The organism is Eubacterium sp. 1001713B170207_170306_E7, from assembly GCF_015547515.1.
Taxonomy (GTDB): Bacteria; Bacillota; Clostridia; order Eubacteriales; family Eubacteriaceae; genus Eubacterium.
Genome location: NZ_JADMVE010000001.1, coordinates 114724 through 172114, shown reverse-complemented (window position 1 = coordinate 172114; position 57391 = coordinate 114724). Strand labels below are relative to the sequence as shown.

General features: G+C 50.6%; 57 protein-coding genes and 1 riboswitch (2 of these 58 running past the window's edge). Of the genes, 14 read left to right on the top strand and 43 right to left on the bottom strand.

The features are described 5' to 3' along the window. The 3 genes from I2B62_RS00850 to I2B62_RS00840 all read right to left on the bottom strand — a co-directional run. Positions 1–437, bottom strand: the start of a protein-coding gene (locus tag I2B62_RS00850; RefSeq protein ID WP_195267093.1) for a M20 family metallopeptidase. It extends 751 nt beyond the left edge of the window; the window shows 437 of its 1188 coding nt (coding positions 1–437); the start codon lies at positions 435–437; its stop codon lies beyond the left edge, outside the window. Positions 438–565: 128 nt separating this feature from the next. After that, positions 566–1390 (bottom strand): PRD domain-containing protein, encoded by an 825-nt coding sequence (locus tag I2B62_RS00845; RefSeq protein ID WP_195267092.1) that lies wholly within the window; start codon positions 1388–1390, stop codon positions 566–568. Positions 1391–1515: 125 nt separating this feature from the next. Beyond that, a complete protein-coding gene (locus tag I2B62_RS00840) occupies positions 1516–3747 on the bottom strand; it encodes a PTS transporter subunit IIABC (protein WP_195267091.1) in 2232 nt (743 codons plus the stop codon). A 371-nt stretch (positions 3748–4118) separates the two neighbouring features. After that, a riboswitch (Lysine riboswitch) is annotated at positions 4119–4289 on the top strand. Positions 4290–4433: 144 nt separating this feature from the next. Between I2B62_RS00840 and I2B62_RS00835 the strand changes: the two genes are divergently transcribed. The 7 genes from I2B62_RS00835 (at position 4434) to I2B62_RS00805 (ending at position 10683) form a co-directional block, all read left to right on the top strand. Beyond that, a complete protein-coding gene (locus I2B62_RS00835) occupies positions 4434–5432 on the top strand; it encodes an aspartate-semialdehyde dehydrogenase (protein ID WP_195267090.1) in 999 nt (332 codons plus the stop codon). A gap of 45 nt (positions 5433–5477) precedes the next feature. Continuing rightward, a complete protein-coding gene (gene dapA / locus I2B62_RS00830; protein WP_195267089.1) occupies positions 5478–6359 on the top strand; it encodes a 4-hydroxy-tetrahydrodipicolinate synthase in 882 nt (293 codons plus the stop codon). A 40-nt stretch (positions 6360–6399) separates the two neighbouring features. Continuing rightward, positions 6400–7155, top strand: coding sequence for a 4-hydroxy-tetrahydrodipicolinate reductase (gene dapB / locus I2B62_RS00825; RefSeq protein ID WP_074618381.1), 756 nt, complete (start codon positions 6400–6402; stop codon positions 7153–7155). Between the two features lie 20 nt (positions 7156–7175). After that, entirely contained in the window at positions 7176–7907 is a 732-nt protein-coding gene (gene dapD / locus I2B62_RS00820) for a 2,3,4,5-tetrahydropyridine-2,6-dicarboxylate N-acetyltransferase (RefSeq protein ID WP_195267088.1), read from the top strand. Positions 7908–7914: 7 nt separating this feature from the next. After that, positions 7915–9129, top strand: a complete 1215-nt coding sequence (locus I2B62_RS00815) for an aspartate kinase (RefSeq protein WP_058695209.1) — start codon at positions 7915–7917, stop codon at positions 9127–9129. Between the two features lie 9 nt (positions 9130–9138). Next, a complete protein-coding gene (locus I2B62_RS00810; protein ID WP_195267087.1) occupies positions 9139–9630 on the top strand; it encodes an ACT domain-containing protein in 492 nt (163 codons plus the stop codon). A gap of 165 nt (positions 9631–9795) precedes the next feature. Next, complete coding sequence (locus I2B62_RS00805; protein WP_195267086.1) at positions 9796–10683, top strand: hypothetical protein; 888 nt, start codon at positions 9796–9798, stop codon at positions 10681–10683. A 30-nt stretch (positions 10684–10713) separates the two neighbouring features. Here the strand turns inward: I2B62_RS00805 and I2B62_RS00800 are convergent, their stop codons facing one another. From I2B62_RS00800 to I2B62_RS00785, 4 genes are all read right to left on the bottom strand, one after another. Beyond that, on the bottom strand, positions 10714–11148 hold the full coding sequence (locus I2B62_RS00800) for a hypothetical protein (RefSeq protein ID WP_195267085.1): 435 nt from the start codon (positions 11146–11148) through the stop codon (positions 10714–10716). Positions 11149–11172: 24 nt separating this feature from the next. Beyond that, entirely contained in the window at positions 11173–11634 is a 462-nt protein-coding gene (locus I2B62_RS00795; RefSeq protein ID WP_195267084.1) for a hypothetical protein, read from the bottom strand. A gap of 17 nt (positions 11635–11651) precedes the next feature. Beyond that, complete coding sequence (locus I2B62_RS00790) at positions 11652–11852, bottom strand: helix-turn-helix transcriptional regulator (protein WP_195267083.1); 201 nt, start codon at positions 11850–11852, stop codon at positions 11652–11654. Positions 11853–11995: 143 nt separating this feature from the next. Then, positions 11996–12772 (bottom strand): protein-ADP-ribose hydrolase, encoded by a 777-nt coding sequence (locus tag I2B62_RS00785; RefSeq protein WP_195267082.1) that lies wholly within the window; start codon positions 12770–12772, stop codon positions 11996–11998. Positions 12773–12955: 183 nt separating this feature from the next. On the opposite strand from I2B62_RS00785, the gene I2B62_RS00780 reads away from it, so the two are divergent. Then, a complete protein-coding gene (locus I2B62_RS00780) occupies positions 12956–13291 on the top strand; it encodes a helix-turn-helix domain-containing protein (protein ID WP_195267081.1) in 336 nt (111 codons plus the stop codon). Between the two features lie 45 nt (positions 13292–13336). Here I2B62_RS00780 and I2B62_RS00775 read toward each other — a convergent pair whose 3' ends face one another. The 16 genes from I2B62_RS00775 to I2B62_RS00700 all read right to left on the bottom strand — a co-directional run bounded on the left by I2B62_RS00775 (position 13337) and on the right by I2B62_RS00700 (position 28689). Continuing rightward, on the bottom strand, positions 13337–13594 hold the full coding sequence (locus tag I2B62_RS00775) for a hypothetical protein (RefSeq protein WP_195267080.1): 258 nt from the start codon (positions 13592–13594) through the stop codon (positions 13337–13339). Between the two features lie 418 nt (positions 13595–14012). Beyond that, a complete protein-coding gene (locus I2B62_RS00770; protein WP_195267079.1) occupies positions 14013–15365 on the bottom strand; it encodes a butyryl-CoA:acetate CoA-transferase in 1353 nt (450 codons plus the stop codon). Between the two features lie 137 nt (positions 15366–15502). After that, positions 15503–16423, bottom strand: a complete 921-nt coding sequence (locus tag I2B62_RS00765; RefSeq protein ID WP_195267078.1) for a hypothetical protein — start codon at positions 16421–16423, stop codon at positions 15503–15505. 113 nt (positions 16424–16536) lie between these two features. Further along, positions 16537–16800, bottom strand: a complete 264-nt coding sequence (locus I2B62_RS00760; protein ID WP_195267077.1) for a hypothetical protein — start codon at positions 16798–16800, stop codon at positions 16537–16539. Between the two features lie 17 nt (positions 16801–16817). Further along, entirely contained in the window at positions 16818–17243 is a 426-nt protein-coding gene (locus I2B62_RS00755) for a hypothetical protein (RefSeq protein WP_195267076.1), read from the bottom strand. A gap of 68 nt (positions 17244–17311) precedes the next feature. Continuing rightward, positions 17312–17686: a DUF2089 domain-containing protein gene (locus I2B62_RS00750; RefSeq protein ID WP_195267075.1), complete on the bottom strand. Its 375-nt coding sequence runs from the start codon at positions 17684–17686 to the stop codon at positions 17312–17314. A 199-nt stretch (positions 17687–17885) separates the two neighbouring features. Continuing rightward, positions 17886–18431: a hypothetical protein gene (locus I2B62_RS00745; protein ID WP_195267074.1), complete on the bottom strand. Its 546-nt coding sequence runs from the start codon at positions 18429–18431 to the stop codon at positions 17886–17888. Between the two features lie 193 nt (positions 18432–18624). Beyond that, positions 18625–19494, bottom strand: a complete 870-nt coding sequence (locus I2B62_RS00740; protein WP_195267073.1) for a class II fructose-bisphosphate aldolase — start codon at positions 19492–19494, stop codon at positions 18625–18627. A 2-nt stretch (positions 19495–19496) separates the two neighbouring features. Further along, entirely contained in the window at positions 19497–19868 is a 372-nt protein-coding gene (locus I2B62_RS00735; protein WP_195267072.1) for a DUF1667 domain-containing protein, read from the bottom strand. A gap of 4 nt (positions 19869–19872) precedes the next feature. After that, the gene (locus I2B62_RS00730) at positions 19873–21129 is read right to left on the bottom strand and encodes an FAD-dependent oxidoreductase (protein ID WP_195267071.1); all 1257 of its coding nucleotides are present in this window, start codon (positions 21127–21129) and stop codon (positions 19873–19875) included. Positions 21130–21142: 13 nt separating this feature from the next. Next, positions 21143–22591 (bottom strand): NAD(P)/FAD-dependent oxidoreductase, encoded by a 1449-nt coding sequence (locus I2B62_RS00725; RefSeq protein ID WP_195267070.1) that lies wholly within the window; start codon positions 22589–22591, stop codon positions 21143–21145. 106 nt (positions 22592–22697) lie between these two features. Next, positions 22698–23456 (bottom strand): SDR family NAD(P)-dependent oxidoreductase, encoded by a 759-nt coding sequence (locus I2B62_RS00720; RefSeq protein WP_195267069.1) that lies wholly within the window; start codon positions 23454–23456, stop codon positions 22698–22700. A gap of 179 nt (positions 23457–23635) precedes the next feature. Then, positions 23636–25135: an FGGY-family carbohydrate kinase gene (locus I2B62_RS00715; RefSeq protein WP_195267068.1), complete on the bottom strand. Its 1500-nt coding sequence runs from the start codon at positions 25133–25135 to the stop codon at positions 23636–23638. A gap of 210 nt (positions 25136–25345) precedes the next feature. Then, on the bottom strand, positions 25346–25900 hold the full coding sequence (locus I2B62_RS00710) for a glycerol-3-phosphate responsive antiterminator (protein ID WP_195267067.1): 555 nt from the start codon (positions 25898–25900) through the stop codon (positions 25346–25348). 90 nt (positions 25901–25990) lie between these two features. Further along, positions 25991–27475 carry a glycerol kinase GlpK gene (gene glpK, locus I2B62_RS00705; RefSeq protein WP_195267066.1) on the bottom strand — a complete coding sequence of 495 codons (1485 nt, stop codon included), beginning with the start codon at positions 27473–27475 and terminating at the stop codon, positions 25991–25993. Positions 27476–27921: 446 nt separating this feature from the next. Next, positions 27922–28689, bottom strand: a complete 768-nt coding sequence (locus I2B62_RS00700) for a ZIP family metal transporter (RefSeq protein WP_195267065.1) — start codon at positions 28687–28689, stop codon at positions 27922–27924. Between the two features lie 139 nt (positions 28690–28828). Here I2B62_RS00700 and I2B62_RS00695 point away from each other — a divergent pair, with 139 nt between their 5' ends. Next, positions 28829–29149: a nucleoside triphosphate pyrophosphohydrolase gene (locus tag I2B62_RS00695; protein WP_195267064.1), complete on the top strand. Its 321-nt coding sequence runs from the start codon at positions 28829–28831 to the stop codon at positions 29147–29149. Positions 29150–29210: 61 nt separating this feature from the next. On the opposite strand, the gene I2B62_RS00690 is transcribed toward I2B62_RS00695, so the two are convergent. The 6 genes from I2B62_RS00690 to I2B62_RS20750 all read right to left on the bottom strand — a co-directional run bounded on the left by I2B62_RS00690 (position 29211) and on the right by I2B62_RS20750 (position 32880). Next, positions 29211–29582 (bottom strand): YraN family protein, encoded by a 372-nt coding sequence (locus I2B62_RS00690; RefSeq protein ID WP_195267063.1) that lies wholly within the window; start codon positions 29580–29582, stop codon positions 29211–29213. A gap of 15 nt (positions 29583–29597) precedes the next feature. Further along, positions 29598–30386 (bottom strand): ribonuclease HII, encoded by a 789-nt coding sequence (locus tag I2B62_RS00685; protein WP_195267062.1) that lies wholly within the window; start codon positions 30384–30386, stop codon positions 29598–29600. After that, positions 30373–31203 (bottom strand): ribosome biogenesis GTPase YlqF, encoded by an 831-nt coding sequence (ylqF, locus tag I2B62_RS00680; protein WP_195267061.1) that lies wholly within the window; start codon positions 31201–31203, stop codon positions 30373–30375. Before ylqF ends, I2B62_RS00685 begins: the two co-directional genes overlap by 14 nt. 1 nt (position 31204) lies before the next feature. Continuing rightward, a complete protein-coding gene (gene lepB, locus I2B62_RS00675) occupies positions 31205–31744 on the bottom strand; it encodes a signal peptidase I (RefSeq protein WP_195267060.1) in 540 nt (179 codons plus the stop codon). A gap of 53 nt (positions 31745–31797) precedes the next feature. Continuing rightward, positions 31798–32139, bottom strand: coding sequence for a 50S ribosomal protein L19 (gene rplS / locus I2B62_RS00670; protein WP_195267059.1), 342 nt, complete (start codon positions 32137–32139; stop codon positions 31798–31800). 177 nt (positions 32140–32316) lie between these two features. After that, a complete protein-coding gene (locus tag I2B62_RS20750) occupies positions 32317–32880 on the bottom strand; it encodes a TetR/AcrR family transcriptional regulator (RefSeq protein WP_195267058.1) in 564 nt (187 codons plus the stop codon). A 142-nt stretch (positions 32881–33022) separates the two neighbouring features. Between I2B62_RS20750 and I2B62_RS00660 the strand changes: the two genes are divergently transcribed. Continuing rightward, a complete protein-coding gene (locus I2B62_RS00660) occupies positions 33023–36637 on the top strand; it encodes an FtsX-like permease family protein (RefSeq protein ID WP_195267057.1) in 3615 nt (1204 codons plus the stop codon). Positions 36638–36820: 183 nt separating this feature from the next. Continuing rightward, positions 36821–37918, top strand: a complete 1098-nt coding sequence (locus I2B62_RS00655; RefSeq protein ID WP_195267056.1) for an LCP family protein — start codon at positions 36821–36823, stop codon at positions 37916–37918. A gap of 79 nt (positions 37919–37997) precedes the next feature. On the opposite strand, the gene I2B62_RS00650 is transcribed toward I2B62_RS00655, so the two are convergent. The 13 genes from I2B62_RS00650 to I2B62_RS00590 all read right to left on the bottom strand — a co-directional run bounded on the left by I2B62_RS00650 (position 37998) and on the right by I2B62_RS00590 (position 52575). Then, on the bottom strand, positions 37998–40235 hold the full coding sequence (locus I2B62_RS00650; RefSeq protein WP_195267055.1) for a lectin like domain-containing protein: 2238 nt from the start codon (positions 40233–40235) through the stop codon (positions 37998–38000). Between the two features lie 10 nt (positions 40236–40245). Next, positions 40246–40683 (bottom strand): DUF5684 domain-containing protein, encoded by a 438-nt coding sequence (locus I2B62_RS00645; RefSeq protein WP_195267054.1) that lies wholly within the window; start codon positions 40681–40683, stop codon positions 40246–40248. Beyond that, complete coding sequence (locus I2B62_RS00640) at positions 40680–40919, bottom strand: hypothetical protein (RefSeq protein WP_195267053.1); 240 nt, start codon at positions 40917–40919, stop codon at positions 40680–40682. The genes I2B62_RS00645 and I2B62_RS00640 overlap by 4 nt, the downstream gene beginning before the upstream one ends. Before the next feature lie 342 nt (positions 40920–41261). Continuing rightward, complete coding sequence (locus I2B62_RS00635) at positions 41262–42611, bottom strand: GHKL domain-containing protein (RefSeq protein ID WP_195267052.1); 1350 nt, start codon at positions 42609–42611, stop codon at positions 41262–41264. Then, on the bottom strand, positions 42608–43327 hold the full coding sequence (locus tag I2B62_RS00630; RefSeq protein ID WP_195267051.1) for a LytTR family DNA-binding domain-containing protein: 720 nt from the start codon (positions 43325–43327) through the stop codon (positions 42608–42610). Before I2B62_RS00630 ends, I2B62_RS00635 begins: the two co-directional genes overlap by 4 nt. Before the next feature lie 156 nt (positions 43328–43483). After that, a complete protein-coding gene (locus I2B62_RS00625) occupies positions 43484–44116 on the bottom strand; it encodes a zinc ribbon domain-containing protein (protein WP_195267050.1) in 633 nt (210 codons plus the stop codon). A gap of 36 nt (positions 44117–44152) precedes the next feature. Then, positions 44153–44647, bottom strand: a complete 495-nt coding sequence (locus I2B62_RS00620; protein WP_195267049.1) for a peptidylprolyl isomerase — start codon at positions 44645–44647, stop codon at positions 44153–44155. 74 nt (positions 44648–44721) lie between these two features. Further along, positions 44722–45453 (bottom strand): ABC transporter ATP-binding protein, encoded by a 732-nt coding sequence (locus tag I2B62_RS00615; RefSeq protein WP_195267048.1) that lies wholly within the window; start codon positions 45451–45453, stop codon positions 44722–44724. Continuing rightward, positions 45446–46363, bottom strand: coding sequence for a glycine betaine ABC transporter substrate-binding protein (locus I2B62_RS00610; protein ID WP_195267047.1), 918 nt, complete (start codon positions 46361–46363; stop codon positions 45446–45448). The genes I2B62_RS00615 and I2B62_RS00610 overlap by 8 nt, the downstream gene beginning before the upstream one ends. Continuing rightward, the gene (locus tag I2B62_RS00605; protein ID WP_195267046.1) at positions 46360–47004 is read right to left on the bottom strand and encodes an ABC transporter permease; all 645 of its coding nucleotides are present in this window, start codon (positions 47002–47004) and stop codon (positions 46360–46362) included. Before I2B62_RS00605 ends, I2B62_RS00610 begins: the two co-directional genes overlap by 4 nt. Before the next feature lie 153 nt (positions 47005–47157). Next, on the bottom strand, positions 47158–47577 hold the full coding sequence (locus tag I2B62_RS00600; protein ID WP_038352605.1) for a Fur family transcriptional regulator: 420 nt from the start codon (positions 47575–47577) through the stop codon (positions 47158–47160). A 209-nt stretch (positions 47578–47786) separates the two neighbouring features. Continuing rightward, entirely contained in the window at positions 47787–50156 is a 2370-nt protein-coding gene (locus tag I2B62_RS00595) for an endonuclease MutS2 (RefSeq protein WP_195267045.1), read from the bottom strand. Between the two features lie 7 nt (positions 50157–50163). Further along, on the bottom strand, positions 50164–52575 hold the full coding sequence (locus I2B62_RS00590) for a U32 family peptidase (protein WP_195267044.1): 2412 nt from the start codon (positions 52573–52575) through the stop codon (positions 50164–50166). Positions 52576–52759: 184 nt separating this feature from the next. On the opposite strand from I2B62_RS00590, the gene I2B62_RS00585 reads away from it, so the two are divergent. The 3 genes from I2B62_RS00585 (at position 52760) to I2B62_RS00575 (ending at position 56381) form a co-directional block, all read left to right on the top strand. After that, positions 52760–54136 (top strand): sigma 54-interacting transcriptional regulator, encoded by a 1377-nt coding sequence (locus I2B62_RS00585; protein WP_195267043.1) that lies wholly within the window; start codon positions 52760–52762, stop codon positions 54134–54136. A gap of 249 nt (positions 54137–54385) precedes the next feature. Then, positions 54386–55933, top strand: a complete 1548-nt coding sequence (locus tag I2B62_RS00580; RefSeq protein ID WP_195267042.1) for an acyl CoA:acetate/3-ketoacid CoA transferase — start codon at positions 54386–54388, stop codon at positions 55931–55933. A 22-nt stretch (positions 55934–55955) separates the two neighbouring features. Beyond that, positions 55956–56381: a MaoC family dehydratase gene (locus I2B62_RS00575; RefSeq protein ID WP_195267041.1), complete on the top strand. Its 426-nt coding sequence runs from the start codon at positions 55956–55958 to the stop codon at positions 56379–56381. Between the two features lie 57 nt (positions 56382–56438). Here I2B62_RS00575 and I2B62_RS00570 read toward each other — a convergent pair whose 3' ends face one another. Next, a protein-coding gene (locus tag I2B62_RS00570; protein WP_195267040.1) for a D-alanyl-D-alanine carboxypeptidase family protein crosses the window boundary here: on the bottom strand, positions 56439–57391 show its 3' portion. Its footprint extends 694 nt past the window's final position; the window shows 953 of its 1647 coding nt (coding positions 695–1647); its start codon lies beyond the right edge, outside the window — the gene reads right to left on this strand; the stop codon is at positions 56439–56441.

Below are 57391 nucleotides of genomic sequence, written 5' to 3'. Positions count from 1 at the left end.
CCCGGGCCCTCCTCCGCAGGCTGAAACACCAGCAGGGTATTACGCACTCTGGCTTCAGGATGTTCTTTTAAATATCTGGCCACCAGAAGCACCATGCTCATATGGCCATCGTGGCCACAGGCGTGCATCATGCCCTCATGCTCAGAGGCAAAGTCCACCCCGGTTTCTTCCGTGACACCCAGGCCGTCCATATCGGTGCGGATGGCGATGGTCTCGTCCAGCCCGTTTAAATTTGGAATAAACAAGACAACACCAGTATCACAGACCTTTTCTGGAGTATACCCCAGCTTTTCAAGATAATCTATAATAAACATCTGGGTTTCACGCTCATTAAAGCCCGTTTCCGGGATTTTATGTAAAGTCCGCCGGAGGCTGACGGCTTCCGTCTCATAGGCTTTGATGGCTTCAGGAAGCTTTTGGTAAAAGTCAACTGCCATGAAATCACTCCTTTTTCTAAAGATTAAAAATAATTATATATTAAAGAACAGGATAACACAAGCGCACGCTCCCGCTCCTTCAGCCATAAAAAAGATGACCTGCCAAAACGGCACGTCATCTCAGTTTGCTAAGCGCTTCGGATACGCTCGATATGCAGGGCCAGATAGCTGACCTCCTTTTCGGTAAACGGCTCACCCAGTTCGCGGGAGAGCTTTTCACAAATTTCTCCGGCTACCTCAAAGGAGTAGGCGCATTTTTCCTTTGTAAATTCGATCATATCGCTGTTGAGCTTCTCATTATTGTGCACCCGGGCCAGCATACATTTAATATGGTACAAAAGCCGGTTATAAGCAAAGGAGCCCATGTCGATCCCGACACCGCATTCCTTCTCGATCCGGTCAATGCTTTCCCGGATGATCACCGGAATTTTGAGAGACTGGGAAACCTGCGTGTCGCTGAGGGCCGAGTGGATGTACAGCGTAATGTAGCTGACCTCGTCGTCGGGAATGCTGTAGCCGGTACGCTCGCGGATGATCTCCCTTCCCTTTTCGGCAATGGCGTACTCTTCCTCAAAAAGCAGACGGATATCCTCCGAAAAGGGGTTGGACAGATCCATCTGGCTGTTCATACGGACAATAGAAAAGGCGATATGGTCGGCCAGGGGCAGCAGTATATTGGTATCCACAGCCTTGAATTTCTCCTCGGACAGGCGGATAATATCGTTGGCGATTTCCAGGTAAACCGGATCGACCGCGCTGATAAGCTTGTCTGAAGGGCCTTTGCTGGTTTCCTTCTGCAGATGGTATTTTTTAACGCTTTTCGGATCCTCAAAAGGCTGGTTGACTTTTTTGTTAAAGCCTACGCCCTTCCCCAGAAAGATGACCTCCTCCTTGCGTCTGAGGTCAACGGCCAGAACCGCGTTGTTATTTAAAACTTTTTTGACACAGTACACTCGGTGTGCCCCCCCTTCTGTATCTTCTCGCAGAGCTGTAAAAAGGAAGGCCTTTCCTATTATAAAGAGCCTTCCTTTTGTCGTTCGCTGATGGTCTTGTTTTAGCTTTCTACCCTATTATACACTTATCCGTCAATTTCGACAACATCCATATCGGTGGTCGCATCGCCTTTTGCCAGAATTTGCATGTCCTTGCCTGCCGGCAGGCCGGTAAAGATCATGGGCACAGCCGCGGACGGGGCGTTGGCCTCGATAAAGGGCAGATCAATGGTCAGAAGCAGATCACCGCGCTTAACGGTATCGCCCTGCTCAACGTGCGGGGTAAAGCCCTCGCCGTCGAGATTGACGGTGTCGATGCCCACATGGATGAGCAGCTCTGTACCGTCGGCGGATTTCATTCCAATGGCGTGGCCCGTTGGGAACAGCACCTCGATGGAGCCATCGCAGGGCGCATGTACCTCGGAGCCTGTCGGAAACACCACAATGCCATCGCCCAGCATTTTCTGGCTGAAAGCGTCGTCCGGGGTTTCCTCGATACTGGCAACGCGGCCGTCGATGGGGCTTGAGAAAAATTCGACCGTGCCGTTCTTTTCAGTCATATTTTGCGTTTCAGCGGCCTTTGGAGCTTCGGTTCCAGCCATATCCAATGACAGGTTATCCGCTTCCGGGGTTTCCAGGAATTCTTCAAGATTTGACTTAATATTCGGTACGGTCGGGCCGTAAATGACCTGAACGCCCTGGCCTTTGATGACCACGCCTGCTGCACCGCTCTGTTTTAAAAGGTCCTCGTTAACAAGAGCAGAATCCTTCACTGTTGTACGCAAGCGGGTAATGCAGTTGTCCAGATCCTCGATATTATCCTTACCTCCCAGGCCTACAGTGATCATAGCTGAGACAGGGTCGCTGACACCTGCTGCCGGACTGCCTTCTGTGCCGCCGCTGTTTTTTCTGGCGTCGACATCGGCCCGAGTGTAGAGCTTGGTTTCTTCATCGTCATCCTCACGGCCCGGTGTTTTCAGGTTGAACTTTTTGATCAGGGTTCTGAATAGAATCCAGTAAATAAAGAAGTAAGCCACGCCCACCAGCACAATATTGACCCAGTGGGTCTTGTCATTGCCCTGGAGAATACCGAACAGGAACATATCAATAAGGCCGCCGGAGAAGGTCATGCCGACCCCAACGTTTAAAATGTGCATGAGCATATAGGAGAGCCCGCAGAGCACACAGTGAATAATATATAAGAATGGCGCCACAAACAGGAAGGTGAACTCGATGGGCTCGGTAATCCCTGTCAGGACAGCGGTCAGAGCTGCAGATAACAGCAGGCCGCCGACAAGCTTACGCTTTTCAGGCTTGGCGCACTGGTACATCGCCAGAGCCGCCCCCGGAAGCCCAAAGATCATGAACGGGAATTTACCAGACATAAAGCGGGTAGCCTCTACGCTGAACTGGGTCACGTTGCCACTGGCCAGCTGGGCGAAGAAAATATTTTGGGCGCCCTCGATCATCTGGCCGTCCACATTCATCACACCGCCCACGCTGGTTTGCCAGAATGGGATATAAAACACATGGTGCAGGCCAAAGGGAATGAGGGCACGCTCGATAAAGCCGTAGATAAAGGTGCCGATGTAGCCGGAATTGATGACCACATTGCCGATGGCGTTGATGCCGATCTGGATATAAGGCCATACAAAGAACATTAAAACGCCCACAACTAGGTAAACTAAGGCGGTGATGATCGGGACAAAGCGGGTGCCACCGAAGAAGGAGATCACAGACGGCAGCTTAATGTTATAGAATTTGTTGGTTAAGGCTGCTGCGCCGAGCCCGACGATGATCCCACCGAATACCCCCATCTGCAGGGATTCGATACCGACAGTGCTCGAGATGGAGCCGGACGGCAGCAGACGGCTGGCCACAATTTCCGTAAAGGGCTGGTTCGCGGCTAAAGCGGCTGCCCGGGCGGTTTCGTTGGCGGCGGCCAGGGTTTCCGGCGAATAGGTGCCGGTCAGGCCGATCAGGGTACTGATGACCGTGTGCATGATGAAGAAACCGATAACCCCGGCCAGCGCCGCAACGGCCTTTTCCTTCTTCGCCATGCCAATGGCAACGCCGATGGCAAAAATAATGGGCAGGTTCGCGAAAATAACATTTCCCGCCTCGCTCATAACCGTTAAAATGGTATAGACGATGGTTCCCTCGCCCATGACGCTGGTGAGCCCGTAGGACTCCAGCATGACTTCATTCGTAAAGGAGCCCCCGATGCCCAGCAGCAGTCCCGCTACCGGAAGAAGGGCAATTGGCAGCATGAAGGCCCGGCCCACGCGCTGCAGAACACCAAAAATCTTGTCTTTCATTTGTTTTCCTCCTCATTTTATAATGGTGTCAGGATTTGTACTCGTTGGAAACAGAGACCCTGCGCTATCGGATAAAACGATAACAGACTTCTCAGGCTATATACCCAATTTTGCAGACTGGTCTCATTTCAGGCAACAAAAAAGGCATTAACTGTCAAAAAACTGTAACAAACAGCTCTTTGACAGTTAATGCCTGCATTACCAGTAACACACCATCGGTACAAATTATTTAACTATTATTATCATACGGCACTGTTAAGAATCTGTCAAGCTTTTTTTGCAAAAATAATGTCTGCAAATTTTACATTATTTTGAATTTTTCTATTTCTTTTCCTGTATACATCTGGTACAATAGGGATTACAAACTAATAAGTAAAGATAGAGGCGCGTTTTTAAAGAGTAACTGCCAGGATTACGACAGAGTAAGAGGAATGGCGGCCAAAGGGAAAAACGCCGAAGGACCCGGTGCTGTCAGCCGGCTTCCTGGGGTTATTGTGAACAACAATAATACTGTCATCGAAAGATGGAGTGCTGTCAAAACTGCAAACTTGTTATATTTTTAACCATTCCGCGCCGTAGGGCCTCAGGGGCTTACATACCGGCCGGAATCCATGACTTTTTGCAATTTTATAGCTGGTATCTTTACTGGCTTTTTTTATTATATTTAATCAAAGGAGGATTTCTCGATGAAATCATACAACGTTGCTGTGGTCGGCGCCACTGGCATGGTCGGTCAAAAAATGCTTCGGGTTCTGGAAGAAATGAAATTTCCAGTGAATAATTTATATCCAATGGCTTCTGCCCGCTCCAAGGGTAAAACCGTTAAATACGGCGATAAGGAATACGTGGTTGAGGAGCTCTGCGACGAGGCTTTTGACAAGGACATTGATATTGCCCTGTTCTCTGCCGGCGGCAGCACCAGCGAACGCTTTGCCCCTGCAGCTGCCAAGAGAGGCGTCATTGTCATCGACAACAGCTCCGCCTGGCGTATGGACCCGGAAGTGCCATTGATAGTGCCAGAGGTAAATCCTGAGGACTTAAAAGGACACAAAAATATCATCGCCAATCCAAACTGCTCCACCATCCAGGCCATGGTCGCATTAAAACCCATCTATGACAAATACGGGATTGACCGTATCGTCTACTCTACCTACCAGGCCGTTTCCGGCTCTGGCGTCAAAGGATACAAAGATCTGGAGGAAGGCGTGAAGGGCGCTGAAAACCAGTTCTACCCACACCCCATCGCCTATAACTGCCTGCCCCATATCGACGATTTTCTGGACAACGGCTACACCAAGGAAGAAATGAAAATGGTCAATGAAACCCACAAGATCATGCACGACGACAACATCCGCGTGACCGCTACCACTGTGCGTGTTCCGGTCTACTACGGCCATTCTGAAAGCATTAACGTTGAAACCAAAAAGCCCTTTGAGATCGAGGACGTCAAGGCTCTTTTCAAGGACGCCCCGGGCTGTGTCCTGAGAGATGACCCGGCCAACAACGTTTATCCCCTGGCCCGTGAGGCCGAAGGCACCAACGACGTCTATATCGGCCGTATCCGCCGCGATTTCAGCATCGACAACGGCATCAACTTCTGGTGTGTTGCCGACAACATCCGCAAGGGCGCAGCTGCCAACGCGGTACAGATCGCTTTCGCCTTAATCGAAGAAGGCTTAATTTAACACTATCCGGCCCCGCGCCGGATAAAATACTGAGGAGGAACTACTATGTCCACTATTTTTACAGGAAGCTGTGTGGCCCTGATCACACCATTCAAGGACAACAAAATCGATTTTGACCGGTTCAGAGAGCTCATCGACTGGCACATCGAAAACGGCACCGACGCCATTCTGGTGGCCGGAACCACCGGTGAGACCTCAACCCTCACTGATCAGGAGCACCTTGATCTGCTGCGGGTTGCCGGCGAACACATTGCCGGCCGCGTTCCTTATATTGCCGGTACTGGCAGTAACGATACCGCCTACTCCATTATGCTCTCAAAATACGCTGAGGAACAGGGTGCGGACGCGGTTTTAGTCATTAACCCCTACTACAACAAATCCACCCAGAAGGGGATTTACGTGCACATCAAGGCCATTGCCGACGCCATCAAGGTGCCGATCATTGTCTACAATGTGCCCAGCCGCACCGGGGCCAACATCAGCGTGTCCACCATGCAGAAGCTGGCCGAGATCCCCAATGTCCAGGCAGTCAAGGAAGCCAGCGGCGACATCAGCCAGATCACAGAAATTGCCCGCACCTGCGGCAGCAAACTGGATGTTTACAGCGGCAACGACGACCAGACCCTGCCCATCCTTTCTGTGGGCGGCAAGGGCATTATCTCCGTTTCTGCCAACATTATTCCAAAGGATATGCACGACCTGGTAGCAGCCTTTATGAGCGGCGATGTAGACAAAGCCCGGGAAATGCAGTTTAGCACTAACCTGATCAATCTGGCCATGTTCTATGAAACCAACCCGATCCCGGTTAAAACCGCCATGCGGCTGCTGGGCACCGACACTGGTGAAATGCGCCTGCCCCTGGTTGAAATGGAAGAGGCCAATGAGGCACGCCTGGCTGAAGCCCTGAAGGAATACGGACTGCTTTAATAAGGCGGTTCATAAAATTTAATAAAAGAGGTACTCCCCTATGCTAAATATACTCTTATCCGGCGTCGGCGGCGCCATGGGGCATATGCTCCAGACCATTATCGGTGAAGATCCGGACTGCCAGATCGTGGCAGGCTTTGATATTAACACCGATCAGGATACCCCCTTCCCTGTCTATTCCGATTTAAGCCAGTGTGCGGAAAAGGCGGATGTGATCATTGACTTTTCCCACTACAAGGCCTTTGACAGCATCTTTGGCTATGCCAGAGACACCAAGACGCCCATCGTCATCGCCACCACCGGCCTCTCCGAGGCGAATCTGGCCGATATTGAAGCCGGCGGGAGGGAATTTCCAGTTTTCAGAACCGCTAACCTGAGCCTGGGCATCAACCTTCTGGCAAAAGCCCTGCGGGATATGGCAGGCGCTCTGGAGGACGGCTTTGATATTGAAATTATTGAAAAGCACCACAATAAAAAAGCCGACGCCCCCAGCGGCACTGCCCTGCTTTTGGCCGACGCGGTAAATGATGGTCTCAAAAATAAAAAGGACTATACCTTTGGCCGCCATGGCAGAGACTGTAAGCGAGAACCCCAGGAGCTGGGAATCCACGCCGTCCGCGGCGGCACCATCCCCGGCGAGCACACAGTCTTATTCGCTGGCAACGATGAGCTGATCGAAATCCGCCACACGGCCCTTTCCAAAAAAGTATTTGCAAACGGCGCAGTGACTGCGGCCAAATACCTTGTAAACCAGGCCCCGGGCCTCTACAATATGGAAATGCTGATTGAAAATTAAACCACACGAAAGGATTTAACATGACAAACGAAGAACTGAAAAAACAATTTGATTTAAACGACCCCTACCAGATCGCAAAATACATTAACGCCGTCGAGAAATCCACACCGGTTAAGGCCTATGTCCGCGGCTACCTGAGAGCAAATGACCTGGCCGGTTACGAATACTACGGCGATCCTTCCGCCTGCATAATCATCGGTGAGGCCGGTGAGATCAGCGACCTTCTGGACGCCAAGGCTGGCTCAATCTCCTCTGTCCGTATCGAATGTGACCGCCGCAACTCGGCCATACCATTACTGGATTTAACCAAGGTAGACGCCCGTATCGAGCCCGGCTCTTTTATCCGCGAGGGCGCGCATATCCACAAAAACGCAGTGATTATGATGGGCGCTGTGATCAATATCGGCGCGGTTGTGGGCGAGGGCACCATGATTGATATGAACGCTGTGCTGGGCGCCCGTGCTACCATTGGCAAGAACTGCCATATCGGCGCAGGTGCGGTGGTTGCCGGTGTGCTTGAGCCGCCGTCAAAACAGCCGGTCATCATTGAGGATGAAGTCCTGATCGGGGCCAACGCGGTCATTCTTGAGGGTGTCAAAATCGGTAAGGGCGCAGTGGTCGCCGCCGGTTCTGTGGTGACTGAGGATGTCCCTGCCGGCGTTGTAGTCGCAGGTTCCCCTGCCAAAGTTGTTAAAGACAAAGACGAAAAAACCGAGGATAAAACCGAATTACTCGACGATTTGAGAGGTTAAATTTCCGATGAGCATCATTGTCCAGAAATACGGCGGTACCTCTATGGGGACCATTGACCGTATTAAAAATGTCGCAAGACGTATTATCAAAAAAAGAGAAGAAGGCAACCAGATGGTCGTGGTGGTCTCTGCCATGGGCAAAAGCACCGACGAACTCATCAAAATGGCCTACTCCATCAGCGACGCACCGCCGAGGCGTGAGCTGGATATGCTGTTAGCTACCGGCGAACAGGTTTCTATTTCCATGCTGTCCATGGCCCTTAACGCCATGGGCTACGACGCGATCTCCTTTACCGGCCCCCAGGTGGGCGTCCACACCATGGGCCACCACGGGAAATCCCGGATTATGGATATTGAGACTAAGAAAATCGAGGATGCCCTCAACGACGGCAAAATCGTTATTATCGCAGGCTTCCAGGGAGTGAATGAAAATGACGATATCACCACCCTGGGCCGGGGCGGCTCCGACACCAGCGCGGTTGCCCTGTCCTGTGTGTTAGAATGCCCCTGCGAAATCTACACCGACGTGGACGGGATCTACGGTGTGGACCCGCGCCTGTACCCGCCGGCCAAAAAGCTGAACACGGTCAGCTTTGACGAAATGCTGGAAATGGCCAGCCTGGGCGCTGGCGTCATGCATGCCCGCGCCATCGAGCTAGGCAGCAAGTACAACGCGGAAATCTATGTGGCATCCAGTATTCACGACGTGCCCGGTACGCTCATTAAGGAAGGTGACAGCAACATGAGCCCTATGGAACAGCAGGCCATTACCGGCCTCGCCATCGACAATGACGAGCTGATGGTATCTCTCAAGAACGTTCCCTTTGATATGAACATCACAGCCCAGTTCTTCTCAGACCTGGCTAAAAAAAGCATTAACATCGACATGATCAGCCAGACTGCTCCGGTCTACGGCGCAATCAATATCTCCTTTTCCGCCCCCATCGAGGATCTGTCCGAGCTGCGGAAAATCCTGTATGATTTTATGGAAAAATATCCCCAGGTGGAAATGGACATCAACAAAGAAATCTCCAAGCTTTCTGTTGTGGGCATTGGCATGCGCAGCCAGTCCGGGGTCGCCGCCAAGTTTTTCCAGCTTCTGGCCGACAACAACATCCCCATGCTCATGATCACTACCTCGGAAATCCGCATTTCCTGCGTGATTCCGTCCGAGCTGCGGGATACGGCTGTCATGGCTACCGCCGACGCGTTCGACCTGTAGGAGGCTCTTATGACGACCACCTATATGGAGAGCCATAGCGTTGACGGCCTGACCGTTGACCACAAAAATCTCATGATCTCGCTGAAAAAGGTGCCGGTCAATTCCATTATCCTGACCCGCTGCCTCAGCGAGCTATCAGACGCCGACGTCAATGTCGATATCATCACCCAGACCGCGCCGGTCAAAAAAGCCTTTGACGTTTCCTTTATTGTCCTCGAGCGCGACCTGGATAAGGTTAAGGACATCGTAAACGCCCTTGGCGAGGAATACCCTGAAATTAAAATCACCATCAACAGGGACATCACACGCCTGTCCGTCTCTGGCATTGGCATGCGCACCCAGTCCGGGGTCGCCTCCAAATTCTTCCAGGCGCTGGCCGACAACGACGTCCAGATTTTAATGATCACCACCTCCGAAATCCGTATCTCCTGCATTATCAAGATCGAGGATACCGAGAAAGCGGTCGCGGCCACAAAAGAGGCTTTTAACCTGGAGGACTGAAACGGCTTTGAGATGGCGTGCCTCTAGGAACGCCATCTTTTTTTGCTCTCCGGATCATCTCCTGCTTTTTCAAACAAAAACTTTTCTATCCCCCGATTATTTAAGTTTTCCATTGTATAATAAAAAGCATTGTGAAATATTCAATAAAATCAGAGGTGAAAATAAATGCGTGAAAATTTATCTGCCAGAGGCAGTCTGGACGACTGGATTGATGCTTCTGAGGTGGCACTCTGGAACGCGGGCTTTGAACGTGTAGAGGTTGATGAACATTTTGACCGTCTTGCTGCTGATATCGGCGAAAACGGTTATCTCGATATTAATTTTCTGATACAGAATGACGGGCGGGTACGCTTGGAAATCGACGCCTCCGACAAGGAGCTGATCGACCAGTTTAAATCCTCGGTGGCCCAGGTTATGCAAGGTGGCGGCAACACAGAGAGTCGCCAGGACGGACGTGACAGTCGCGCGCAGAGCAGTCGCTATGCTGACGAAGGCCCAGATGAGATGGCTGATGACAGCGATTCCGGCAGCCGAGGCAACAAAGGCAAGCGCGGCAAAAAAGGCCGCTCCGGCGGACGCGGGCTTCGCATGCCCGGCGGCAGACGCTCCGGCGATCTCTTTTATGCCCGCACCTGGTTCATCCTGCTCATGCTGGTGCTCGTGCCACCGCTTGGTATTTTTTTAATGTACTACTATAAAAAATTCAGTCTTATTCCAAGAATTTTTTTAACCTTGATCGCCATACTCTACACACTGCTGATCTGGCTCGGGCTTTTTGGCATCAACACAGGGATCAACCAAGAGACCATTAACAGCTGGATCCAAAATGGCCAGTCCCAGATTACAAGACTCATCAACAATCAGAAAAACAGCAGCCCTAACCCGTCTGCTACGCCATCCACGACCAACAACAATGGCTCGGACAGCACCACCACGACCTCCCCGGGAAACGATACAGACAACAGCACAGACTCTGGCGGCAGCTCGAACTTCATCAACGACGCCATCAATTCCATACTTCCTTCGTCCACTGCGGACGGGGAAAGCGAATAAAAAAACAGGACCTTCACGGATCCTGTTTTTTTATTCCTCGATCTTTTCCATGTGTTTATCGTAGACCAGGCGGATGATGGCAGCGATAAAAATAGTCAGAAAACAGATGGCCAGAACAGCGTGTTCGCCGTAATCAGTAATGGTGCCTTCGGTAAAAAGGGGCTCATTATGGCTGATGAGAAGAACCACATTGGCCAGGGCCACCAGACCAAAAATAACTACAAAGAAAACCTGGCGGTCCTTACTCAGATAAACGCCTCGGATGTTCATCTCAACCGTCCCGATGGTAACGGGCACCATAATCAGGATAATACCGGCGATGAATTTGTCCGGCCAGATAAAACCCGCGTCCTCAATGATGCCGTTGATAAAAATACAGATTCCCATGATCACCATAATATGCCTGCAGATACTGCCACGGATAATCTGCTGCCGTTCGTCGTATTCCTTACATAAATCAAACATTTTATAATCCTCCTGTCGTTAAAGTTACTCGTTCTCTCCTGCAACTCGAGCTCTCCAATTTATACACTTACGAATGATCAAAGCAGCAGTGATGACCAAAATACAAAGTAAAATCACACAATGCTCGCCTTTTGTTGTCAGGCAGCTGTTATTTTCTGAAAAAAGTGATTTTGTGTTTCCCAGAAAAAAGGGAAGCTGAACAATAAACATCAATGCAAATGCAATAATTATCCAGAAAGGTACCCTGCCACTTCTTGAAAAGAGGTTTCTGGCAAGCAGTTCAACGACAAACCAGGTCACGGGCAAAATCATAACCATTCCATTTTCCAATTGCCGACTTTCAAATACAAAACTTTGGTTCACAATAGCCGCATCGAGATAAATACATAATAAGGCTATTGCAAAAGAATGTTTATAAACCTTTCCCATCAGCATTTCCTGCCGCTCGTCATATTCGTCTTCACGGTAATCCACTTGCTTTTTCATTATACTTCCTCCTTGCTTCAGGCTTCTTCCCAGAAAAGCTCGTCCAGTGTTTTCCCAAGCACCCTGCAGATCGCGATGCACAACTTGATGGTGGGGTTATAGTCCCCTTTTTCAATGGCGTTCATGGTCTGCCGGGTAACGCCTACCGCCTCGGCCAAGTCCTTCTGGGTCATATCGAGGGCGGCCCTGGCAGCTTTGATCCTTAAGTTCTTCCCCATTATGTCACCATCCTTTACATCCTTATTCTAAATCTTATCCGACAAAAAGTCAAATATATTTTACTTTCCATCTTATAAATCTTAATTTTATGCAAACAAACCGCCTGCACCCTTGGGCGCGACGGCTTGTTCTCTTAACCTGATCACTTCCCCAGCAGGGACTGGTAAAGCTTCAAGTCCTTGTCCCTATAAACGTTAAACACAATTTTCTTCAGCCTTCTTGCCTTCCGCATAAACGCTTTTACTGTCTTTACAGCAATGGCAGCAGCTTGTTCCGGTGGAAAGTGAAACTCTCCGGTGGAGATACAGCAAAAGGCCAGGCTCTGCAGTCCTCTTTCCTCGGCCAGCGCGAGGCAGGAGTAATAGCAGCTTTGCAGCAGGCTGCAGTTCTTCGGGGTCAGGCCGCCGTTGACAATGGGGCCGACCGTGTGGATTACCCAGTCTGCAGGAAGATTATAGCCCGGGGTGATTTTAGCCGCTCCGGTGGGCTCGGGCATCTCCTGCCGGATCATAAGCTCGTGGCAGGCCTGGCGTAGCTGGACCCCGGCATAGGTGTGGATGGCGTTATCAATGCAGCCGTGACAGGGCACAAAACAACCCAGCAGCTGGCTGTTGGCTGCGTTCACAATAGCGTCGGCCTGAAGTGTGGTGATATCACCCTGCCAGAGGTACAGCCCCTCCTCCAAAGGTGCCAGTTCACCGACCCGGGTAATGCCCTTGCGCGCTGTCCCGGCTTGCAAGAAGGTGTCTTGGAGGGCCAGAAAGTCCGAGCCTGCGGGCATTGGCGGGCGCAGGTTCATCAGCGACCGGAGTATTTGCCATCTTTCTTGCGCTGCCTCCGGGATTTTTATAGGATTATATTTTGGCTGTTCTACAAGCAGGGCGGTGATCAGCCGGAGCATTTGCTCGTTTCTGTTCATAAGACGACTCCTTTCTTCTTTCTTCTATGTGTAATGCACAAAGGGCCCCATTGTGAAGCAGGCACAAAATAGTGGCTTGGTATCTCTTGGGATACCAAGGTTGAATTTTTATCCAAAACCTGATATACTTTTTTATGTAAGTATCTTTAGAATATCATTAATCCAGTGAAAGCAGGTGAAAAAATGAACGACCGACCACTTCCAGCCTGTCCCGTCGAAACCACGTTGATGCTCATCGGCAGTAAATGGAAGGTTTTGATTTTGAGGGACCTGATGGACGGCACCCGCCGTTTCAGCGAGCTTAAAAGATCCATCGGGACCATTACCCAGAAGGTGCTAACCTCTAACCTGAGAGATATGGAGGACTGCGGCCTGCTCACCCGTACTGTCTACCCCGAGGTGCCCCCAAGGGTTGAGTACACACTGACCGAGACCGGCTACAGCCTAAAGCCCATTCTCGACTCCATGGTGGACTGGGGGACAGCCTATAAAAACCAGTCCGAGTTTGCCAGGCCATGAAAAAAAGAGATGCGGTGCCTTTTTGGCGCCGCATCTCTTTTGCGTTTAGATTTTCTGGCAGGACTGCTTCAGCCCTGGCAGCATGGCTCTCGATTTCTTTGTATATTTTCTGTCCTTCTGTTTTTTAAAGCTAACTTTAATTTTTCCGGTTTCCTCGTTGACTACAGCAGTTTTGAAAATGACGGTCACTCTGCTTCTTTTGGTTTTTTCCACATTATTCATCACTGCCATATCATGCTCAAGTCTATTTTGAAATTCTTCCCAGGTTGCATATTCTTTTTTGATCGTATTATCTGTTTTCATTTTAAACTAAAGGCTCCTAACATTCCAACATCATGCGGGGACAAATTTGACCATCCGTCACCGTTATACTGGCAATCGCCAAGCAAACAAACTTTTTACTTTTCTGTCGATATGCTCTTTGGCTGTATCCTTATTATAGACGGTTAATCCTTTAAAATCAAGGAATTTCAGATAAAAATTTCTTTTATTGGTTATCTGTTTAACAATAAAATATTTTTATTCACTGCCGGCCGCTTTCTGGGCGGACTTGCGGGCGCTGCGTCTTTTTACATAAATTAAAGTTTTCTTAAGCACCGGGATCATAATCGCCCATACTGGACTCGATTATGTGATCAAACCATAAAAGGATGGCCTGACTTTCTGACACATCATCTCAATAAAAAAGGACCAGCCCGATTTTGGCTGATCCCTGAATGTTTTAGTTATCCTTATTGGTTCTTCTCCAGATGTGCATTTTTTCAGCTTCTGCGATGAGCTCGTCGCGGAAATCCGGGTGGGCTACGGAGATAATAGCGTCACATTTTTCCCAGGTGGACAGCCCCTTAAGGTTGACCTTGCCGTACTCGGTTACCAGGTAATGGATATTCGCACGGGTATCAGTAACAACGGAACCCGGCTGCAACGTCGGCACAATACGAGACTTCATTTCGCCGTCTCTTGTCATAAAGGTGGAGGAGCAGCAGATAAAGCTCTTTCCGCCGTTTGACAGGTAAGCGCCCAGCACAAAGTCGAGCTGTCCGCCAGCGCCGCTGATGTGCTTGATCCCGGAGGATTCTGAACTGACCTGGCCAAAGAGGTCAACGTCGACAGCGTTGTTGATGGACATGAAATCGTCAATGGCAGAGATGGAGCGGATATCGTTGGTATAATCGACCGGCGCGCTCATGCACTGCGGATTGTCATGGATATAATCATACAGCTTCTGGGTACCTGCGCCAAAAGCGTAGGTCTGGCGGAAGCGGTCGATATTTTTTCTGGAGCCGTTGATTTTGCCGGCTTTCGCGATATCGACAAAGGCATCGACGTACATTTCGGTGTGAACGCCCAGATCCTTCAGATCGGATTCGGCGATGAGTGAACCGACAGCGTTTGGCATTCCCCCGATACCAAGCTGGAGGCATGCGCCGTTCGGAATTTCTTCTACGATCAGTTCGGCAACTTTTTTGTCAACATCGGTTGCGGGACCGCCAGCGCCCAGCTCTGCCATGAGGGGATTGGGACCTTCGACGATTTTATCGACCTGAGAGATGTGAATGGCTTCTTCAAAGCCGCCAAGGCATCTCGGCATATTTTTATTGACTTCAACAATGATTGTTTTTGCGCGTTCGCACATTGCCATCATATGTGAGGCGTTGGGGCCAAAATTGAAATAACCATGATCATCCATCGGTGCGACCTGGAACATGGCCACGTCCACATCCTGCTTGGAATCTCGGTAGTATCTCGGCATTTCGGAGTAACGGATCGGTGTGTAGTAGGCGAAGCCCTGGGCAATGGCCTTTCGTTCGATGCCGCTCATGTGCCAGGAATTCCAGGTGATATGATCTGCCGGATCTTCGATTTTAAAAATCTCGGGTACCCACATCAGGATCCCGCCGCGGATTTTGAGGTCAACCAGGTCGTTTTCGACCACATGGGCTGCCAGTGCCCGATCCAGCTCTCTTGCTGTGGCGGAGCACCAGCCGTAATCCAGCCAGTCGCCGGATTTTACAGTCTTGACAGCTTCTTCTGCCGTTACCAGTTTTTCAGCATATTCTTTAATAAAACTCATTTTTCCCTCCCATTTGGAATTGCTCTTAGTTAAACAATTGTCAATGTTTACTTATCCCTTATTATAACATACTATCCGCTGGTTTTTTAAAAAAAGCGAGAAATTACACGGAATTTTTTGTCATTCCGGCGTTTCGCTTATTTCTTTTTGCTGCTCCTGCCGCCTTTTTTGATCCATACCTCCGGCGCGCCTCTGAAAAAGGCCTTGAGGAAGTAAAGTCCTGAAAATACTGGCAGGGTAAAGGCCAGTGACGAGCAGACGCTTTTGATAATCTGAGTTCCTGAGCTGAACGACAGATTATTTAAAAACTGGCCGAAAGCCTGATCGACAAGCATCAGATAAGCCATGCCCCCATAAAGCGCCAGGCAGACCAAGGCAAAAAGCAGGTGTCTTACGTCAAAGACTGGTCTCGGCATGTGGAACCATGCGATAAAGCAGGCGCCTGCGGCCAGGAGCAGGGTAAGCAGCGGCGTGACAAGAAAATTATAAACCACGAGGATTTTGCCTGTTATCCCCACTCTTTCCTCCATGCTCACAGCCGCCATGGCCCCGGTCATATGGGCCTGAAGCTGATCGTAGGCGACGACAAAGAGCATGATAAGAATAATGGCCAGAATCAGGTTCATGATTTTTTTGGAGACGGGCTCAGGGTTGGGCGCGCTACGCAGCCCCTTATACAGGAAAACCCCGCCGAAAAGGAAAAGGCCGCTGGAAGCATTGGCGAGGGAGGCCCGCAGAGGGACTACCGCGATAAGGGCAGTGAGGGACGCGCCCAGAGCCGCCATCACAAGGCCAACGGTCAGGTTAAAAACCGACAAGTGCGCTTTGCGGCGTTTAAAGTCGTTGGCAATGCCCCCGATCAGGGCCCCCAGAAGCACCAGGTACACCCAGAACATGGACCGGATATAGACCGGCACCGCCAGCGTGCCGCCGCTTTCTAAAAAGCTCTGGCTGGCTGCATTGATGTACTCGACATAAAAGGCCTGAATGGCCGCGTACAGCAGGATAAACAGAATGGCCAGCAGGCCGCCCCGTATCCGGTAGATTTCCTGTTTCATGATTCACACCTCTTTCCAAAAAAACGCTATACTAAAGCAGCTTTTGCTTTAGTATAGCGTTTTGAAATCGTTTTATCGAGGGTAAATATTTATCTCCTGCCTGTCCCTGTTTGTCAGATCCGGATGGAGACATAAGTACCCTCCTTCGCCTCGACGTGGACGATCTCGAGGCCCTTATACTGTCTCAGAACAGAGGTACAGTCCCGCACGATCATCTTAAAATAATCCTTGGTCACCAGATCTCGGAAGGGCTCGGGAACAGACTCCCGCATTTTGACAAAGGCGATCTCTGGCACCAGGTTAACCGCGAGGGAGGCCAGCCGCAGCGGAACGGGCAGCCAAAGCCGAAGGTTGCCTTCATGTACTACAACGTGCATGGGTTGCTCCTCCAGGGTCAGCCAATGTAAACTTTAACGGTCGAGCCATCTGACGCACTCACATCCACAATGGTCCCAAGGGTTTCATTATCAATACATTCCAGAATGGCGGTGGTCAGGGCTTCCAGATCAATTTTCTCGGAGCCCTCCCACTGGATCGGCAGTTTACCGGTAACCTTGAGCATCTGCTGCACAATTTTAACGGGCAGCTGCACATTCACCTTGTCCCCTTCCGGGGTATCCACGACCACGCGCAGCATTTTGTCATCGTAGCCGCTACCCTTCGTGCTAACAGGCTCGATCCAATTGCCTTCCGGGGTGTCCGCCGGTGTTCCGGCTTCTGCCGGAGCTGCCTGGCCCAACGCGTCCAGCAGGCCCACTGCCTGCTCGGCGGAAATTTTGCCTTCTTCTACCATTTTTAATATTCGCATTTTTTCTTCCATTATATTCCTCTTTTCTGCAGACCTGTCCGGTTCTGCCCTCAAATTCTAATGCCTGTTTTGCCGGGCCGCTATTCGGTTTCTTTCATCTGCTCCAGAGCCTCCTCGGGCGTGATCTCCCCATTTTCAAGGGCGTCCAGAATCTCCTTTTTCCGGGTTTCTGAAACCGGCAGTGGGTTTTCGGGCTTTTCGCCAAGCTTCTCAATGATCCCGTCCAGACGGGATCGGACAGTCGGGTAGGAAATCTTCAGTCTCTTTTCCACTTCCTTGATATTGCCCCGGCAGACCAGAAAGGTCTCGGCAAAAAACAGATCCTCTGCGGAGAGATAATCGAATTTGCTCAGGCAGAAATCATTCTCGATGGCGGTATCGCAATTTTCGCACTGGAGCTTAACGGCTTTAAGCCTGCCGCCACACACAGGGCATCGGCTAATCACCTGGTACATCACATCACCTTCTCTTTTTTATATCTATAATATAAACCTAAAAATTAATATTGTCAATTATTATTTCAATAATATTAATATAATTATTTAAAAAATTAATTTTCTCATAAAATATCTTAAACCGGAACTTTAAAATGATTTCGCACAAAACAAAAAGCACCCTTTCGGATGCTTTTTTATCATTTCTTTTCCTAAGTTTCTACTTTTCTTCGTTCTGATCATCCCCGACGATTTCGACTTCGACAACTTCGACTGTTTCTGGTGTCTGCGCAGCAGCTATTTCGGCTTTGGCATCATCGTTATTGAGCTTAGCGCCCAGAAAATACAGGCCGACGAGCACGATAAAGGCCAGGTCCATAAAAACGCCGCTCATGCTGGCGCCGTTGACGATATTGATCACTGTGCTGATAATAGCCAGAATAGCTACAATCCCGCCGAGAACCATTAAAAGCTTAGCTTTTCCGGTATTCTTGGCAAAAACAACGCCTAAAATCCCAACGACCAGATAGAGTATCCCCATTCCCAACAGCATACCTCCGCTGATCATAGCCATACGCGCGAGTTCATCTGTCGAAACAGATGAGCCTGCCTGTGCAAGGGCGTCCTGTACGGCCGGGTCATTTGCCACAGAGCCCATCATGCTGCTGCCAGCCATGGACAGTGCCCCAGTTAAAGCAGAAAAGGCGCCTAAAATAATAAGAATAATTGCTGTAACCTTGATAAAGGTTTTTCCGCTTGCGTTCATATTCAACCTCCTTAAAATGATTGGAATAACTCTTTGTTGAAAACAAAGAAGATTAATGCACTTCTAATTATACCTAAACTGTCTTTCCCTGTAAAGTAAAGAATTCTTAAAGAATCCCACGTAAAAGCCGCCGGGCTGATCGGGGAGGATGCGCCGGCGGCTTTCACAGGGTTTATACTAACAATGATTTGGATTAGGCTTGTTTGGTAAAGATCCCAATGGCATGCTCCACATGGGCCTGCATTGCGATCCTGGCGGCTTCGGCCAGCTCGTCGTAACGAATCTCGGGCCGGGCCGCGTTTTCCTTTAAAAAGGCCTTGACGGCGTCGCCGCCGGCTAAGGACATATAGGTAAAGTAGTTGACCTTGGTGATGCCGTTTTTAATGGCTTCTCTGAAGTCGGCGTCGCCGACGCCGGATCCGCCGTGCATGACCAGGGGCATCCCCACCGCGGCGCGGATTTCCGCGATGCGGTTAAAATCAAGCTTTGGCTCGGCTTCGTACACGCCGTGGGCGGTACCGAAGGCGATGGCCAGGGCGTCGATGCCTGTGGCTTCTACAAAGGCCCGGGCTTCTTCGGGCCTGGTGTAGCAGTCCTCTGGTGTGAGGTCCGCTTCCTCCTCGGAGGGTTCTCCGCCGCCCTCTGGCCGCAGGACGCGGCCCAGCTCTGCCTCGACAGAGACATTATAATTAGCAGCAGCCTGTACCACTGCCCGGGTCCCTGCCACGTTTTCGTCGTAGGGCAGGGCGGAGCCGTCAAACATGACAGAGGTAAAGCCCATTTCCATGGCGGTGAGCAGATAGTCGATATCTTCGCCGTGGTCCAGATGCACACAGACCGGCACCTGTGCGGCCTTGGCCATTTCCAGCATGACGGGCCCGATGACCTTTAAGGGCACGACGCTCTCATGGATCTGGGCGTGCTGTAAAATAACTGGCGCGTCCAGCTTTTCGGCCGCGTCCAGCACCGCGCGGATGCTGGCAAGATTAACGGTGTTGAAGGCGCCCGCCGCGTATCTTTTCGCGTAGGCGTCCTTCATGATTTCATTCAGGGTTATTAACATCTTCAGGCCTGCCCTTCCATCGACTTACAGGCGACAATATCCACGCCGCAGTCCACGATGTTCGAGATAATGACCTCGCCCATTTTAACCGGGTGGTCCAGGCGCACTGACTTGATCGCGGTCATGGCGTCCAGCATTTTTTCCTTTGGCATGGGCTCCTTAGACTTGATGGGGATCAGGCATTCCTGACCGCCGCAGCGCACCAAAATGGTGCTGGTGAGCATTCTTTCAGGGGCTACCAGTTCCTTTTCGGCAAATTTGATCCCGCGCTTGCAGGTGTTTCCTTCAACCTTGACGGCCTTATCGCCGTCCACTGTCACGACCAGGGCGCAGCCCGACGGACAGGTTGTGCAGCACATTGTTACTTCTTTCATATTTTTACGCCTCCTTTACAGTCACTACCAAGGGCTCTGTAAGCGCCTCCAGCTGCTCTGCTTTCAGCTTGATTTCTTCCATGATACTCGGGATAAATTTCCGGGCTTTCTTGCTTTCAAAGACTACCTCGCCGCCGCTTGTGATCACAGCCCTGGCGCTGTCCACCGGGCGCCCCACGCGGAACTTGACAATGACGTGGTCATTTTCACCTTTATAAATTTTTGAAGGCACAGTGTAACGCACAAGTCCTTCCGGCTTGACAGCGATGGCGTCTCCTTCCTTCGCTTTAGCCGCCTTGGCGTAACGGGCAGCGCTGGCGCCAGCTTCTTCTGCCTCCATGGTAACATTGTCGACGAGGTCGTGGACATGGAGCACGTTACCGCAGGCAAAAATGCCCTCTACGCTGGTTTCAAGCGAGTCGTCGACCAACGGACCGTTGGTAATCGGGTTCAGCTTAACGCCTGCTTTTTTGGAAAGCTCATTTTCCGGAATCAGACCAATGGACAGTAATAATGTATCACACTCTATGATTTCTTCAGTCCCCTCTATTGGCTGAAGGTTTTCGTCAACCCTGGTGACCTCAATGGATTCGACCCGGTCACTGCCGTTGATCTTGGTAACCGTGGTGGACAGGTACAGCGGAATATCAAAATCGTCCAGACAATTTTTGATATTCCGGTACAGGCCGTTGGGGTACGGCATGAGCTCGTAAACGCCCACAACGTCGATCCCCTCCAAGGTCAGGCGTCTGGCCATGATCAGGCCGATATCGCCCGAGCCCAGAATGACCACCCTGCTGCCCGGTTTAAAGTTTTCCATATTCACGTAGCGCTGTGCCAGGCCTGCCGTAAAGACGCCGGCTGGTCTTGATCCCGGGATTTTAATCGCTCCTCTTGTCCGCTCACGGCAGCCCATGGCCAAAATCACTGCTCCCGCGTTAAAAATAACTGTGCCTTCTTCATTGATCGCTGTAACCTTAAGGTCACCTGTAATATCCAGGACCATGGTCTTTAAATAGCAATCAATACCGGCTTCTTTGGCTTTATTAATAAACAGCTCGGCATATTCCGGCCCTGTCAGTTCTTCTTTAAAGTACTGAAGACCAAATCCGCTGTGTATACACTGGTTTAGGATACCGCCCAGCTCGTCGTTTCGCTCGATGACCGCTACCCGGGCGCCGTTTTCCTTTGCTTTAACCGCAGCGCCCAGACCCGCAGGGCCGCCGCCGATAATGACTACATCATAATCTAAAATTTTCATTGCTCTACTCTCCTTAACCCTTCAGTTTTCCAAACAGTACCTGCGAAGCCTTTTCCTCGAAATGGACTTCTTCTTCCGGAATCCCCAGCTCTCTGGCTAAAATCTGCATGACGCGGTACTGGCAGAAGCCGCTCTGGCAGCGGCCCATACCGGCTCTGGTCCGGCGTTTAACAGCCTCAACGGTTCTGGCGCCCACGCCCTCGTGAATGGCGGCGACGATTTCGCCTTCGGTCACGGTCTCGCATCGGCATACAATCCGTCCGTAGGCCGGGTCTTTGCGGATAAGCTCGTCCTGATCCTCGGCGGACAGCTCGCTGAAATCCGGTGCCGGCTCGCGGTAAGGATTATAGCCCTCGCGGTCCTTGAGCTCAAGGCCTGCGTTGGCCAGCAGATCGCGGACATACTCAGCGATGGCCGGAGAGGAGGCCGCACCTGGCGACTGGATACCCGCCGCATGGATGAAACCCGGCACGGTTTCAGACTCTGCGATGTAAAAGTCGTTGCCATTGTCCAGAGCTACAGGGCGCTGGCCGGCAAAAGTACGGATAATTTTGCTGATGTCGATATCGGGTACCAGATGTCTGGCACCGGCAATCAATTCGTTAATACCTTCAGCATCGTTGGTCACATCCTCCTTGTCCTCTTTCATGGTGGCTGTGGAGCCGATGAGAGTGTTGCCGGAGACGGTTGGGATCAGTGCCAGACCCTTGGTTTCCGGACTCGGGCAGGGAAACATAACCGTGCTGACGGGAGTGGAGAGTTCTTTGTCCAGCACACAGATATTGCCGTGGCGGCCCTGCACGCGGTATTCGTGAATGCCTGCCAGGGCGGCCACATCATCGGCGTGTACACCGGCGGCGTCGACCACATAGCGGGTTCTGTAGTCCCCAGCTGAGGTGCGCACAGTAAAGAGGCCATTCTCGTCCCTGGTAATGCCCTGAACTTCGTGGTTTGTTAAAATATCAGTGCCGTTATCCTTAGCGTTGTCGGCAAAGGCGATGGCGACCTCGAAAGGATCAATCATGGTGGTGGTGTGGGCCAGAAGCGCCCCCACTGCCGCCGGGTTCATGAACGGCTCGCGGTTTCTGAGCTGTTCGCTGTTGATTTTTTCAACCTGATCGACACCATTAACCTTGGCGTTATCTAAAAGCTCATCTACCTTTTTCAGGTCGGCGTCAGAGTATGCGACAACCAGGGTGCCGGTATGGCGTAGACCAAAGCCCAGCTCCTTAGAGAGCTTCGGGTACATTCTGGCTCCCACTGGGTTCAGCTTGGCCTTCAGGGTGCCCGGATGCGGGTCGTAACCCGGGTGAACCACCCCGCCGTTTCCCTTGGTGGCGCCAATGCCCACGTCCATTCCCCGTTCCATCAGGGCTGTTTTCACATCGTACTTTGCCAGCTCATGGGCGATCCCGGTACCGGTGATGCCCCCGCCGATAATGATTACATCATAATTTTTCATTACATACTCCTTAACTTTACTCTTTAATACGCGTTTAACCACTTAGAATCTATTTTTAAAACTGGGCCTGGGCCATAGCACAGCGGCTTCGGCCTCTGGCTATTTTTTACCGCATCAGCATGCCGCCAGTGGCGTCAATGGTGGTTCCGGTCAGGTAGGCTGCCGGCTCGGAGGCCATGAACACCACAATCCCGGCGATGTCCTCGGGCTCGGCCACACGGCCCAGAGGGATACGGCTTTCGTAGTAGCCTGGCTTGTTCTCGCGGGACGCTTTGGTCATGTCGGTGGCCACGATGCCCAGGGCAATTCCGTTGATGGTGATCCCCTTGGGGGAGAGCTCTCTGGCCATGGAGATGGTCAGAGCGACCATGCCAGCCTTGCTGGCCGCGTAGTGGGCATGACCTGTGGTGGAGCCATTAAAGGCTGCCTGGGAATTGATGTTGATGATCCTACCTGGACGCCCCTTCGCCAGATTGGATTTGGCAAAATACTGAGAGGTTAAAAACGGCCCTGTCAGGTTAACATCCAGCGAGCGTTGCCAGTCCTCAAGCGGGATTTCATGGCACCAGCCCTGGAGCCAGATACCAGCGTTGTTGACCAGAATGTCCAGATCTCCCAGAAGCCGTTCGGCTTCCTGCATAAAGGCCAGCGTGCTCTCAGAGGATCCCAGGTCCGCTGCCAGCGCGGTGGCCTTGACACCATAGCTTTCCGCTTCCTTTGCCACTTCTTCGATGGCGGCTCCCATGCGGCTGGCGCAAATCACGAGGTTAACCCCTTCCTTTGCCAGTCCCAGTGCAATGGCTCGTCCCACGCCTCTGGAGGCTCCGGTGACCACTGCATTTTTTCCTTTTAATTTTAAATCCATTTTTGCACCCCTTCTTTGTCAATTGAAAATTGAAAGTGGAAAGCGGGCCGCTTGACGCTGCGCCTTTCCATTTTCAATTTTCAATTCTTACTGTGAGGAGATGAGATGCCGATTCGGCGCCCCATCTCCTGGCTTAAATTTTACCTCAACCAAAAATTCACTTTTCCGTCCGAAGCTTCTCAATATTCGTCCCAGATCGGGTCCAGGGCTTCGATGACTTTTTTGTACCGCGCGTATTTTTTGTCGTAGTCGGCAAATTTTTCCGGGTTTGGTTCGGCGGTGTACATGATGTCGACCATGGACTCAGATGCGGACTGGAAGGAATCAAAGGTTCCGGTGGCGATACCGGCGCAGATGGCTGAGCCTAAGGCGCCAAGCTCCTGGCTTCTGGCCACTTCAATAGGCACCTGCAGGATATCGGCAAACATCTGAACCCAGATTTCGGATTTGGCGACGCCGCCGGCCATACGGATCATCTTGGGCTGGTCTCTGAACTTGAGCAGCTTTTCGATGTGGTATTTGTGGCAAAACACAATGCCCTCGTAAACTGCGCGCAGCAGGTTTTCGCGGGTGTGCCAGGACTGGAGACCGATAAAGGCGCCCTTGGCGTTGATGTTCACATTGCTGCCGAACAGGAAGGGCAGAAATACCACGCCGCAGTCCTGGTCGCCAATGCCATCCACACACTGGTTGGAGTATTCGTAGATGTCCTTGTCTCCCAGGTTTACGTCCTTCAAAATCTCTGCCAGGAACCACTCGAGGTTGCTGGCGGAGGTCGGGCTGCCTTCCAGGATCATCCAGTAGCCCGGCATGGTGTAGATTGAGGTCATGAACAGGTCCTTATCCACCACTGGCTTTTTGCTGATGTACTCGTTAATGCTCCAGGTCCCTGCCACCACACACATTTTTTCTTCGTCGGTGATGCCCACCGCCATGGCGGAGGCGTGGATGTCCATACAGCCGCCGGCCACTGGTGTTCCAGCCTTTAGGCCGGTCAGCCCTGCCACGTCCTCGGTGATATAGCCGCAGATTTCGCCGGAATACTTGAGCGGCGGCAACTTGTCATAAATGCTCTCGAGGCCCATGTCGGCCAACAGGTCTTTGTCGTAGCAGACGTCGCGGACGTTCATGAGGCTGGAGCCGGACATATCAGCGATTTCTCCGTAGGCTTCTCCGGTCAGCTTATAGCGGATATAGTCCTTGCACATGAAAATCCACTGAGTGTTTTCCAATACGTCCGGGCGGTTGTCCATGAACCAGCGGAGCAGCGTGGTCGGCTGGCCAGCCCATACAGACTGCATGGTTTTTGGCAGGATTTTTTCAAAGGTGCCGTCCTTCATCCAGTCGATGGCGTACTGCTTGCCTCTGGAGTCGGTAGAGATCATGCCGTTGTACGACGCTCTCCCATCATACCCCATAAGGTACATGCCGTTGCCGTGGCCAGTGGCGGCCACGCCCAGCACTTCCTCACCGCTGATGCTGGACTGCTCCAGCACTGCGCGGATAGCGCCCACATTGGCGGCCCACATTTCTTCACAATCTCTTTCGGTAAAACCAGGCGCTGGCTGGTACATTTCTGTTTTCCGGCTGGAAACCGCGATTTCCTTACCGTTCAGGTCGTACAGCGCCGCCTTTGTCATTGTCCCCCCGTTGTCTAAACCAAGTAAATATTTTCCCATTGTTTTTAACCCCTTTCATGGATCTATATTTTCGGCTTCTAGCCGATGGTTCACAATTTCCCGGGCCTGTCTGCAGGTCCGGTCCCCCAAAATAATACGAAAAAAATCCTGCTTAATAAACCCACAGTCTTACACCCCCTGTGCACTGTGTGTCTATTAAGCAGGACTCACCAAAAACCATCCATGCATGATTATTTTGTTTTTAAAAGTTTACCAGAAAGCCTTTTTGCTGATGGTGATGCCTGCGAAACCGGCACGCTGTACCTTTTCGATCATCTCAGCGGTCTGGATAAAGCCTCCTGCCAACAGCGGAATCCGGGATATCCGTTTCAGCTCGTCGATAAAACCGAGGGCCGCTACGGCGGGCAGCACTTCGGCTGCGTCGACCTTAGCGGATTCCAGAATCCTCAGGCTGGTGTCAAAGCCCCTTGAATCGACAATGAAGAAACGCTGTACGGTTACCAAGCCGCACCGCCTGGCCATGCCGAGCTTGGTACTGTCGGTCGACATCACGCCGTCCACCTTGTAATAGTTTTTCAACAGCTTCATGCCCACCTGGTCCCGTCCAAAGCCTCCGAGAAGCTCCAGGTTTACCCAGGCGTCCTTGCCATTTTGGTGGACCATCTCCACCAGGGACTGCAAATTGGCGATGTTGGCTTCAGTCAGAAGGACAATGTCCCGCGCGCTCTTAAGCGCGAACTCAAGGTCATTAAGCCGCCGTATGGACGGAATCATTTGAAATTTTTCAAAGTCAATTTTATTCATAGTCACTCACCAATTGTCTAAATATTATCACAGAAAAATGAAAGCGTCAACAGAAAATTTAAAAATAAAAAAAGCCCCGAAGGGCTTTTTTTAGAGCCAGTCTTTTGATTTTTCGACGGCTTTACACCACTGGGCGTACAGGGCTTCGCGTGTCGCTTCGTCCATCTGCGGGGTAAAGACGCGGTCGGCTTCCCACAGGGCCTTGATCTGGTCTTCGTTTTCGAAAATGCCGCAGCCCAGACCAGCCAGGTAGCAGGCGCCAAGGGCGGTGGTTTCAATATCTTTTGGTCTTATAACATTACAGTTCAGGATATCGGCCTGGAACTGCATGAGGAAATCGTTTTGGGCGGCGCCGCCGTCGACTTTCAACTCTTTGAGCTTGACGCCGGAGTTCCGTTCCATTTCTTCGAGCAGGTCGCGGGTCTGGTACGCCATGGATTCGAGGGCCGCGCGGGCCATTTGTTCCTTGGTGGTGGCAGCGGTGATCCCAATCATCATGCCGCGAGCGTTCATGTTCCAGTGCGGCGCACCCAGGCCGGTGAAGGCTGGTACAAAGTACAGGCCGCCGTTGTCCGGAATGCTTTCGGCCATAGCTTCGGTGTCCGCTGCTTTTTCACAGATGTTAACCTTATCGCGCAGCCACTGGATAACCTGTCCAGCGATGAGAATGCTGGCGCCCATGGAGTATTTGACCTTGCCGTCCTTGCCCCAGGCAACGGTCAGCAGGCCTTTTTCGGTTTCCGGTGCTTTGTCGCCCGTAAACATGAGCGGAACGGCGCTGGTGCCGTAGGTATTTTTCGCGGTTCCTTCTTCAAAACAGGCCTGTCCAAACAAAGCGGCGGACTGGTCGCCGGCAATCCCGGTGATTGGGATTTCAGCGCCAAACCATTCAGGGTCGGCGTAGCCAAAGAGGCCTACGGATTCCTTGACTTCCGGGAAGATCTTCCAGGGCAGATCCAGCATGTCCATAAGCTCGTCGTCCCATTTCAGGTCGTAGGAATTAAAGACCATGGTACGGGCCGCGTTGGAATAATCGGTGGCGTGTACCTTGCCCTTTGTCAGGTTCCACAGCAGCCAGGAATCAATGGTGCCAAAGAGCAGATCGCCGTTTTCGGCTTTTTCCTGGGCTGCCGGCACATTGTCTAAAACCCAGCGGATCTTGGTAGCCGAATAGGTGGGGTCGATTACAAGACCTGTCTTTTTATTGACCATATCGTTATAGCCCTTTTCGATCAGACCCTGACAAATTTCGGTAGTACGACGGCAGCCCCAGACAATGGAGTTGTGCACTGGCACGCCAGTGTTCTTATCCCACAAGGTGGTGGTTTCACGCTGGTTGGTAATACCGATAGCAGAGATGTCTTTTCCTTCCAGACCGGCTTTCTTGATAGCGTTGCGCGCGGTTTTCAAGGTCACATTCCAAACAGTCAGACCACTCTGATCCCACCAGCCAGACTGCGGGAAGAACTGTTCGTATTCTTCGTAATCCAGCGCAATGGCTTTCCCCTGTTCGTTGTACACAATCCCCCTTGAACCAGTGGTTCCCTGGTCCATAACCAAAATATACTTACTCATACTTACAACCTCCTAATAACTCATAAATTATCTTTTCAAAATTGTATATCATAAAATCAGATTTGTAAACGCTTGTTTTTTAGAAAATCAAAATCTATCCCGCTGAAACGCTGATAAACACTTGTTAAATTTGCATTTTATTTTTTTTAGAACAAGAAAAAAAGAGCCCTGAAGGCTCAGATTATATAAAAGATTTGGCCGTGGAGAATCTCAATGCTCTGCCACGGACAAAAGGGTCCTGACGCTGTCAAATGCGGTCTGGAATCAAAGCTCTTTTTTAACAGCCGGTCATCAACGCGAAAAAAATCAAATTCAAAAATAGTTCTAAATTGATTCTTTGCTTCCCGCAGAACGTCTTTTCACTACTTGGGTAAAAGACGCCGCCCCTCTGGCGGCATAAAGGTGATTCCACCTCATCTGGTTTTCCAGGTGTAAAAGCGGGATTTTTAATGTCCCGCGAGCTGGAGAAAGACATACATGAGCAGCACGCCCAGGATGATCATATAGTTGACATGGTGCTGTTCCTCATCCAAGTAGATTTTGGGGAGCAGCTCGTCAAATACCAAATAGAGCATGATGCCGCCGGTCATGGCAAGAAGAACCCCCTGAAATGCAGTTGTAATAAATGGCATTAAAATCAAATAACAGACAACAGCCAGCAAAGTCTCTGCCACGGCTAATCCACCGATGAGCAGAAGACATTTTTTCTGACTGCATTCAAGGGTTTCAAGCTGGGCGATGATGACAAAACCAATGGGAATATTGTGTAGACCAATGACAATGATCATAAACCAGGCCAGCACCAGATCTGCATTTCCTGCAACCAGAATGGATAAAAGCTCAAAAAGACTGTGGAACCCAAAAGCCGCTAGAATAATATACACAAGCTGATGATGTCCATGATGTTCCCGCTCGCCAGGCACCAGATCATGATGGTGCTGAACCGGGATCATTTTTTCAAACAGAATAATAAAAAGGGCTCCGCCGGTCAAGGCCGCCGCCACGACCCACAGCGGAGCGTCGAAGGCTTCCTCCAGGATTTCGTGAGCCTCGGGAATGATGCCAAAAAAGATAATGCCCAGCAGTAAACCGCCGGACAAGCCCAGCAAAAGACCAATGCTTTTTGGATATTTTTTGTTTAAGGTGACAAATATATAGCCGCCCACTAGCATCATAGCAGCGGCTACTAAAACGCCAAAATAGATCTGTATCATAAGAACTCCTGTTGTTTTCTTCGTATTATCTTAATTATAAGCCCTTTTTGACGGGTCAAAAAGAGAAAATATTGCGTTTTTGGAGATGATCTGTTTTAAATATACCCCAAATAGGATATAATAATACCGAGGTGATGATATGAAACACGAATATAACAAATTAGTACGAGACAAAATCCCTGATATCATTCGAGAAAGCGGCAGAAGCTGTGATTACAAAATTCTTAGTGATGCAGAAGTTTTAGATGCCTTGAAGGATAAGCTTATCGAAAAGGCCAATATTTTCGCCGAACGTCCTTCTGAGGATGAAATCTCCGATATCTACGAGCTCATCGATGCCATTGTGGAAAAATTCGACTATGAACCCATGCACATTGACTATCTCAAGCTCCAGAACAAGGAGAGCAAAGGCACCTACTCCGGCAACACCTTCCTGATTTCTGCGGATGACGGGAAATAAAGCCTCTATGGAAAATCAGCATTAAAAGCAGGCAGTTTTGTCTGCTTTCTTTTTTTACCCTTTATGCGGTAATTAAAAACGCATTCTCGATATGGTTAACCGTATATCCCCTTTCGAGGCTTCCCAATATCTCGACCACATCAAACCGTGCATTCCAGTTAAAAAGATCATTCTCCTGCAGATACCACAAGGCAGTTTTGGCGAGCCGCTGCTGCCGGCGATAGTCCACAGCCTGAGCCGGGGTGCCGTAAGCCTCAGTGGTACGCAGCTTGACTTCGGTAAAGACCACAGTCTCTCCAATCTGGCTGATCAGATCGATTTCCCCGGTTTTTTTCCGGTAATTGCGCGTCAGGATCACATGACCTTTGGCTTGCAGGTAGCGGGCCGCCATGTCTTCGCCATGGTCGCCCTTTTGTTTATTATATTTCTTCATAAGGCCTGCTTTGCGCTAGACAAAGTTCTGGACAAAGGACCGCCTGTGGATCGGAGTGAGCCCATACTTTTTAATGGCAGCAATATGCTCAGCAGTGCCGTATCCCACGTTGCGGTCAAAGCCGTATTCGGGGTATTGCGCGTGGTATTCGTGCATAAGCCGATCCCGATAAACCTTTGCCACGATGCTGGCCGCAGCAATGGAGTAGCAAGTAGCATCGCCGTGGATGATACTGCGGACTTCGGTCTGCGCCTCGATGGTGAGTGCGTCAATAAGCATGAGTTCGGGCTGGGGATCCAGCTGGCTGATCGCCTCGCTCATGGCGCTTTTGGTGGCCTCCAGTATATTCATGGCGTCAATCTGCTCCGGGGTACGCAGGCCAACGGTAATGGATAGGGCCTCTGCCCGAATCTGCCTATCCAGGGCTTCGCGCATTTTGGCGGAGAGCTTTTTAGAGTCGTCCACGTACATGATCGCTGAATCCTTTGGAAGAATAACGGCCGCGCAGACCACCGGGCCCGCCAATGGGCCACGCCCCACCTCATCGCTACCGCCGATGATCTGGTAGCCCTCGTCGTAACACTGCAGCTCAAAAGCCTTCATCCTGGCGGTTTTCTCGAGGATGGCGCAGTGCTTATCGTAATAACGCTTCAGAGTCTGAGCCTGTTTTTTAATGACGGCACGGCTGTCCTGTGAAAGTATCTGTGCCAAGGCAGGATATTCATTGATATCTGCACTCTGCCACAGTTCTTTAACAGCCTTTGCCGTCATGTTTGCGATTTGTTCTGGGTTAACGCTGGTCAATGGTAATTCTCCCAACCTTTCCGTTTTTAAAGTCGTTCAGGAGCATTTCGCTGGTCCTGAAGTAGTCGTACTCGCCCCCGCGCAGCAAAAGACCGCGGCTCTTCGCGATGGCGTCGAAGATTTCGGGCAAGCTTCTGCCATCCAGGTCAATTTTGTACAGGGCGGCCACATCCTGCGGATAATGGTCGACCAGAAATTTGAGCAGGTCAGCTGCGATGTTTTCTTTTTCAAAAACAGTATCCTTGATAGAACCGATCCAGGCCAGGTGAAAACCGACCTCGGGATCCTCAAACTTAGGCCAGAGAATACCGGGTGTATCGAGCAGCATGAGGCCATCGGGTGCGGTGAGCCACTGTTGTCCCTTAGTGACGCCCGGCTTATTCCCGATCTGTGTCTTCTTCTTGCCGATCAGGCTGTTAATGATGGTGCTCTTGCCCACGTTGGGAATTCCACAGATCAGACATTTGAGCTGCTTTTTATCCTTGGGGTTAAGACCTCTGAGCTTTGCTACCAGCTCGGGTTTTTTCTTGGAGTCAAAGGCGTTATAAAGCATGACCTCGTCAATGCCATCACGGCCCTTCAGATAATCAAACCATTTCTGGTTCTGGTCGGGATCGGCCAGGTCAGCCTTGTTCAGCAGCACCAGGTGTTTTTTATGCTCGGTATACTGGTTGATATCGGGGTTCTTGCTGGCTACAGGCAGGCGGGCATCCAGCACCTCGACCACAATATCGATAAGCTTGAGCTTCTCTCGAATCTGCCGGCCGGCCTTGGCCATATGGCCTGGGTACCACTGGATTGCATCGTTCTTCTCCATATCAGCTCACCGATCCAAACTTGTCAAAAGGCCAGAAGCGGAAGAACACATGTCCGACAATATCCTTCTGATCCACAAAGCCCAGACTTGTGAAGCGGCTGTCCGAGCTGTTGGCCCGGTTATCACCCATGACAAAATAGGTTCCCTCGGGCACGGTTACCTCAGGAAAATCGCCGTAGGGATCGGTATTGACGTAGGGTTCGTCGATGGGCTCCCCGTTAACATAAACCACCTGATCCCTGATGGAGATGGTGTCTCCTCCTTTGGCGATGACACGCTTGACATATTCTACACTGCTTGAATAATTTAAAATCACGATGTCGCCATAATCGGGCTCGCCCAGACGGTACTCAATTTTATTGATAATAAGGCGGTCGCCGTTTTCCAGCGTGGGATGCATAGAGCTTCCCTGCACCAATACAAAATCAAAAAGAAACATCTTGATGACAAAGGCCAGCACCACAGCAATGATGATGGATTGTATCCATTCTCTGGCTTCGGAATGTTCCTTTTTGGCATTGCGGTCTTCATTCTGACTCACAGAATCACTTCCTTTACATACAAAATAAGGGGCCTACAGGCCCCTTCGCGTTTTTACCGTCTTTCTTTGACTTTAGCTGCTTTACCAACTCTGTCGCGCAGGTAGTGGAGTCTTGCTCTTCTGACCTTACCGCGTCTGGTAACTTCAATTTTGTCGATTTTTGGTGAGTGTACCGGGAAGGTTCTTTCGACGCCTACGCCAGAGGAAATCTTTCTTACGGTAAAGGTTTCTTTAACGCCGCCGTGTTGTTTTTTCAGTACAACGCCTTCAAAAATCTGAATTCTTTCACGCTTACCTTCAATAACGCGGACGTGAACCTTGACGGTATCCCCTACGTTAAATTCCGGTTTTTCTGCTTTCATGTTTTCCTGTTCGATCTTTTTAATAATATCCATCTCACAGCCTCCTTCAGTTCGTTTTTTGATGTTCGTATATGAAGCCCATACAGAGGACCATCTCTTGATTTCGCATACTATGATAGTATACCCTAAAGCAAAATGTTTGGCAAGCTGTTTTTAAAATTTTATATTCCTTCTACGCTTACAGCAATTAAATACTGTCCTCTGCCAGGTCTATACCGTAAACAACCCTGCAAAGATATGCTGCATGACAAAGCCGATAAACTGATCAATGGTCATATCGCCCGGTTCGTTCAACCATTTGGTAATGGCGGATAGAAGGCCGGAAAGGTAAAATTCGGATAGAAGAGCCTGCTCTTCCTCTTTCAGGTCTTTGGTGGAGATAAGGTAGCGGTTAAGCAGGGGCCAGATTAACTCCTTGAGACGGGTGCCGAAGCTGGGATCACCCCGGTCACTCAGCAGGACGGACATATAGGCCGAGTAGCGCTGTGTGAGCTCGACGATGAGCCCCATATGTCCAGCGAAATCCAGACCTTCCTTCTGGGGCAGTGTATCGTGGATCAGCTGGCGGATGGCTTCTAGCAGTTCCTCCTCGATCTTGGTAAAAAGGTCGTAGACATCCTTATAATAAAGATAGAAGGTGCCTCTGTTATATCCAGCGGTATCGGCTATCTCTTTAATGGTTATCTTCTCGATGGGTTTTTCTTTATAAAGCTCCCAGAAGGCTGTTCTGAGATTTGCTTTTGTCTGTTCTGTGACTTCAGGTTGTTTTCTCACGGGATCATCTCCTTTTTGTAATCATAGCACAACAACATGTTGTATTCAACAATTCACTTTGTTTTGTTCATTGATACCGCCTGTTTTAACCTCTATAATAAAGCTATAAACACCATGTTGTTCACAACGGAGGCAGACAACCATGAAAAATGCATTCCTTAAAGATATCTGGCGGACAATCCAGAAAAGCCGCAAACGCTTTTTTTCCATACTCATGATCACAGCTCTTGGGGTCACCATGCTCACAGGGCTTAAGGCCGCCTGCGACGACCTGCGCTATTCGGCGGACCATTTTTTTGATACCCAGAACCTTTACGACATTTCGGTCATGTCCACTCTGGGGCTGACCGATGAGGATGTGGCTGCGCTCTCGCAGTTGGACGGCGTCGAGACTGCTGAAGGCTCCTACAGCGAGACAGTTTACACCCAGGTGGATGACAAACGCCAGAACGCTGAGGTCAAGGTGCTGAGCGCTAAAGGCATGAACGAGCCTTATCTGCTGGAGGGCGTTCTTCCGCAGAAGGCAGATGAGATCGCTGTGACTCAAAAATACATGAAGAACACGGGTAAGGCTCTGGGCGACGCTCTCACTATTGAGGAAGATTTAGAGACCGCTGTGCTAGAAGACAGTACCGGAGACACCGACGAATGGGCCGAGGATTTTGAAGACAAGGCTGAAACGCCTACCTTTGCCAATACCACTTATAAGATTACCGGTGTGGTTCTGGACCCCATGGACATCAGCAACAACGAGGGCGCCTCTGCCTTCCGTTCCGCCTCTAACACAGATTTTACCTTTTTTGTCACTCCTGATGCCGTTGAAAGCGATGTCTTTACCGCCGTTTACTTGACGCTCACAGACAGCCGCAGCCTTATCTGTTACTCCGACGTGTACAAGGACAGCGTCCAACGGGTCATTCAGGCCATTGAGTCAAAGATCAAAACCGACCGCGAACAGGCGCGCACCCAATCCGTTACCGGTGAGGCTGCAGACAAGATCACTGATGCCGAGCAAAAAATGAACGAGCAGTTTGAAATGGCTGAGACCGAGTTCTCCGATGCCGAAAAAGAGCTGGCTGATGGGCGACAGAAGTTGGCTGACGGCCTGCGGGAACTGGAGAACGGGACCCGGGAGCTGGCTGATCAGGAACAGGCTGCCAATGCACAGTTTGAGGCAGCACGTCAGAAAATAGACGACGGCTACGCCGAACTCATCGCCAACGCCGCCAAGCTTAAGGACTACAGCGCCCTGCTGGATGAGGGTGAGGCACAGCTGAGCCAGGGGCGTGAGCTTCTGGCCCAAAAGCAGTCTGAGGTAAATACCCAGTTGCAGAGCGCCCGCAACCAGCTCGACGATGAGCAGGCAAAGCTGGATGCTGCCCAGGCAGACTTAAACATACAGGCGGAGGCCTTGTCTACCACGTTTGGGCCTGCCTGGCCCTCCGGGCAGTGGGACGTCTGGCTCACAGCGCCTGCGGAATCAGCGACGGATGCACAGGCAGCCTTTATGACTGCTTTCACACCTGTGCTTGATAAGGCTGTGCAGGCCCTCGACGCGCAGATTTCTGCCTTGAACCCGGATGACCCGGATGATGCCTCCCTTCTGGCAACGCTTCAGGCTCAAAAGGCCCAACTTCAGGTGCTGCCGAAAGCCATTCCCCAGCTGGCTGGCGGTCTGCGCCAGCTAAGCGAGGGCCAAGTGGCCCTGGATAAAAACCGGACAAAGCTGGAACAGCAGCAGAGCGAAGCTGACACCCAGTTTAAGGCCACGGCCGACACGCTGGACCAGAACGCTATACAGCTCGCAGCTGCCCGGGCTCAGCTGACTGTGGGCCGGGCTCAACTGCAAAGCGGCCAAAACCAGCTGGACGCCGGTGCAGCCGAGCTGAACGCTCAGGAGGAAAACGCTCGCAGACAACTGACTGAGGGGCGCCAAACGCTGGAAAACGGCCGTCAGGAGCTGGTCGACGGCCAGGCTGAGCTGGCAGACGGTCAGACTGAATTGGAAGAAAAAAAGCAGGAATATGAGGATGCCAAAATCAAGGCTGAACAAAAGCTTTCGAACGCCCGTGCCAAGCTGGCAGACATCGACACTGCCAAATGGTATGTCCAGGACCGGAGCGCTCTCGGTGGTTATGCCAGCATTGAAAGTGACGCTGGCTCCATCGAGGCGGTCGGAACGGCTTTTCCCATTGTCTTTCTAGTAGTGGCGGTGCTTATCAGCCTAACTACCATTACACGTATGGTGGAGGAGGAGCGAGGACTTATCGGCACCTATAAGGCCCTGGGCTATCGGGATGCCGCCATTTACAGCAAATATCTGCTCTATGCCTTTGCGGCCTGTCTGGCCGGTGGGATTCTGGGAGATATCTGCGGCTTTATCCTGCTGCCCAAATTTGTATTCACAGTTTTCCAGATGCTTTACATGCTGCCGGAATACCTGTTCCAATTTAACCTGCTCTATGGTCTGGGCGGCGTACTGTTATTTACAGTGAGCATCTCCGGTGCCGCGGCCATTGCCTGCCGTACCGAGCTGATCCATATGCCCGCTGTGCTCATGTGTCCCAAATCGCCGCGCACTGGTTCCCGGGTACTGCTGGAGCGCGTTCCTGCTGTCTGGAACCGTTTGTCCTTTTTAAATAAGGTGACCATGCGAAACCTGTTCCGCTATAAAAAACGCCTGTTTATGACTGTAGCTGGCATCATGGGCTGTACCGCCCTGGTACTCTGCGGCTTTGCCATCAAGAACTCCGTTAATGACCTTATGCCCAAGCAATATGAACACATTTACCAGTACGACCTCATGGCTGTCACCGCGGCAGATGATAATACCGAGGTCATGGACCGTCTGTCCGGAGACAAAAGCATCGCGGAATTTATCAATGTGCAAACCGGCAATGTCAAGCTGAAAAAAATCACTGATGGACGGGAGGAAAAGGTGCAGCTTGTTGTCGTGCCCGACGATCACTCTCTTGAAGGCTATATCTGCCTGGAAAACACCAATGGCTCTCCGGCTGCTCTGCCGGAAAGCGGGGTGTTAATCACTGAAAACGCCTCCCGAATGCTGGACCTGAAAGCTGGTGATACGCTCTTTATCCAGGATGATCAACTCGTCCAGAAGGAATCAACGGTCTCGGGAATTATGCGCAACTACCTTGGGAATGCGGTTTATATGCGCCAGAGCGTTTATGAGGCAGCGTTCGGCACCTACGAGCCCAATGCCGCCCTCGCGCATCTCTCAAACGCCTGCACCGACCATATGGCCTATGCCGATACCCTTGGCCGTCAGGATAAAATGCTGTCAGTTTCGAGCACTGCCGAGCTCAAGGAAAGCTTTTCTTCAGCCTTCTCTTTGGTAAACTCGGTGGTGTACCTGATTACAGGCATGGCGGCCGGCCTGGCCTTTATCGTGCTGTTTTCCCTGTCCTCCACCAATATCTCGGAGCGGACGCGGGAACTCGCTTCCATGAAGGTGCTTGGTTTTTACGACAAGGAAGTTCACCTCTATGTGAATAAGGAAACGCTCCTCCTCACCCTTATCGGCATTCTGATGGGCCTTCCAGTTGGCCGCGCACTGGGCGGCAGCCTGACCTACGTGCTCAACATGCCCTCAGTCCACTTTGCCGTCTATGTTGAGCCCATCAGCTATGTCTTCACAGCGCTGATCTCCTTCAGCTTCGCGCTCATCGTCAACCTCATAACCAACAGGACCTTAGATCATATTGATATGATTGATTCGCTTAAAAGTGTGGAATAGAAACATGACAGAAATGCACCTTTTTATCCTGTATCCTTTCTTAAATGCACCGAAATTGTATCTATTTTGTATCAAGAGTGTGTTATACTTAGCAAATCCTAATACATCAGTGTTTGGACTTGTGTATAATCGATAGATACAAGCAGGAACAAAGGAGTCACGGATATACGATTAAGAAAAAAGGTGCTCAGTGTTGTTTTAGTTTGTCTGATCATTCTGATTGGGAGTGGTGCGGTCTACTGCTTCAGCATTTTGCGGGGGATCTCTGGTAACCGGCTGGATACAGGCCAGCTCCACATTAACCAAAAGCTGGATAGAGACGTCTCCAATATCGCTGTTTTTGGCCTCGATGGCCGCGATGATGTTGACGGTAACCGCTCGGACTCCATCATGCTAGTCACCGTCAATTACAAAAACGGCAATGTCAAGGCTACCTCCCTCATGCGGGACTTAATGGTCAAAATTCCCGAAAGAAAAGAGAACGGCGTAAGCTACGAAAAGGTCAACGCTGCCTATGATTACGGCGGTCCTGAACTGGCCATACAGACCTTGAATGAAAAGCTGGACTTAAATATTTCGGACTATGTTTCCATTGATTTTAATTGTCTGGTGGATGTGGTCGACGCCCTGGGTGGGGTCGAGATCAATATTCCCAACGAATCTGTGCTCCACTGGACAAACCAGTATATCATGGATGACAATGACAAGGTGGGAAAATCCGACCCATTTCTTACACAGACGGGCGTCCAGACTGTTACCGGAATCCAGGCTCTGTCCTTCTGCCGTGAGCGCTACAGCGACAACGACTATATGCGCACCAAGCGTCAGCGGGAGGTCTTTGAGCAGATTGCCCAAAAGCTTTTTAACAGCGATATTTTTACAGATCTCAATCTCCTCGGCAAGGTTTATCCCTATGTGCAGACCTCGCTGCTGCTTAAGGATATGACGCGCTATGCCAAGACTTTCATGTCGCTTAATAGCAAGAGCTTTGATGGCTACAGGGTTCCCCTTGACGATTATTCCTACGGTGATATGATCGACGGGGTCTGGTACCTTGTACCCGACACGCTGGCCGACAATGCCATTGTACTGCACAAGATTCTGTACGGCAATGACTCGGGCTACACCCCCTCGGATGATCTCATGAAGATCAGCGATACCATCGCCGAACAGACCGGCGGCAAAACCGGCGTTACCATTGACATCAGTGCCCCTTTTGAGTGTTATCTAAAGGATTCTGACAACGAAAATGTAGTGGTGCCTGTAGAGGACGCACCGTAAAAAAAGGTATCCCAAGGCGCTTAAGCCGCTTTGCGGATACCTTCTTTATTTTATGGTTCTGTCTGAGGAAATATCTTTTTTAGTGGTTGCCTTTTTGTTTCCAGTAAAGGACGCCCAGACCTGCTGCCAGCAGCAATACTGCGGATGCTCCCAGGATCATGGCTGCTCTGTTTTCATCTATTCCGGTGCCGGCGTTTTTATCGGCGGCGCTGTTTTTTTCTGCTTCTTTGCTGTTGCTGCCTGTGTCCGGTTCTCCGTCAGATCCCTGCGCTGCTTTTATCTCAATGCTCAGCCGATAGGTGTTAACCTCGGCGTTATTGCCCCTTGGCCCTGTGGCCTGGGTGGTAAGGACAAGGCCGTCCTGTGAGAACAGATCCTTTGAAACCGACGCCTCTGCGCCCACGGTCTGGCCGGCGGCGGTGATAGTCAGTGTTCCTTCGCCCTCTGTTGTGGGGAACAGACGGATGGCCTCAGTCCCCTCAGGCAGCGTTACCTTTGACCATTCGGTGACCTGCTGGCTTCCAAGGCTCTGTCCTTCTGCATTCAACACCTCGATAGACATGCCTGTGAGCGAGAAGCTGTCCAGATCGGTGGTAAATGCCTTGATCATGACGTTGCCGGTTTGCAAGGCGTTGCCCTCTTTGTCCACGCCATCGGTCCCGTCCTTTGCCAGATCGATCCAGGCTCCATCCTTATATAAAAAGCTCTGGCTCTCTTCAATGTCAGCGATGTAACGGACGGTGTTTTCAGCGGTTTCAACGGTGGCAGATTCATCCTCCGAAGCTACCACTTCCCCGCTTCCTCGCTCAATGGGCGCGTAACCTTTGCCATCTCTGTTTGTGATGGTTTCCATTACCGCAAAGTTCTCACCGGCATTTAAGGAAACCGGTTCATCAAGCACGATGGTATGGTAACCCGCGTAGGGCAGGCTCACGCCTTTCTGCTCTGCTACCAGCTCGCCCGAAGTGGGGTCAGCGGTGCCGGCGGGCACCTTGTAAATGTGAATATCCGCTGTGCAGTCGGGCTCGGCTGTGATCACAGAGACTGCCTGGAGCAGCTCATTTGCGGCTACAGTAAACACATTGGCGGTCATACCGCTGCATCCGGCTTCGGATGGCTTCCGGCTGTCTGGCGATTTAAGCCCCAGATAGTCGTACTGGTAGTTATTGTCATAGGCGAACAGGCCGTCTGTATCGGTATCGACCTGGTAGGAGGTAAAATCACAGACGGACTGATCATAATAGGAAAGATAAAAGTAGCCCTGACGGTCCACAGGTATTTTGTCCTTATTGGCTTCCCAGCCTTCATCTGATTTGTCCTCATAGCTGCCCCAGCTGTTCTTGACAATCCACGCGCCGTCGGCTACAGGCTGGTGTCCTTCATTAAAGTGTCTCACCGAATAATTGTCATCCCAGCCTACAATGCTGACCGCGTGGTTTGCGACAACATATTCATAGGTATAATGGGCCTTGGTTTCCATATTCAAATATCTGTAATCTGGTGCTTCTCCCGGAATTGCGACCGCCGCGCAATAGGAAAGCTCCACCACGCCGTTATTCACAATCGCCTGCTTGATGGCCTCGGTGGCTGCCTGTGAATAGACATATCCCTGGTGGCTCTCCTGATCTGTAAAGATCGCCGTACTTGGCAAAAAATCGATGTTCTGCACCCGGGCGTCCGACATGACCTGCGGATCTCGGATGAGGTTATCTGGCAGGGTCCAGTCTGTGTCCTTCGATTCAGTGTCTCCATCATTCGCCTGATAGGGCGCTGCACTTTCCTTTGCTGGTCCGGACCAGCTGGAAAGTACTGTTGAGCTAATATTGCGGTTTCCACCGAAGTCGAGACGCTTTCCAGCGTTTTTGACTGGCTCTATTCCTTCACCGTGGTCTAGCGTATATCCGAACCAGGCATGGTATCGCTCCGAAAAATCGACATCTTCAGCGGTGCTGCCCGTTGCTTTGATATAATTGGACTCAATCGCCGACAGGGCTCCAAAAGCCCAGCAGGTCCCCCAAGGGGATTGCTGCTTTGTGGTAGTAACATAAGACGGTTCGACCACCCCGTCCCCGTCCAGGTCGGCTTCCCGTAGATCAAGTTTTTCCGGCAATGCGCTTCTCGGCGTGATCCGGTTTTCGCCTGCGGGATAGTTGCTGTAGCCTGCTCCTGCGGTATCACTGCTATAACCGCCAACGATCTGTCCATCAGGCAGCTGCTCCGCTGCGGTCACACTGCCCAGTAACAACGGCAGTGTGACCAGAATGGTCAGAATGACTTTTTTAAAACATTTTGGTTGTCTTCTTGTTTTTGTCTGCACGCTCTTCACCTCAGTTTTGATCTGGATTACCCTTGTACTCTGCGCTGCCGAAGCCAAGAATCAGTATAAAAACAGGTCTCAGTAAAAGCAGACCTACGGTATAGCCACCGCCATGTCCAAAGACCTTTGACATCTTGTAGGTCTGGATGATTATCAGCACAAAGGATACCAGGGAAAACAGGCTGCTGATGGAAACCAGCGCACCGTTATCGGATACCCCCATAAAGGCGCCGGCTACAACACAGACCAGGTAAATCCAGAACATATTTGTTTTCCAGCTGATTTTATAAAGGATATAACTGCCATAAATTGGAATCAATGATTTCCAGCCAGGCTCACCTGCTTTTTCAAAGAGCCTCCAGCCCGCAATCAGAATAAAAATATACCAGGCCAGGCTCAGAAGCAGCCCGACCATGCCTGTCGTTTCATAGAAATAATTATAGGTCATTTTTTTACTCTCTTTCTAATTAAAATACATCCGCCTGTAGCCAGAAGCAAAAGCACCACGGCGGTCAGGAGGATTTGCGACTGCATACCGACAATACCGGTGCCGATATTCTGTAAAGTACTGCCTGCGGCTTGTACCGTTTCGGACTGGACCGTCGGCTGAATAACCACTGATTCCTCGGTACTCTGCCTCTGCGAAATACCGTTCTTTTCTAAAACTTCCTGGGTTTTCTTCAAAAGAAATGACCGGTAATTTTTCACGTGCAGATAGTCGTACTGGTGGATTGTGTCGTAATCATGCGCCTCCGGATTAACCTGTTAGGAGATGGGCAGCGTAGCTGTCCCATAGACAGCATATTGCCGGCAAAATCCAGCGCTGTTCCCACGGGCGCCCACGATACCTGTGGTCTCTTATTTTTCTGCTCAACGCTCCACCTCTCGTCTTTTAATTTATTTTTGCCTGCACTCACATGGTATTTTGCTTCTCGTATAGATGTACATCATGATTATATCACGTTTTTTTACCTAAAAAAACGCAACTCATCACGCTTATGCGCAACTCGTCACGTTCTTTACAGGCTATTCTAAACACAAACTGATTTTCGTTATATAGAGGCCATCTTCCGGACCAAAATACGCCTCACCATCGTGAGCTCGGGCAATAGCGTCTACGCTTTTCATCCCTATCCCGCTGCCATTTCCTGAAGATGCAGCGCTGGAATTCAGGCTGTTTTCCAGCACAATCACAAGGGAGGCGCCAACACATTCGGATCGAAGTTCAATAAAGGGCGGGCTTTCTGTCACCAGACGGCATGCGTTCAGGGCATTTTCAAGAATATTTGAAAAGAGAACGGTCAGATCCACAGGGCTGATCCCCGAAAGCTCTGGAAGCACAATGTGATGCCTCAGCTCGATACCGTCCTTCTGACATAGGTCAAGATAGTACAGTACAATATTGTTGACCAGATAATTCTGGCATACTGTGATCTGCGACTGAGCATCCATACGCTCCATATAGATCTGGGTGTAGGCCTCAGCGCCTTCGTGGTCGCCTCTTTGAAGCATACTGCCAATCTGCCGCATATGATGGCGCACATCGTGGCGGACTGCCCGTGCCTGTTCGATGCTGCCCATCATCTTGCGGTAGCTCAGAGCATCAATTTCGATCTGTCGAGCCAGGCGATGCGCTTCCTCCCTCGCTTTCATGGTCTGCGAGCTCTGCCGCACAATGGAAAAGAAAAGAGCAAAGGAAAAAAATACGCAAAAGCTGAGACTGAAAAAAACAGTGAGCATCGGTATCGTATAAAAGTTTCTGGCGCCAATAACCGTGGCAAAGCTGAAGCCATAGATCATCATCATAAGAATAATCCCCATCCCGATTTTACGCGTGATCGCAGAGTCCATATTCCTGAGAGCTGGCCGTACCTGCCTGCGCATAAACAGTGCCGCCGCTGGCACCAGCAAAAGATCGAGGGCGATATAAAAATAAAGCGACCCATCCTGCAGCAGCACGCCTGTCTCCTCAACCTGCCGGGGATTGACATTGCTGTACAATGTCCCCAGAGCTGTCGTGAACGCCGCGTAGGTAAATCCCATGGCATAAACCAGTAATTTTTTCATCGCTGTGCTCCGGACACAGTAGAAATAGAGCGTCAGACAAATCAGCATAGTTATACAACGGACAAGATTATCCGCTGTCGCAATGGCGTTCTCACCTGAAAACAGGGCCTCATTTCTAACCAGCACTGCCGTTTCCGCAAATGACAGAATCACCATGCTAAAAACGCCAAAGAACACCATCTTTCTGAGGGGAATACGGTATTCCTCGCGGTCGAATGGCAGAAGACAGATAAAAGCAACGGGCGCTACCAGAAACCAGAAACCCAGGAGATAGCGCACGAACATATTTGCGTTGAGAAAATCGTTCATGGCTTGTCATTCCGCACCAGATTATACTGGTAATTATAATAGCTTTGCCGAATTTCCCCTGCGTCTTTCCGGCTGAGCATAATCTCTTCGCCGGACTTCAACCTGCAGCTTCCGCCCTTTATTCCCTCAATACAGCTCATATTGACCACCACTCCACGCCTCAGCTTAAGCATATCTGTGCTCAGCTGGCTCTGGATGCTCTTGAGCTGGCCACGTGTCGTGATGATCTCACCGCCAGCCATATAGATCAGGAAATAGTTGCCCTGTGATTCCAGCTTTTCAATTTTTTTCTGATCGATCCTCAGAATCTCCCGGTGGTGCCGGATCGTAAGAAAAGCTGCTTTATCCTCCCGCCGCACACAGCGACGAAGGGCAGCGATAACCTGATCTTGCTGTGCAGGTTTTAAAATGTAATCCACAGCTCTTACCCTGTAGGATTCTGAAGCAAACTCATTTGATATGGTCATAAAAATAATGGCGGCCTTTGGGTTAAGCTTACGGACCGCCTCCGCCAGTTCAATACCGCTTTTTTCTCCAAGAAATATATCAATAAACGCAATGTCCGGAGACTGTGCAGCGGCTGCCGCCAGACAGCTTTCCGCCTCCTCAAATATCTGGAAATGACAATCTGAAAACATTTCCCTGGTAGCTTCTTCAATCAACTGGGCCGCATTCTCTCTGTCCACAACGTTATCTTCACATAAAATAATAAACATATCCAACGCACCTCCCACTGATGCCACATAAAGCGAATGGTATTCTCGTCTTATAGTATATCATTAATTTTCAATATTTTATAACCATTTGTCCTGTGTTTTAACCGTTCGTCACATTTTAAAAACCCCGGTCTCTGTATGAGCCGGGGCTTGTTTTTAATAATAATAGTAATTTCCAAAGGCCAGAATCATGGCGACGATGGAGCCGAAAAACATAAAGGAAATGACCACGCCAATGGCCATAATGATCAGCTGTGCCCGCGCATAATTCTTCTTGTTGGGGTCGATGTCGTTGGCTGCGCTCCAGTAGATCAGCATGATCAGATTAACGATGGGGATACAGACGAGGAACAAGGTCAGCAGCCATTCGCCGAGCCCCATCACCTTCGCTATCGGAACGTCAGCAGCTGGGCGCACAGCCTCTGGATCTTCCGGTTCATTTTCAAAGGCATTTCGGTAATCGTCCGAGGACGACGGCGCCAGCGCTGCTGTTTCTGAACCGCTGTCCTCACTGCAGCTGTTGCCATCAATCATAGACGCAATGACCACATCGGCTGCGTCGGCCGGGTTTTCTTCCTCGCCAATTTCGGCTGGCTTTTCTTCCTCTGGCATATCACAGCTGGTGTTTTCAATTTTGGCGGCAAATACATCTGCCGCATCGCCCGGGTCCTGCGCCGGGAAAGTCTCGGCCATTTTTACTTCGTCCGGTTTTAGCTCTGTTCCACAGTTGGAACACACCTTATCCTCCGGCCCGACGCCGACATAACAATTAGGGCAATACTTGGTCATAGGATCACTTCCTTTTCGTTTATTTGAACACAGTGTTTACTCTTCGATCATATAAACCCGCTTCATTACCTGGTCTTCATAGGGTTTATCCATGTAGTCACGGTCTGCATTTACAATTTCATCCGCTGCTTCCATACCATCTGTCACAGCGCCAAAGGCTGCGTACTGGCCGTCCAGATGCGGTGCGTCTTCAACCATGATAAAGAACTGAGAGCCGGCAGAATCCGGGCTGGCAGAACGCGCCATAGACAGAACACCTCTTTTGTGCTTCAGATTATTTTCAACACCGTTAGCTGCGAACTCACCCTTGATGGTGTGTCCCGGTCCCCCGGTGCCAGTGCCGCTCGGGCAGCCGCCCTGAATCATAAAGCCGGGGATTACACGGTGGAAAATCAGGCCGTCATAAAAACCGTCCTTTACCAGATTTAAAAAGTTTTCAACACTGATCGGAGCAATGTCCGGATACAGCTCTACCTTGATGGTCTTTCCGTTTGCCAGTTCAATGCCGACAACAGGATTTTTTTCACTCATAATTTCCTCCAAATGCTTGATATAAGTTTAATACCCTAATGATACACTAAAATATCAAAAAAGAAAAGTACTGCTTAGCGATCACTCACCAGTTCCTTTACAAAGTCTGTGGCAGGATGGCTCCGAATGTTCTCAGGCGTATCGATTTGCACCAGACCGCCATGGTCCATGACAGCTACACGCGTGCCAAGCTTTAAAGCCTCCCGGATATCGTGGGTAATGAACACGATGGTCACGCCCAGCTCACGGTGGATCCGCAGAATTTCATCCTGAAGCATCCGTCTGGTAATCTCGTCGACTGCGCCGAAAGGCTCGTCCATGAGCAGGATTTCTGGGGCAGCGGCCAGTGAACGGGCAATGCCCACCCGCTGCTGCTGTCCGCCGGACAGCTCACTGGGATAACGGTCCAGCAGGCTCTCGTCAAGCCCAACAATTTTTACCAGCCGCGCCACAGCCGCCTCAGTCTTCTGCCGGTTCTGTTTGTTTAAAAGGTTAGGCACATAGGCGATGTTTTTCCGCACAGTCATATGCGGGAACAGACCTACTCCCTGAATAGCGTAGCCGATGTTCCGGCGCAGGGCGATAAGATCGGTCTTTGAGATGTCCTGGCCCTGTACACAGACAGTACCGGTGTCTGGAATCAGCAGGCCATTGATCATCTTGAGCAGGGTGGTCTTACCGCAGCCGGAGCTGCCGATAATGGTCAGGAACTCACCTTTTCCGATGTCCAAGCTGAACCATTCCAGAATAGCCTCGTCATCATAAGCTTTGGTCACATTCTTAAACCGAATAATGGGATCATTCATTGACCAGGCCCTTGCTCTTGAGGAAATCCATGGCAACGTCGTGCTCGTCCCTGTTGTTGACCTCCAGGTCATAATTCATTTTGGACATTTCTTCATTGGTGATGATACCGTCCATTTTTTTCAGCACGCCCTCCAGCTCTGGATATTTTTCCAGCGTGTCCTCGCGTACAATGGTGCCGCAGTAATAATTTTTGAAAAAGCTTTTATCGTCTGTTAAGGAGACCGCATCGGCAACTGACAACTGCCCATCGGTAGTATAGGCGTTGATCACGCCCACCTCGCCGGAGTTTAAGGCATTGTATTTAAGACCGATGTCCATATCCATGTGGTCCTTAAAGCTGAAGCCGTAGGCATCACACAGGGCCTGGTAGCCGTCCTCACGTTCATAAAAGTCCGGGTTAGCGCCAAAGGTGATCTCCGATGTGTATTTGGCCATGTCAGAGAAGGTTTTGATGTTGTACTTATCTGCGATTTCCTTGCGCAGCGCCAGAGTATAGGTATTATTAAAGCCGTACAGACCCACCCATTTAAGGCCGAACTGCGAGTCGTACTCACCGGTCAGGGTGTCCCACAGGGTCTCGTCGTCTGGGTACTCAGTTTTTTTCAGAATGTTGTTCCAAGCGGTACCCGTGTACTCAGGATACAAATCAAAATCGCCTTTGATAAGGGCCGGGTGGATATTGCTGGTGCCACCGCCCACACCTTTGGTAATCTCCACACTCAGGTCAGTATTTTCCTGTATCAGGATGGATAGCATTTCTCCCAGGATCAGCTGTTCGGTCATAGGCTTGGTAGCGATTTTAACCGTATCGCTTTCTTTCTGGCCGCCTGCACTGCACCCGCTAATCATGGTCACGCCTAGTACCAGGGCCACAGCCACAGCAACGATCTTTTTTGTTTTCTTTTTCATGCAATCAATCTCCTCTTCCTGTTGATTATTTTAACAATCAGCCCGATCCCAAAATCTAAGATCAAGGCCAAAAGTGCGATAAGAATACTTCCGGCCACAGTCATGGCCATGTTACTGGTGGTAATGCCTCGATAAATAGCAACCCCCAGCCCGCCGGCGCCGATAAAGGAGGCGATACCGGTCAATGCGATGGTCATAACCACCATGTTCCTGAATCCTGTCAGAATAACGGGCAGAGCCAATGGCAGCTTGATCTTGTAAAGAATCTGAAAATCCGTGCTGCCCATACCACGGGCCGCCTCAATCACTGCCGGGCTGATGCCGGTGATGCCAGTCACAGTGTTGCGCACCATCGGCAGCAGGGCATATACGGTCAGTGCAATGATGGCTGTGGTGTTACCAATGCCCGTAAAGGGGATCAAAAACCCAAGAAGAGCAATGGAGGGAATGGTGTAAATGACGTTGGTGGTGCCCAAAACAATGGGCGACGCTTTGGGATGCTCACTCACCACCACCCCGAGCACCAGACCGATTACCGCCGCAATGGCGATAGCCGTCCCGGAGATGCGCAGGTGCTGAAGGGTCAGCTGTAAGAAAAAGGACCCACGCTCTGTATATAATTTTAAAATTTCCTCTAGCAAAATTTCACTCCTTTTAAATAACCTGAATCATGATACTTCTGTTATTATAACATAAAAAGCCCCTGACCCAAAATTGAATGAAACCGCATGCCTTCCAACAAAAAGACCAATAAAAAACCGCCGCATTTCCGCGACGGCTTTTCAGTGTCTGCCTTAAGCAGACTGTGAATACAAAGCAATATCCAAATGATCAAGTGTAACGTCCTCGGGAAGCTTATCTTTCAGGTAATCCTTCAGAAGTACCTCGAGGTCATTGTCAAAATAATCTTCAATCTGATTGGTTTTCTTGTTAAAGATATGAACGTGAAAACCCGTGCGCGCATCAAAACGCATAACCTCGTTATGATCGTGCAGCTTCAAAATCAATCCTTTTTCCTCGAACGTTTCAAGAATGTTATAGATGGTTCCAACAGACATGATGCTACCTTCATTTTTCAGTTTATCCATGAGCATCTCAGCGCTGGGATGTTCATCCGTTTCTGAAAGAACTTTTAATACGCTTATTCTCTGTGGCGTTGCTTTCAAACCCACACTCTTAATCCGTTCTCTGTATTCTTGTAAATCTGCATTCATCTTTAGAACCACTCCTAGATAATAATTGATGATTTAATTATACTGAATCTTCCTAATTTTGTCAACCTCTGTTAACTTTTCTTTAATAAAAACAAAGATTTTTCCGAAGAAACAGGCCTTTTTTCATCCCCATTGGTTTTTATTCTAACATTTTTTCACAGATAAAGCATTTAAAATACTAATGTATTTAAAAAAATACATCCCACAAATCAGAGGTCAACGACCGTAACACCTGAGCCACCCTCGTTTGGCGCGCCCAGCCGGAAGTCCCGGATCAGACTGTTGTCTTTAAGATAGGCGTGAATAATTTGGCGCAGCTTACCGGTACCCTTTCCGTGGACGATCATCAGCTGGTGTGTTCCGGAAACCACTGCGTCGCTGATCATCTTATCCACCAGATAAAGGGATTCCTCACCGTTTTTGCCCCTGAGATCTAGCTTGGTGTCCATAGTGTGGCGGTCTGCGCTTTTATAACTGACCTTCTTTTCCTTTGGCTTGGCGATGGCTTTGGATTTAGTCAGGTCCGCCAGTCCCACCTTCAGCTTCATGTTGTCGGTCTGGACCATAACGCTGTTATCTTTGGGCATGATTTTAACCACCTGGCCCTCCTTATGAAGGCTCTTGACATGGACCTGCATGCCTATTTTAATATCCTCAATGTCCAGCTCCTCATCTTCCTCAGGCCGGGCAATCTTATACATATCAAAGATATTTTTTTCCTGATCCTTGATCTTTCGCCGCAGGGCCTCCAGCTTTTTGTTGTCCTTAACACTCTGGGCTGTCGTTTCCTGTATATAGCGGATTTCCTTGTAAATTTCTTCTGTTTCCTGCCGGGTATCCCGCACAATGGCGCTGGCTTCCTCCTGGGCTCGCTCGATTATTTCTGCGCTCGTGTTTCTGGCTTTGTCACGTTCGTTCGCCATTTCGGCCTTCATGTCCTCAATCTGGCGTCTCAGGCGCAGGATTTCCTCGTGCTCGGCTTCGGTCTTTTTCCGTTTTTCCTCGATTTTGATCAGGGTTTCCTCAAAGCGGATGGCTTCATTTTCAATGAGCTTCCTCGAGGCTTCGATGATGTCCTCATTCAGGCCCAGCCGCCTTGCGATTTCAAAGGCATTGGATTTTCCCGGCACACCAATGAGCAGCCTAAAGGTTGGCCGCAGCGTGGACACGTCAAACTCAACCGATGCATTGATGACGCCACGGGTGACCAGCGCGTATTCCTTGAGCTCGCTGTAATGGGTGGTGGACACACTGGTCACTCCCCGCTCATGCAGAGTATTCAGAATAGAGATTGCAAGGGCCGCACCCTCGGTGGGGTCGGTGCCTGCACCCAGCTCATCAAAGAGTACGAGGGCGTTGTCATCCGCGTTTTTCATAATGTCGACGATGTTGGTCATGTGGGAGGAGAAGGTACTGAGGCTCTGCTCAATGCTCTGCTCATCCCCGATGTCGGCATAAATGTCCTTATATACCCGGGTGCCGCTGCCTTCTTTAACTGGAATAAACAGGCCGGACTGCACCATGAGATTCAGCAAACCGATGGTTTTCAGCGTCACAGTCTTGCCGCCCGTGTTGGGCCCGGTAATGATCATGGTGTCGATGTCCTCATCCATGTAGATATCCGAAGCTACTACTACCTTGGCGTCAATGAGCGGATGACGGCCCTTAATAAAGCGGATTTTACCGTACTCGCTCACATGGGTGAGTACACCGCCAATGGCCAGGCCGTATTTACCTTTTGCGAACTGGAAGTCCAGCTCCACCAACAGGTTATAGTCCTCGATAACTTCCTCTTTATAGTTCGCAACCTTTTCCGACAACTCTTTAAGAATGCGGATAATTTCCTTTTCCTCTTCGGCTGCCAGCACCTTGAGGTCATTGTTGAGTTCAACCACAGCCAAAGGCTCTATATAAAGAGTCGCGCCGCTGGCCGACCGGTCCAGAACAATCCCCGGTATCTGGCCTCGGTATTCCTGCTTGACCGGCACCACATACCGGTTGTTGCGGATGGTGATGATACGCTCCTGCAGGTATTTTTCATTCTGCGACGCGGAGATAATGCCATTGAGCTTGTCAGAGATCCGCGTATTCTTAAAATTGATCTCCCGTCGAATACGCGAGAGCTCCCGGGAGGCATTGTCGGCCATCTCACCCTCTGACAGAATTTTGTGGCTAATCTCTTTCTCCAGCTCCTCACAGGGAGCCAACAGGGTAAACAGGTTTTTCAGCTGATCCAATGTTTCGAGCTGGGTATCGTTGTAATAGTAGTTTTCCATATCTTTGACAATGCGCAGCAATGACGCCACTGCCAGCAACTCCTTCATGGAGAGCATGGCTCCGATGGATGCACGGTGCACATAGTCGCTGGTGTTTTTGATTTCAGAAAGCGGCGGACGTCCGTTGCGCAGCATCATATTAAGCGCTTCACCCGTAATGCCAAGGGCTCTTTCCACTTCGTAGACCGTCTCGTAGGGAACCAGGGCGGCTGCCCGCTCTTTTGCCCCCTCGCTGACGCAATGTCCCTTGAGTATTTCCAGTATTTTAGGGTACTCCAGTACCTTTAGACTTCGTTTGTCCATTTTATCGCTACTTAACTCCTCGTTTGAAATTTCCTTTAGTATAACGGACCCCGGCGCCGCCAGGCAGTGGGCCGAAAACGCCCTTATCCAGCGCGTTCCGATAGTAGTCCGCCACAGTCTCCAGCGTCCTTGGGGCTTCGTCTGTGGCGTAGATCCGCCATTTATCAATATATTTCTGACGCTTCAGCTCCTCTTTTAAAAGAAGCACATCGCCGTTATAGATATGTATCGTATTATCGTAATCCTTGCGCAGCGGGAAGGATGCTCCCCGCTCGTCCGTCAGGACTGCCCATCCCTGATTTCTTTGGCAGCCGCCGCACTGCCGGTCTGCGCAGTTATACACACAATTGGCACTGACCATAATCTCCTGCCGTCCGTACACTGGCAACACACAGCAGATCGCTGAACGCGCTGCCATCTCAGCGGCTTCCGCAGCACTCAGCTCTGGTGACAGCACACCGCCGTCCACCTTCCACGCTTTCAGCTGCTTCATCGCCAAGGCGTTAAACAGATTGAAAGACTGATCGGCCTCCTTGTAAACCGGCAAGTCCTGAAAAAGGTTAAGCACCTCATAATTCTTTAGCAGAAAGCCATCATGCCCCAGCTCGCAGAAAGCCTTTAGATTAGCCTTCAGCCGTGCGGATGCTGCACTGTTCATGACCCTCGGAAAGGTGAGCAGCACGCGTTTCCCGCATTCTCTGGCCCGGGCAATGGACTTTCTGCAATCCTGGGGTCGGCTGAGGTCCCGGACCGGAAGGACCAGCTCATCCACAGCCAGATCACAGAGGGTCTCAAAATCTTCGGCCGCAGCAGACTCCAATGACAGGAGAGGCTTCTGCACCTCCTGTTTGACGGGCAGCTCCCGATCGAGGGAAAAGACTATCGGCGCGGGCCCCACGGGCTTTTTTTCGGCTCGCTCTGTGTCCAGAGCTTCCACAATCTCTCGGCGCAGCGCGTTCAGCTCGCCCTTGGATAAAAAGATTCCCGGCTCAATATCTGCGTCCAGACTGCCAAATTGATAACCTGTACCACCCAGCCGCTTAAGCTGCCCGGACAGACCCTCGTCGGTCAGGGGAAGCTTCTGGGCAGCCGTAGGCGTAATGTGAGAAATCCTATTTACCGTGTATGTTCCCGCCGTTGCGCTAATCTCCGTGGGTTGTCCAAGGGACAATCTCAGCCTGAAGGATACATGCGGCTGCTCTACAGGTTCCGAAGCCCGGCTTTCAAGCTCCAGCCGTCTGGTCAGCCGCGCGTCATGATTGCGGTAGACCGGTGTGTTCGTCTCGACTTTAAATCGACATGGTGCTTTAATCTTTATACCCGGTTTTTCCGTGGTTAACGGGCGACCCTTTAAATCAAAAAGCGCGTCGATACGCATTCCCTTTTCGGCGTCCTCGCCAAAAGACAGGCCGTCGCCCACCGAAAACACCGTATCCGGCATAGCCTCGATCAAAATCTTTCCGCCTTCACAACCGATAACACGCCCTGCCAGCGTCCCACGGTTGCGCCCCACCACGTCGTTAATAACCTGAAGATCACAGAAAAGGCGGCCGCTTGTAAAAGAGCGGTTAAACACCTGGGCCAGCTCTTTTTCTGTGATGGACGGCGTCCTTCCCTTTCCCTCCACAGCATCCAGGGCATCACGGTAGGCACGGGTCACGGCATACACGTACTCCGGACTTTTCATGCGCCCCTCGATCTTGAGCGAATCAATTCCCGCTGCCGCTACTTGTTCTAAACGATCTCTGATATTCAGGTCCTTCATACTCAGAAGGTACCCTTTTTTTATCAGGCGGTGCTCCGCGTTCCTCAGTTCATATTTTTTTCGGCAAGGCTGGGCACAGAGCCCTCGGTTACCGCTTCTACCGCCAATCATGCTGCTCATCAGACATTGCCCCGAATAGGCGTAGCAAAGAGCTCCATGACAGAAAAGCTTAACCTCCACCTCTGTATTCTCCGCGATCATGGCAGCTTCGCCCAAGGGCATTTCCCTTGGAAGCACCACCCGCATAAAGCCCAGTTTTTCAAAGAACAGAGTGCCCTCCAGGCCGTACACAGATTCCTGGGTACTGGTCTGGAGCCTGAAGTCTGGAAAATATTTCTGCAGCAGAAAGATCAGCCCCGGATCCTGGACAATAAGGCCGTCAATACTCAGACCTGTTAGGAAGTTTAGATCATTTACCAGGTCCTCAAATTCTTCGTCCTTGATGAGAATGTTGAGTGTCACATAAACCTTTATACCATACTGCCTGCACAGCGCCACGGCTTCTGACATTTCCGTCTCATCCATATTGCCCGCGTTACGTCTGGCGTTAAAGGCTTTGCCGCCAAAGTAGACTGCGTCTGCCCCGCCGTTTATGGCCGCACGGATGCTCTTCAGGGTGCCGGCCGGCGCCAGCAACTCAGGTATTTTGTACATTGTCCCTGCCTCCTTTATCTTATCGTATGAACCATTGGTTTATTATAACCTTTTTATTGTAAAAACAAAATATGTAATCATGAACAGAATCAATAAATCGCAAAACTTTGGTTTAGCCCTTTACTTTAAAGTCTGGCTGAAATATAATGAAAACACTTTAAGACGTAAGGAGGCAGCCCTTTCCATGAAATCCATCAATCTCCAGGCACAATCCCATGATACCGATCTTATCAAGGCCATTATCGATCTTGTGTATGACGGCATTGTTATCATCAATCAAAAGGGCATCATTACCATGATCAGTGAGCCCTACTGCAAATTTCTTGGCTATATGAATGACCAGGAAATCATCGGCAGGCATTGCAGCGACGTAATCGAAAATACTCGCCTGCACATAGTGTTGGAATCCGGTGAGCCAGAGATTGCACAGCTCCAGAAAATCGGCGGTTCCTACATGATCGCCTCACGTATTCCGGTTTACAAAAACGGTAAAATCATTGGCGTAGTAGGGAAGGTTGACTTCCGCAACATCACTGACCTTGATAACCTCAACCATAAGATCACCGCCATGGAGCGGGAGCTTCAGGGCTACAAAAATGAGCTGAACAAAGCTAACCAGTCAAAATACACTCTGGATTCGATCATTGGGAACAGCCCGGCTATCATATCTGTTAAGGATCTGGCCCGCAAGGCCGCTCACTCAGATTCAAGCATCCTCATCACTGGCGAGAGTGGCACAGGCAAGGAGCTTTTTGCCCATGCTATCCACCATGAGAGCTCCCGCGCCTGCCAGCCCTTTGTCAAAATAAACTGTGGCGCCATTCCCTCGGAGCTTCTGGAGTCTGAGCTTTTTGGTTATGAGGGCGGGTCTTTTACCGGTGCGGAAAAAGGCGGAAAAATCGGTAAATTTCAGGTAGCCGCCGGCGGCACCATCTTTCTCGACGAAATCGGCGAGCTGCCTGTTTCCATGCAGGTTAAGCTCCTGCGGGTACTCCAGGAACAGGAGATCGAGCGGATCGGCAGCAGCGAGCCGGTTAAAATTGATGTACGCGTCATCACCGCTACTAACCGCAGCTTGCCTGAGGCCGTAGCGTCAGGCCATTTCCGGGAAGATCTGTTTTACCGAATCAATGTCATCAACCTTCAGGTACCGCCGCTGCGTGAAAGACTTTCTGATCTTCCGCTTCTCTGCAGCCGTTTCATCGATAAATACGCCTATAAATTCGGAAAAAAGGCAAGGAGACTCTCACCCGGTGCTCTCAGGCTTCTCCAGAGCTATGACTGGCCCGGCAACGTCCGGGAGCTTGAAAACATCATCGAGCGGGCGTTGAATATTATGGAAAATGAGGATACCATCCTGCCTGCCCACCTTCCCCATTTTATCTCTGATGACTCCGATACCGGCGATATGCTTCCTCTTAAGGATGCACTGGAACAAACCGAACGCAGTCTTATAGCCCGATGTCTTGTCCAGACCGGAGGCAACAAAAGCAAAACCTCAGAGCTTCTCCAGCTGAACCGTACAACACTTTATGAGAAAATCAAAAAATACAATCTGTAAGGTTCTCGTCAAATTTGTCAGTATTTCTGACAAACTTTATATTTTCAATTCAAAAAGTGTAAGTAATTCTTACACTTTTTTCTTTTGCCCTGCAAAAGCTGTCAGTTTTTCATACAATTTCAAGTCTATTTCTCCTTCTTTTACCTATTTACACCCCCTAGATGCCCTCCTCACCTCTTGAAATCTGGCACAATTCTTGCGTTACTAATTAAGCAATAAGAATCAAACATAAAAGGAGTGTTATCGATCATGTCAAAAATAATATCAGCCAGTGAGGCTGTCAAACTGATCAGCAGCGGCGATACCATTGCCTGTGGCGGCTTTGTCGGGTGTATGAACCCCGAGGAAATCACCATAGCCATTGAAAATTCTTTTCTGGAAAGCCAGGCTCCCAAAGACCTTACCCTGATCTATGCGGCCGGACAGGGCGACAGCCGAGACAAAGGACTCAACCATCTTGGTCATGAGGGACTGGTACGCCGTAGTATCGGCGGACACTGGGGACTTGTGCCCAGGCTCCAGCAACTGGCCATCGAAAATAAAATAGAGGCTTACAACCTGCCTCAGGGCGTTATCACCCACCTGTTCAGGGATATTGCCGCTGGCAAGGTTGGCACACTGACTCACGTAGGGCTTCACACCTTTGTCGACCCAAGGCAGTGCGGTGGCCGTCTCAACGCCAAAACCACCGAGGAGCTGGTCGAGCTTGTGGAGATCGGTGGCAGGGAGCAGCTTCTCTACAAAGCCATGCCTATTGATGTCGCCATTGTCCGTGCAACTTATGCGGATTCCAAAGGCAATGCCACCTGTGATAAAGAGGCTGTCACCCTCGAAATCCTGCCCATGTGCCAGGCTGCCAAAAATTCTGGTGGTAAGGTCATCCTTCAAGTCGAGGCTATTGTCGAGGACAACACCCTTAACCCGCAAAATGTCGAAATTCCCGGTATCTATGTGGACGCCATTGTCGTCTCCAAATCTGAAAACCAGATGCAGACCTTCGGCGAAGCGTATAACCCAAGCTACAGTGGGGAAATAAAGGTCCCCATCAACCGCCTTGCACCCCTGCCTCTCAATGAACGCAAGATCATTGCCCGGCGGGCCGCTATGGAGCTCGAGCCTGACGCGGTTATCAATCTGGGGATCGGCATGCCTGAGGGCGTAGCCAATGTGGCGGCCGAGGAAGGGCTGGTTCAGGATGTCCACCAGACTGTGGAATCCGGTCCAATCGGCGGCATTCCAGCCAGCGGCGCCAGCTTTGGAGCAGCCCTCAATCCCGAGTGCATTCTCAGCCAGCCCTCTCAATTTGATTTCTACGACGGCGGAGGTTTGGACATTACCTTCCTTGGTCTGGCACAGACGGATTCCAGAGGCAACGTCAATGTCAGTAAATTCGGTCCGCGTCTGGCTGGCTGCGGCGGCTTTATCAACATTTCCCAAAACGCACGGAAGGTCGTCTACTGTGGCACCTTTACGGCCGGAGGACTGAAGGTCTCTGTGGAAAAGGGGTGCCTGTCCATCCGCTCTGAGGGGAAAAGCAAAAAGTTCCTGCGTGATGTTGAGCAGGTCACCTTTAACGGCAGATACGCCTACGCCCAGAACCAAAAGGTGCTCTATATTACTGAACGCGCCGTCTTTGAACTGACAGACAAGGGAATGACTCTCACCGAGATTGCTCCCGGCGTCGAGCTTGAAAAAGACATTCTGGCGCATATGGACTTCAGTCCCTGTATCTCAGACAGTCTGCACCTGATGGACAGCCGCATCTTCAGCCCTCAGAAAATGAATCTTACCATTTAAATAAAGACAAAGGAGCCTTACCATGAACAGTCATTCTATTGATACCTTAAAGATCGGCGACAAAGCCGCTTACACAAAAACCATTACCGAAACCGACGTTTACCTTTTCTCCGGCATCACCGGAGACATCAACCCTGCCCATCTCAACGCTCAGGCAGCTGCGGATACCCCCTTCAAAAAGCGTATCGCTCACGGCATCTTGACCAGCGGTCTGATCTCAGCCGTCCTCGGAGTGTGGCTGCCCGGTCCTGGAACCATTTATATGGGCCAGGAACTCAAATTTACCAGACCTGTGTACTTTAATGATACTATCACCGCAGAGGTTGAGGTTCAGGAAATCCTGATGCAGAAGAACATTGTCAAAATGCAAACAGTCTGCAAAAACCAGCACGGCGAGGTCGTCATTGAGGGAATCGCTACAGTCCGTCCTCCCCTCCACAGTGCCTGAAGCATACATAAAGCCCCGGACAGCTCTTGTCCGGGGCTTTATGTGATTTATTCAGTTTTAGCGTTTCTTCGTACCAGTTGAGCGCGAACTGGTGCGCTGGCCCTGCTGCGGGCGGCTGCCCGAAGGCCCTGAGGATGGTCTTTTTTTCTTTTGTACGGGCCGCGCCGTGGCATTGCGCTCTACAGGCCTTCCTGGTGTGCCAGAGCCTGAAGGCTTTCTTTTACGCGTACTGTCCGAAGGGCGTTTCTGCTGGGGCCTGCGCGGCGGCTCTCCGGTGGTCGTCCTTCGGGAGGGTGTACCTGATCCGGTATAGCCCTGAGACTCGTAGAGCTTGCGCTTAGCTCTTCTTCTGGCGCGCGCCTGTTTTTCCCGCATGATCTTCCGCTTGCGGTAAACGTAAAAGCGGAAAAAAACAAACAGAATGATCAGCAGTGGAATGCCGATAAAGGCGGCTATTCTCAGATAATCCCAAAAATTTCTGGGGCGGATCTGGTTCTGGGCATACAGCGGCGTTGATTTCACCGAGTCGGTACCCTCATAGATGGTCAACGTACCAACCTGTGCGTCAGGCTCGATATTCCCGACAACTTTTAAACCCTTGTCCGTGTCTGCCAGAAGGCTGGTATCCCAGGAAACCTTCGCGGTATACTGGTCCTCCTGTCCCTTGGGGATCATGGAACTGTAGGCTTCCTTCGTCTTAACCGACAGGTTCTTGCCGTCCTTGTAGTGAGAATTGATTACTGTAAAGTCCTTATAGTGGCCGGAATCATCGGTCCAGTCCAACAGGCGGTTGTCATCAAAAGCGGCATTGATGGTATTGCTGGCCTCGGTAAAAATCCCTTTTTCGTCCCCCTTCATGATGACCCCAACTATTTTCGCATCACCGTCCTCGGCATTGTAAACAAAACATCGGCCGGCTTCGTCGGTGTTGCCAGTTTTGCCGCCCCTTGCCTTGGTGTTATAGTAGGGATTGTCAGTCCTCCCCTCCTCGATGGTACCACCGTAATCGG

Excerpts from the sequence above, each read along its gene's own strand:
- I2B62_RS00805 (WP_195267086.1), top strand. The coding sequence starts at position 9,796 with ATGCGTGAAAATTTATCTGCCAGAGGCAGTCTGGACGACTGGATTGAT.
- I2B62_RS00725 (WP_195267070.1), bottom strand. The coding sequence starts at position 22,591 with ATGAAAAATTATGATGTAATCATTATCGGCGGGGGCATCACCGGTACC.
- I2B62_RS00810 (WP_195267087.1), top strand. The coding sequence starts at position 9,139 with ATGACGACCACCTATATGGAGAGCCATAGCGTTGACGGCCTGACCGTT.
- I2B62_RS00610 (WP_195267047.1), bottom strand. The coding sequence starts at position 46,363 with ATGAAAAAGAAAACAAAAAAGATCGTTGCTGTGGCTGTGGCCCTGGTA.
- I2B62_RS00790 (WP_195267083.1), bottom strand. The coding sequence starts at position 11,852 with ATGGGGAAGAACTTAAGGATCAAAGCTGCCAGGGCCGCCCTCGATATG.
- I2B62_RS00695 (WP_195267064.1), top strand. The coding sequence starts at position 28,829 with ATGAAACACGAATATAACAAATTAGTACGAGACAAAATCCCTGATATC.
- I2B62_RS00590 (WP_195267044.1), bottom strand. The coding sequence starts at position 52,575 with ATGTACAAAATACCTGAGTTGCTGGCGCCGGCCGGCACCCTGAAGAGC.
- I2B62_RS00615 (WP_195267048.1), bottom strand. The coding sequence starts at position 45,453 with ATGAATGATCCCATTATTCGGTTTAAGAATGTGACCAAAGCTTATGAT.
- I2B62_RS00730 (WP_195267071.1), bottom strand. The coding sequence starts at position 21,129 with ATGAAAATTTTAGATTATGATGTAGTCATTATCGGCGGCGGCCCTGCG.
- I2B62_RS00780 (WP_195267081.1), top strand. The coding sequence starts at position 12,956 with ATGAACGACCGACCACTTCCAGCCTGTCCCGTCGAAACCACGTTGATG.
- I2B62_RS00630 (WP_195267051.1), bottom strand. The coding sequence starts at position 43,327 with ATGTTTATTATTTTATGTGAAGATAACGTTGTGGACAGAGAGAATGCG.
- I2B62_RS00800 (WP_195267085.1), bottom strand. The coding sequence starts at position 11,148 with ATGTTTGATTTATGTAAGGAATACGACGAACGGCAGCAGATTATCCGT.
- I2B62_RS00840 (WP_195267091.1), bottom strand. The coding sequence starts at position 3,747 with ATGAAAGACAAGATTTTTGGTGTTCTGCAGCGCGTGGGCCGGGCCTTC.
- I2B62_RS00620 (WP_195267049.1), bottom strand. The coding sequence starts at position 44,647 with ATGAGTGAAAAAAATCCTGTTGTCGGCATTGAACTGGCAAACGGAAAG.
- I2B62_RS00625 (WP_195267050.1), bottom strand. The coding sequence starts at position 44,116 with ATGACCAAGTATTGCCCTAATTGTTATGTCGGCGTCGGGCCGGAGGAT.
- dapD (WP_195267088.1), top strand. The coding sequence starts at position 7,176 with ATGACAAACGAAGAACTGAAAAAACAATTTGATTTAAACGACCCCTAC.
- I2B62_RS00575 (WP_195267041.1), top strand. The coding sequence starts at position 55,956 with ATGAACAGTCATTCTATTGATACCTTAAAGATCGGCGACAAAGCCGCT.
- I2B62_RS00765 (WP_195267078.1), bottom strand. The coding sequence starts at position 16,423 with ATGAAACAGGAAATCTACCGGATACGGGGCGGCCTGCTGGCCATTCTG.
- I2B62_RS00635 (WP_195267052.1), bottom strand. The coding sequence starts at position 42,611 with ATGAACGATTTTCTCAACGCAAATATGTTCGTGCGCTATCTCCTGGGT.
- glpK (WP_195267066.1), bottom strand. The coding sequence starts at position 27,475 with ATGAGTAAGTATATTTTGGTTATGGACCAGGGAACCACTGGTTCAAGG.
- I2B62_RS00795 (WP_195267084.1), bottom strand. The coding sequence starts at position 11,634 with ATGAAAAAGCAAGTGGATTACCGTGAAGACGAATATGACGAGCGGCAG.
- I2B62_RS00740 (WP_195267073.1), bottom strand. The coding sequence starts at position 19,494 with ATGTTAATAACCCTGAATGAAATCATGAAGGACGCCTACGCGAAAAGA.
- I2B62_RS00580 (WP_195267042.1), top strand. The coding sequence starts at position 54,386 with ATGTCAAAAATAATATCAGCCAGTGAGGCTGTCAAACTGATCAGCAGC.
- I2B62_RS00815 (WP_058695209.1), top strand. The coding sequence starts at position 7,915 with ATGAGCATCATTGTCCAGAAATACGGCGGTACCTCTATGGGGACCATT.
- I2B62_RS00775 (WP_195267080.1), bottom strand. The coding sequence starts at position 13,594 with ATGAAAACAGATAATACGATCAAAAAAGAATATGCAACCTGGGAAGAA.
- I2B62_RS00600 (WP_038352605.1), bottom strand. The coding sequence starts at position 47,577 with ATGAATGCAGATTTACAAGAATACAGAGAACGGATTAAGAGTGTGGGT.
- I2B62_RS00770 (WP_195267079.1), bottom strand. The coding sequence starts at position 15,365 with ATGAGTTTTATTAAAGAATATGCTGAAAAACTGGTAACGGCAGAAGAA.
- I2B62_RS00715 (WP_195267068.1), bottom strand. The coding sequence starts at position 25,135 with ATGGGAAAATATTTACTTGGTTTAGACAACGGGGGGACAATGACAAAG.
- I2B62_RS00585 (WP_195267043.1), top strand. The coding sequence starts at position 52,760 with ATGAAATCCATCAATCTCCAGGCACAATCCCATGATACCGATCTTATC.
- I2B62_RS00745 (WP_195267074.1), bottom strand. The coding sequence starts at position 18,431 with ATGAACGCAAGCGGAAAAACCTTTATCAAGGTTACAGCAATTATTCTT.
- I2B62_RS00595 (WP_195267045.1), bottom strand. The coding sequence starts at position 50,156 with ATGGACAAACGAAGTCTAAAGGTACTGGAGTACCCTAAAATACTGGAA.
- I2B62_RS00835 (WP_195267090.1), top strand. The coding sequence starts at position 4,434 with ATGAAATCATACAACGTTGCTGTGGTCGGCGCCACTGGCATGGTCGGT.
- I2B62_RS00760 (WP_195267077.1), bottom strand. The coding sequence starts at position 16,800 with ATGCACGTTGTAGTACATGAAGGCAACCTTCGGCTTTGGCTGCCCGTT.
- I2B62_RS00735 (WP_195267072.1), bottom strand. The coding sequence starts at position 19,868 with ATGAAAGAAGTAACAATGTGCTGCACAACCTGTCCGTCGGGCTGCGCC.
- dapA (WP_195267089.1), top strand. The coding sequence starts at position 5,478 with ATGTCCACTATTTTTACAGGAAGCTGTGTGGCCCTGATCACACCATTC.
- dapB (WP_074618381.1), top strand. The coding sequence starts at position 6,400 with ATGCTAAATATACTCTTATCCGGCGTCGGCGGCGCCATGGGGCATATG.
- I2B62_RS00785 (WP_195267082.1), bottom strand. The coding sequence starts at position 12,772 with ATGAACAGAAACGAGCAAATGCTCCGGCTGATCACCGCCCTGCTTGTA.
- I2B62_RS00750 (WP_195267075.1), bottom strand. The coding sequence starts at position 17,686 with ATGTACCAGGTGATTAGCCGATGCCCTGTGTGTGGCGGCAGGCTTAAA.
- I2B62_RS00700 (WP_195267065.1), bottom strand. The coding sequence starts at position 28,689 with ATGATACAGATCTATTTTGGCGTTTTAGTAGCCGCTGCTATGATGCTA.
- rplS (WP_195267059.1), bottom strand. The coding sequence starts at position 32,139 with ATGGATATTATTAAAAAGATCGAACAGGAAAACATGAAAGCAGAAAAA.
- I2B62_RS00755 (WP_195267076.1), bottom strand. The coding sequence starts at position 17,243 with ATGGAAGAAAAAATGCGAATATTAAAAATGGTAGAAGAAGGCAAAATT.
- I2B62_RS00660 (WP_195267057.1), top strand. The coding sequence starts at position 33,023 with ATGAAAAATGCATTCCTTAAAGATATCTGGCGGACAATCCAGAAAAGC.
- I2B62_RS00710 (WP_195267067.1), bottom strand. The coding sequence starts at position 25,900 with ATGAATAAAATTGACTTTGAAAAATTTCAAATGATTCCGTCCATACGG.
- ylqF (WP_195267061.1), bottom strand. The coding sequence starts at position 31,203 with ATGGAGAAGAACGATGCAATCCAGTGGTACCCAGGCCATATGGCCAAG.
- I2B62_RS00690 (WP_195267063.1), bottom strand. The coding sequence starts at position 29,582 with ATGAAGAAATATAATAAACAAAAGGGCGACCATGGCGAAGACATGGCG.
- I2B62_RS00645 (WP_195267054.1), bottom strand. The coding sequence starts at position 40,683 with ATGACCTATAATTATTTCTATGAAACGACAGGCATGGTCGGGCTGCTT.
- I2B62_RS00720 (WP_195267069.1), bottom strand. The coding sequence starts at position 23,456 with ATGGATTTAAAATTAAAAGGAAAAAATGCAGTGGTCACCGGAGCCTCC.